54 protein-coding genes and 1 tRNA gene (2 of these 55 cut by a window edge) are annotated in these 57671 nt (G+C 51.4%); 33 read left to right on the top strand and 22 right to left on the bottom strand.

Going from position 1 to position 57671, the window contains the following annotated elements; all coding sequences use genetic code 11:
• From HQN87_RS07905 to HQN87_RS07940, 8 genes are all read right to left on the bottom strand, one after another.
• Positions 1-234: the 5' portion of a TetR-like C-terminal domain-containing protein gene (locus HQN87_RS07905; protein ID WP_173130367.1), read on the bottom strand. 336 nt of this gene lie to the left of the window's left edge; only the first 234 of its 570 coding nucleotides appear in the window; the start codon lies at positions 232-234; its stop codon lies beyond the left edge, outside the window.
• A gap of 16 nt (positions 235-250) precedes the next feature.
• Entirely contained in the window at positions 251-646 is a 396-nt protein-coding gene (locus HQN87_RS07910; protein WP_173130370.1) for a hypothetical protein, read from the bottom strand.
• Between the two features lie 24 nt (positions 647-670).
• Positions 671-1186: a hypothetical protein gene (locus HQN87_RS07915; protein WP_173130374.1), complete on the bottom strand. Its 516-nt coding sequence runs from the start codon at positions 1184-1186 to the stop codon at positions 671-673.
• Between the two features lie 140 nt (positions 1187-1326).
• Entirely contained in the window at positions 1327-2298 is a 972-nt protein-coding gene (locus HQN87_RS07920) for an RluA family pseudouridine synthase (protein WP_173130377.1), read from the bottom strand.
• An 82-nt stretch (positions 2299-2380) separates the two neighbouring features.
• Positions 2381-2566 (bottom strand): CLC_0170 family protein, encoded by a 186-nt coding sequence (locus HQN87_RS07925; protein ID WP_173130380.1) that lies wholly within the window; start codon positions 2564-2566, stop codon positions 2381-2383.
• 42 nt (positions 2567-2608) lie between these two features.
• Positions 2609-3835, bottom strand: a complete 1227-nt coding sequence (locus HQN87_RS07930) for a Ger(x)C family spore germination protein (RefSeq protein WP_173130383.1) — start codon at positions 3833-3835, stop codon at positions 2609-2611.
• Positions 3832-4929 carry a GerAB/ArcD/ProY family transporter gene (locus HQN87_RS07935; protein ID WP_173130388.1) on the bottom strand — a complete coding sequence of 366 codons (1098 nt, stop codon included), beginning with the start codon at positions 4927-4929 and terminating at the stop codon, positions 3832-3834. Before HQN87_RS07935 ends, HQN87_RS07930 begins: the two co-directional genes overlap by 4 nt.
• Entirely contained in the window at positions 4922-6526 is a 1605-nt protein-coding gene (locus HQN87_RS07940; RefSeq protein WP_173130391.1) for a spore germination protein, read from the bottom strand. Before HQN87_RS07940 ends, HQN87_RS07935 begins: the two co-directional genes overlap by 8 nt.
• Positions 6527-6713: 187 nt before the next feature.
• Here HQN87_RS07940 and recQ point away from each other — a divergent pair, with 187 nt between their 5' ends.
• The 5 genes from recQ (at position 6714) to HQN87_RS07965 (ending at position 12497) form a co-directional block, all read left to right on the top strand.
• Positions 6714-8540, top strand: a complete 1827-nt coding sequence (gene recQ, locus HQN87_RS07945) for a DNA helicase RecQ (RefSeq protein ID WP_173130394.1) — start codon at positions 6714-6716, stop codon at positions 8538-8540.
• Between the two features lie 15 nt (positions 8541-8555).
• Positions 8556-10568 carry a B12-binding domain-containing radical SAM protein gene (locus HQN87_RS07950; protein WP_173130397.1) on the top strand — a complete coding sequence of 671 codons (2013 nt, stop codon included), beginning with the start codon at positions 8556-8558 and terminating at the stop codon, positions 10566-10568.
• A gap of 57 nt (positions 10569-10625) precedes the next feature.
• Positions 10626-10778 carry a nucleotidyltransferase family protein gene (locus HQN87_RS33195; protein WP_173131360.1) on the top strand — a complete coding sequence of 51 codons (153 nt, stop codon included), beginning with the start codon at positions 10626-10628 and terminating at the stop codon, positions 10776-10778.
• Positions 10775-11347 (top strand): histidine phosphatase family protein, encoded by a 573-nt coding sequence (locus HQN87_RS07960; RefSeq protein WP_173130399.1) that lies wholly within the window; start codon positions 10775-10777, stop codon positions 11345-11347. Before HQN87_RS33195 ends, HQN87_RS07960 begins: the two co-directional genes overlap by 4 nt.
• A gap of 301 nt (positions 11348-11648) precedes the next feature.
• Positions 11649-12497, top strand: a complete 849-nt coding sequence (locus HQN87_RS07965) for a P-loop NTPase family protein (RefSeq protein ID WP_173130401.1) — start codon at positions 11649-11651, stop codon at positions 12495-12497.
• Between the two features lie 553 nt (positions 12498-13050).
• Here the strand turns inward: HQN87_RS07965 and HQN87_RS07970 are convergent.
• The 4 genes from HQN87_RS07970 to mnmL form a co-directional block, all read right to left on the bottom strand.
• Entirely contained in the window at positions 13051-14013 is a 963-nt protein-coding gene (locus HQN87_RS07970) for an alpha/beta fold hydrolase (protein WP_173130404.1), read from the bottom strand.
• Positions 14014-14121: 108 nt separating this feature from the next.
• Positions 14122-15090 carry a type I phosphomannose isomerase catalytic subunit gene (locus HQN87_RS07975; protein WP_173130407.1) on the bottom strand — a complete coding sequence of 323 codons (969 nt, stop codon included), beginning with the start codon at positions 15088-15090 and terminating at the stop codon, positions 14122-14124.
• A gap of 133 nt (positions 15091-15223) precedes the next feature.
• A complete protein-coding gene (gene mnmM, locus HQN87_RS07980; protein ID WP_173130410.1) occupies positions 15224-15829 on the bottom strand; it encodes a tRNA 5-(aminomethyl)-2-thiouridylate-methyltransferase MnmM in 606 nt (201 codons plus the stop codon).
• A complete protein-coding gene (gene mnmL, locus HQN87_RS07985; protein WP_173130413.1) occupies positions 15829-16785 on the bottom strand; it encodes a tRNA modification radical SAM protein MnmL/YtqA in 957 nt (318 codons plus the stop codon). The genes mnmM and mnmL overlap by 1 nt, the downstream gene beginning before the upstream one ends.
• A gap of 246 nt (positions 16786-17031) precedes the next feature.
• On the opposite strand from mnmL, the gene HQN87_RS07990 reads away from it, so the two are divergent.
• Together HQN87_RS07990 and trmB are read left to right on the top strand one after the other, a co-directional pair.
• Positions 17032-17214 (top strand): hypothetical protein, encoded by a 183-nt coding sequence (locus HQN87_RS07990; protein WP_173130416.1) that lies wholly within the window; start codon positions 17032-17034, stop codon positions 17212-17214.
• Between the two features lie 249 nt (positions 17215-17463).
• The gene (gene trmB, locus HQN87_RS07995; protein WP_173130419.1) at positions 17464-18180 is read left to right on the top strand and encodes a tRNA (guanosine(46)-N7)-methyltransferase TrmB; all 717 of its coding nucleotides are present in this window, start codon (positions 17464-17466) and stop codon (positions 18178-18180) included.
• A gap of 249 nt (positions 18181-18429) precedes the next feature.
• On the opposite strand, the gene HQN87_RS08000 is transcribed toward trmB, so the two are convergent.
• Complete coding sequence (locus tag HQN87_RS08000) at positions 18430-18957, bottom strand: phosphatase PAP2 family protein (RefSeq protein ID WP_173130422.1); 528 nt, start codon at positions 18955-18957, stop codon at positions 18430-18432.
• Between the two features lie 417 nt (positions 18958-19374).
• Here HQN87_RS08000 and HQN87_RS08005 point away from each other — a divergent pair, with 417 nt between their 5' ends.
• From HQN87_RS08005 to rplT, 4 genes are all read left to right on the top strand, one after another.
• The gene (locus HQN87_RS08005; RefSeq protein ID WP_173130425.1) at positions 19375-20616 is read left to right on the top strand and encodes a glycosyltransferase family 2 protein; all 1242 of its coding nucleotides are present in this window, start codon (positions 19375-19377) and stop codon (positions 20614-20616) included.
• Between the two features lie 285 nt (positions 20617-20901).
• A complete protein-coding gene (infC, locus tag HQN87_RS08010; RefSeq protein ID WP_173130428.1) occupies positions 20902-21399 on the top strand; it encodes a translation initiation factor IF-3 in 498 nt (165 codons plus the stop codon).
• 57 nt (positions 21400-21456) lie between these two features.
• Positions 21457-21657: a 50S ribosomal protein L35 gene (gene rpmI, locus HQN87_RS08015; RefSeq protein WP_036696104.1), complete on the top strand. Its 201-nt coding sequence runs from the start codon at positions 21457-21459 to the stop codon at positions 21655-21657.
• A gap of 31 nt (positions 21658-21688) precedes the next feature.
• Entirely contained in the window at positions 21689-22048 is a 360-nt protein-coding gene (rplT, locus tag HQN87_RS08020) for a 50S ribosomal protein L20 (protein WP_036649386.1), read from the top strand.
• Positions 22049-22170: 122 nt separating this feature from the next.
• Here rplT and HQN87_RS08025 read toward each other — a convergent pair whose 3' ends face one another.
• Complete coding sequence (locus tag HQN87_RS08025; protein ID WP_173130431.1) at positions 22171-22713, bottom strand: acyl-CoA thioesterase; 543 nt, start codon at positions 22711-22713, stop codon at positions 22171-22173.
• A gap of 307 nt (positions 22714-23020) precedes the next feature.
• Between HQN87_RS08025 and HQN87_RS08030 the strand changes: the two genes are divergently transcribed.
• The 5 genes from HQN87_RS08030 (at position 23021) to HQN87_RS08050 (ending at position 28367) form a co-directional block, all read left to right on the top strand.
• Positions 23021-24100: a BMP family lipoprotein gene (locus HQN87_RS08030; protein WP_173130433.1), complete on the top strand. Its 1080-nt coding sequence runs from the start codon at positions 23021-23023 to the stop codon at positions 24098-24100.
• A 178-nt stretch (positions 24101-24278) separates the two neighbouring features.
• On the top strand, positions 24279-25817 hold the full coding sequence (locus HQN87_RS08035) for an ABC transporter ATP-binding protein (RefSeq protein WP_173130435.1): 1539 nt from the start codon (positions 24279-24281) through the stop codon (positions 25815-25817).
• Complete coding sequence (locus HQN87_RS08040; protein ID WP_173130437.1) at positions 25810-26886, top strand: ABC transporter permease; 1077 nt, start codon at positions 25810-25812, stop codon at positions 26884-26886. The genes HQN87_RS08035 and HQN87_RS08040 overlap by 8 nt, the downstream gene beginning before the upstream one ends.
• Entirely contained in the window at positions 26887-27837 is a 951-nt protein-coding gene (locus HQN87_RS08045; protein ID WP_173130439.1) for an ABC transporter permease, read from the top strand. It abuts the gene before it with no gap.
• Between the two features lie 185 nt (positions 27838-28022).
• Positions 28023-28367, top strand: a complete 345-nt coding sequence (locus HQN87_RS08050; RefSeq protein ID WP_173130441.1) for a hypothetical protein — start codon at positions 28023-28025, stop codon at positions 28365-28367.
• Positions 28368-28388: 21 nt separating this feature from the next.
• Here the strand turns inward: HQN87_RS08050 and HQN87_RS08055 are convergent, their stop codons facing one another.
• A complete protein-coding gene (locus tag HQN87_RS08055) occupies positions 28389-28835 on the bottom strand; it encodes a GNAT family N-acetyltransferase (protein ID WP_173131364.1) in 447 nt (148 codons plus the stop codon).
• A gap of 591 nt (positions 28836-29426) precedes the next feature.
• Here HQN87_RS08055 and ilvB point away from each other — a divergent pair.
• The 5 genes from ilvB (at position 29427) to HQN87_RS08080 (ending at position 38957) form a co-directional block, all read left to right on the top strand.
• A complete protein-coding gene (gene ilvB / locus HQN87_RS08060; protein WP_173130443.1) occupies positions 29427-31178 on the top strand; it encodes a biosynthetic-type acetolactate synthase large subunit in 1752 nt (583 codons plus the stop codon).
• Positions 31179-31183: 5 nt separating this feature from the next.
• Positions 31184-31663 (top strand): acetolactate synthase small subunit, encoded by a 480-nt coding sequence (ilvN, locus tag HQN87_RS08065; protein WP_036727931.1) that lies wholly within the window; start codon positions 31184-31186, stop codon positions 31661-31663.
• 188 nt (positions 31664-31851) lie between these two features.
• Entirely contained in the window at positions 31852-32844 is a 993-nt protein-coding gene (gene ilvC, locus HQN87_RS08070) for a ketol-acid reductoisomerase (RefSeq protein WP_173130445.1), read from the top strand.
• A 108-nt stretch (positions 32845-32952) separates the two neighbouring features.
• A complete protein-coding gene (locus HQN87_RS08075) occupies positions 32953-34494 on the top strand; it encodes a 2-isopropylmalate synthase (protein WP_173130447.1) in 1542 nt (513 codons plus the stop codon).
• Positions 34495-34967: 473 nt separating this feature from the next.
• On the top strand, positions 34968-38957 hold the full coding sequence (locus HQN87_RS08080) for a collagen binding domain-containing protein (RefSeq protein ID WP_173130449.1): 3990 nt from the start codon (positions 34968-34970) through the stop codon (positions 38955-38957).
• Between the two features lie 96 nt (positions 38958-39053).
• On the opposite strand, the gene HQN87_RS08085 is transcribed toward HQN87_RS08080, so the two are convergent.
• Positions 39054-40202 carry a response regulator gene (locus tag HQN87_RS08085; RefSeq protein WP_173130451.1) on the bottom strand — a complete coding sequence of 383 codons (1149 nt, stop codon included), beginning with the start codon at positions 40200-40202 and terminating at the stop codon, positions 39054-39056.
• A gap of 303 nt (positions 40203-40505) precedes the next feature.
• On the opposite strand from HQN87_RS08085, the gene HQN87_RS08090 reads away from it, so the two are divergent.
• From HQN87_RS08090 to HQN87_RS08105, 4 genes are all read left to right on the top strand, one after another.
• The gene (locus HQN87_RS08090; RefSeq protein ID WP_173130453.1) at positions 40506-41048 is read left to right on the top strand and encodes an RNA polymerase sigma factor; all 543 of its coding nucleotides are present in this window, start codon (positions 40506-40508) and stop codon (positions 41046-41048) included.
• Positions 41045-41509, top strand: a complete 465-nt coding sequence (locus tag HQN87_RS08095) for a zf-HC2 domain-containing protein (protein ID WP_173130455.1) — start codon at positions 41045-41047, stop codon at positions 41507-41509. The genes HQN87_RS08090 and HQN87_RS08095 overlap by 4 nt, the downstream gene beginning before the upstream one ends.
• Before the next feature lie 102 nt (positions 41510-41611).
• Positions 41612-42109, top strand: coding sequence for a hypothetical protein (locus HQN87_RS08100; protein WP_173130457.1), 498 nt, complete (start codon positions 41612-41614; stop codon positions 42107-42109).
• A 16-nt stretch (positions 42110-42125) separates the two neighbouring features.
• Complete coding sequence (locus HQN87_RS08105; RefSeq protein ID WP_211722458.1) at positions 42126-43220, top strand: DUF4097 family beta strand repeat-containing protein; 1095 nt, start codon at positions 42126-42128, stop codon at positions 43218-43220.
• A gap of 188 nt (positions 43221-43408) precedes the next feature.
• Here the strand turns inward: HQN87_RS08105 and HQN87_RS08110 are convergent, their stop codons facing one another.
• Positions 43409-44389, bottom strand: a complete 981-nt coding sequence (locus HQN87_RS08110; protein WP_173131367.1) for an aldo/keto reductase — start codon at positions 44387-44389, stop codon at positions 43409-43411.
• Between the two features lie 229 nt (positions 44390-44618).
• Between HQN87_RS08110 and leuB the strand changes: the two genes are divergently transcribed.
• From leuB to HQN87_RS08135, 5 genes are all read left to right on the top strand, one after another.
• Positions 44619-45701 carry a 3-isopropylmalate dehydrogenase gene (gene leuB / locus HQN87_RS08115; protein ID WP_173130460.1) on the top strand — a complete coding sequence of 361 codons (1083 nt, stop codon included), beginning with the start codon at positions 44619-44621 and terminating at the stop codon, positions 45699-45701.
• A gap of 236 nt (positions 45702-45937) precedes the next feature.
• The gene (locus HQN87_RS08120; RefSeq protein WP_036727686.1) at positions 45938-46477 is read left to right on the top strand and encodes a peroxiredoxin; all 540 of its coding nucleotides are present in this window, start codon (positions 45938-45940) and stop codon (positions 46475-46477) included.
• A gap of 228 nt (positions 46478-46705) precedes the next feature.
• Positions 46706-47113, top strand: coding sequence for a hypothetical protein (locus tag HQN87_RS08125; RefSeq protein WP_173130464.1), 408 nt, complete (start codon positions 46706-46708; stop codon positions 47111-47113).
• A gap of 324 nt (positions 47114-47437) precedes the next feature.
• Positions 47438-48541, top strand: coding sequence for an ATP-binding protein (locus HQN87_RS08130; protein ID WP_173130467.1), 1104 nt, complete (start codon positions 47438-47440; stop codon positions 48539-48541).
• A gap of 145 nt (positions 48542-48686) precedes the next feature.
• On the top strand, positions 48687-50216 hold the full coding sequence (locus tag HQN87_RS08135) for a leucyl aminopeptidase (protein WP_254075411.1): 1530 nt from the start codon (positions 48687-48689) through the stop codon (positions 50214-50216).
• A gap of 92 nt (positions 50217-50308) precedes the next feature.
• On the opposite strand, the gene HQN87_RS32675 is transcribed toward HQN87_RS08135, so the two are convergent.
• From HQN87_RS32675 to HQN87_RS08150, 4 genes are all read right to left on the bottom strand, one after another.
• Complete coding sequence (locus tag HQN87_RS32675) at positions 50309-50440, bottom strand: hypothetical protein (protein ID WP_256707444.1); 132 nt, start codon at positions 50438-50440, stop codon at positions 50309-50311.
• A gap of 110 nt (positions 50441-50550) precedes the next feature.
• Positions 50551-50733, bottom strand: a complete 183-nt coding sequence (locus HQN87_RS08140; protein WP_173130471.1) for a FeoB-associated Cys-rich membrane protein — start codon at positions 50731-50733, stop codon at positions 50551-50553.
• A 43-nt stretch (positions 50734-50776) separates the two neighbouring features.
• On the bottom strand, positions 50777-52789 hold the full coding sequence (gene feoB / locus HQN87_RS08145) for a ferrous iron transport protein B (RefSeq protein WP_173130474.1): 2013 nt from the start codon (positions 52787-52789) through the stop codon (positions 50777-50779).
• Positions 52786-53028 (bottom strand): FeoA family protein, encoded by a 243-nt coding sequence (locus HQN87_RS08150; RefSeq protein ID WP_173130477.1) that lies wholly within the window; start codon positions 53026-53028, stop codon positions 52786-52788. The genes feoB and HQN87_RS08150 overlap by 4 nt, the downstream gene beginning before the upstream one ends.
• A gap of 218 nt (positions 53029-53246) precedes the next feature.
• On the opposite strand from HQN87_RS08150, the gene HQN87_RS08155 reads away from it, so the two are divergent.
• The 3 genes from HQN87_RS08155 to HQN87_RS08165 all read left to right on the top strand — a co-directional run bounded on the left by HQN87_RS08155 (position 53247) and on the right by HQN87_RS08165 (position 56667).
• Positions 53247-54206 (top strand): aldolase catalytic domain-containing protein, encoded by a 960-nt coding sequence (locus HQN87_RS08155; RefSeq protein WP_173130480.1) that lies wholly within the window; start codon positions 53247-53249, stop codon positions 54204-54206.
• Positions 54207-54391: 185 nt separating this feature from the next.
• Positions 54392-56515 (top strand): putative bifunctional diguanylate cyclase/phosphodiesterase, encoded by a 2124-nt coding sequence (locus tag HQN87_RS08160; protein ID WP_173130483.1) that lies wholly within the window; start codon positions 54392-54394, stop codon positions 56513-56515.
• A gap of 78 nt (positions 56516-56593) precedes the next feature.
• A tRNA-Gly gene (locus HQN87_RS08165) sits at positions 56594-56667 on the top strand.
• Positions 56668-56760: 93 nt separating this feature from the next.
• On the opposite strand, the gene HQN87_RS08170 is transcribed toward HQN87_RS08165, so the two are convergent.
• Positions 56761-57671, bottom strand: partial view of a tyrosine-type recombinase/integrase gene (locus tag HQN87_RS08170; protein ID WP_173130486.1) — the 3' portion only. The gene runs 316 nt beyond the window's last position; only the last 911 of its 1227 coding nucleotides appear in the window; the start codon falls outside the window, past its right edge — the gene reads right to left on this strand; its stop codon occupies positions 56761-56763.

Consider the following 57671-nt stretch of genomic DNA (forward strand, 5'->3'; position numbering starts at 1 on the left):
TCCGTCTGTCCACGTGCTGTAGCTGCGGTACTGGGCAATGCTCTCGACGGCCTCTGTTCTGTATATCCATCCCAATAGGTCAAAGATGTCCTGGAAATGATAATAGAAGGTCTGCCGGTTCACACCGCAATCATCGACCAGATGCTTGACGGTGATCTTGTTCAGGGGAAGATGCCCCATCAGGTCCTTCAGGGAGCGGGCGAGCGCATTTTTGGTCAGCAGGGAATTGGACATAAGGGTCATCAGCTCCTTAGCGTCTGTGCATATATTGTACCAGCATCCGGCCGCCCTCCACGATCAGACCCAGAACGAAGCCGCCTGCCGTACATATTAGAAAAGTAAGAAAACCCGCAAGATCCTCCCAGCCCGACATCTCACGGTAGGTGTAAATATACATGAGGCAGATCCCAAGCACGATCCCTGCTGTGGAGAAGGTCCATACGAGCCGGGCACCGAGCCAGCCGAAGCCGTTAATGATCCCGGAGAACACAAGGGCCAGAAGCGCCCAGCGCACACCAAGCGTAAGATTGAAATCATCCCCAAGCAGCACGAACCGGTGCACAATCAGCAGCAGCCATACCATCAGCGCGTAACCGGCACACCATGCCAGCCAGCGGCCCGTCCGGGCAGGAGGCAGGATCTTCATAAGCAGCTCACCCCGTGTACAGATTTATACCTCTTCCAGTTCCTCGGCACTCTGCAGCAGGAACTTCAGGAGGTTCGGAATATCTTCCATTTGGTCTTCCGTGATTTGCCGCTTGAATTGCAGCTCTACACAGTTATTGTACGTATCGTTCTCCTGCCCGTAGCGGAAGCTGAGCGATTGCACAGGCTGGAAATCGGGTCCCCATATGGTAGTCAGGATCTCTTCGATAGCCGGACACTGCACGTTCACATCCTCAATCTCCATATAAAAGCGTATTAAAAGACTACAGCCGGGATCACTGCCCGGTGTTTCGAGAATTTCATCGCCCAAATCTTTCACTGTGGACTGCAGCAGAATCTCGGAGGTTACATTATGGCCTTCGGTCCGCTTGAACGCGAGGCTGAATTCCCGTGACATCAGCGCAAGATTGAGCAGATCGGAACGGTCCGTGACCATAAGAATTCCATCCAGGTTATCGTAGTCGTAGATCTGGTTCTCCATTGCAATTTTAATATTGTCAAAGACAGTAGGATGGAACAAGAGCGGCACCTTCTTACGTTTCTCTGTATTGTACCATGACCAGAAAAATAGTGGTTGGGTATAGACACAAAAGGTACCGCGCACAGGGAAAGTACGGGTACCTAGATTGAAGCTTGCTCAACTGCACTTCCGGCCAGGAATCAGTTCGTGGGTGCAGGTGCAGTATATTTCAGGAAGGTCTTCGGAATTGCACTCTCAAAAGTCAGGACTTCACCCGTAGTCGGATGAACGAACGAGAGTACACGGGCATGCAGCCCGAGACGGCCGACGGCCTTGGTCTCTGCGCCGTACTTCTTGTCACCGGCAATTGGATGCCCGATGTCTGACATGTGGACCCGGATCTGATTCTTGCGTCCGGTCTCCAGATGTACCTCCAGCAGGGAGAAGTGGCGGTTCGCCTGAATTAGCTTATAACGGGTTACGGCATGCAGCCCGTCTCCTTCATGGGGACTGGAGTACATCTTCAGCGTTGAGGTCTCCTTCAGCCAGGAGCTGATAGTGCCTTCGGCTTTTTTGACAGCCCCTTCCACAAGAGCCACGTAGGAGCGCTCCTTGACGGTCTCCTTCCAGCTGTTCTGCAGGGACTGCTGAATCGCTTCGCTTTTGGCAAACATCATGACGCCGGAGGTATCACGGTCCAGCCGGTGTACCACAAAGACGCGGTTCTTCGGATTGCTCAGACGGACATGCTCCATCAATTGGCGGTAAGCCGTCAGCTCGTTGTCTTCTCCGGTAGCAATGGACAGCAGGCCGGCATCCTTCTGAATCACAATGATATCGTCATCCTCATGAACAATGGTCAGCCCCAGCATCTCTTTGGCTTCCGCCTGCTTCTCCAGATCAATGGTCACGGTCTGACCGGGATGCAGCTGATGGTTATGCTTCGTCACCGGCTTGCCGTTCACAGCAATCTGTCCGCGGGAGAGCATGGATTTGATGGAGTTGCGTCCCCGGCTGGTCATCGTCTTCAGCAGAAAAGCAAGCAGTTCCGCAGGCTCGGTTACCGTATAGGATTTGGGCGCGGCCGCCGGTTTGGCAGTGGCTCCGGATCTTGCTCCCTGTTTATGGTTAGAGGGCTTATTCCCCTGGCTTCTGGTTCTTCGTGTATTCATACCTGCATTCTCCGTCCTCTAATATTGTACTCCTCAATATACCATGGGCCGGGAAGAAATACTACGGAAGGCGCCGGGACGGCTAGACATAAATGAGCAGGCCGATTATAAGGAGCAGGGAGAGGAAGCCGTAGCTCCAGGCCAGGATGGTGGCGTATTTGTGCTCCCGGAGCCAGCCTCTGCTGCTGTAAATCCTGACATCTACAGCCAGCAGGAGTATAGCGGAGAATAACAGCATCCCGGCGATGCTTCCCAGTAATCGAACCATACGTTCCTTCCTCCTTGCACGGATATTGGACTGGGGCCGAACTTATTTATGCTTGAGTCCGACTCTCCGGATATGCAGGGTCAGCTTAATATCCACACCAACGCTGCTGTACATGCTCTCCCAGTCGTTCTTGTCGTGAACATGCTCCTTCCAGTAGGCCGGATGATGGCTTCTGATCATTTCGCCCATGCCGAAGATATCGGAATGATCCTTCTGCGTCTGTTTGACCAGCCGGGTCAGTACCGTCTGAATCTGCTGCTCGAAATCCCGCTCAATCTCACGCAGCTTCAGGGGAGAGTCGATGGGAATATCGCTGCTGTAATGCTCATCCAAATCCCCCTCCAGGAAAATATGATAGCTCAAATGCGGCTTGCCGTCCCTGATCTCACTGCGGGTCCGGGTGAAGCGTTCATTAATCTGGGTCATAACGATTCCCAGGTTCCCGGTATGGAGCATAGTGGAATACCCGCCGGGGTCCATCCCCATCATGGCCATGAACCCGCCGATCTCTATAGGGGCAGTCTTGCTGACCATCTTGCCGCCGCTGAAATAAGCCAGCCCTTCGATCAGAATATTGTCCCTGTTGCGCAGTGCGACATAAGGCAGATAGGCGCTTTGTCCCCACTTGGAATCCGCTGACCAGAAGGTGCCGATATAATCGCGGGGGAACTTGCCGGAGGAGACCGATTTCTCCATCATCGACAAAATATAGAGCGTAGGCACGCGCTGCAGCGGCGGATTCACATCCATAAATGCCGAAGCGCGGCCCTCGGAGACGAGCAGCCAGGTTCGGCGCCGGATTTCCGGATTGCGCCGGAGATAATCATTCAGCTCTGCAAGGCTGCCGCGGGCAATATCCTCGCTGATGATGACGATCCGCAGGTGAACCAGATAACGCGGGTCGGCAATCTGCTGCTGCAGGTTATTCATGGCATCGTCGAGGGATATGCCGTGGACCTTCACCACCCAGACGGGACTGGTCTTGCTGTCACCGGCACTCCCACCGCCGGTGCCGGGTCCAAGGGGAACTCTGCCCGGGACGGCAATCTGTGCGGTGACACTGATCATCTCAGCCGGCAGACTGCCGTCGTGGATGTGTGTGACTCTGTCTTCCATTTGCACCTCCTCCGCAGAGATCTTGTCAATGGACAACCCGAGGACAAGGGCGCGGTCTTCAATCTCCACCTGATCCCAGCATCCGCTGAGCAGCGGGGCGGTTATAACCAGCATGAGCAGCAGGGCGAGTGTACGCGGAAGCTGCCTGTTCATGAGGGCACCTTCTTCCCGTGTCGTCTGATCAGATAGACCGTCCATAAGAGCAGCGAATAGCCCAGCATCATTATCATACCGGCATTGCCCAGATGAAGAGACCACCTGTAGGTCTCGAACACATTGGAGGGCAGCATGGCCAGGATGAACATCACCGGCAGCAATACACTTGAGGCCATACGCTGGTCGCGGAGACGCAGCAGCTTGTGCAGCAGGTAAGCTGATATGTAGTAGGTCGTATAGATCGTCGTGAAGACAGAGATTACCCAGATGATGATGAAGATAGCATCCAGCCGCTCCAGGAACCCCTCACCGAAGGCCGCCGAACGGGCCATCTCCAGTGTGGGGTAGATTAGCAGCTTGGTCTCTTCGGCACCGAACATTCCTACAGAGGCAATCACAATCAGCACGTAGACCGCCCCGGACATGAAGATGGCCCAAGCTCCTGCACGAACGGCATGATTCGGCTTCTCCATCAAAGGAATCAGCAGCACTACAACGAAGGAGCTCTGGAACAGATAGGTGGCCTGCCGTGCGCCGTTCCAGAACTTAACGCCAGGTGCCATCAGCACAGGCTGCAGATTGAGCATGTCCACATTTTTGAGCGAGATGAGGATGGTGACCAGAATAGAGCCTACAATCAGCGGCAGATAGAAAGAATGGATATAAGAGAACTTCAGAACATTGCGCCTGGAGGACAGAAGACTGATGAGCAGCATCAGGAATATAGTTGCTTCTATCGGCGTTTTTTTATACAGCACGGTTGTGGCCACATCCCCGAACTGGCGTACGGTGAGGCCGGTCAGCACAATGAACAGCAGCATGATAGCCAGGGTGAATACAGCGGCAAGCGGACGCCCGATCAGCCGGCGGCTGAACACAAACAGGGTCTCCTGGGGGAAACGCTGGCACAGGGAGACCAGCAGCCAATAGATGATGAAGGAGATCAGCACACCGCTTAACGCCACGAACGGAGCGCTGGTGTTGCCCGCTTCTGTCATATAGCGCGGGAAGCTCAGGATTCCCACTCCGATAATCGTGCTGCTCATCACGGCTACCGCGCGCAGCGTTGTGATCTGGCGTGGCTTATTCATTCTTCTCATCTCCCTGCCTGAGAATCTGGTCTATCGCCCGGGACGGAACACTGCGGGGCAGCCTGTCACTATCCTGGGTATGCAGGAAGCTGGGACGGCGGCGCATCCACCATAGCGGCGCCCTTACCAGAGTATCCTTGAGATCGCGCCATTTGCCCGGAATGAACGGGGACATATACGGAACCCCGAAGGATTCCAGGAACAACAGATGGTTCAGAATCAGAATCGTGCCGATCATGCCGCCATATAGGCCGAACATACCGGACAGGATGATTAGCGGAAAGCGCAGCATTCGCAGGGCAATTGCCGCATTATAGGCGGGGGTGGCGAACGAACCGATCGTCGTCAGAGCTACTATAACAACAGTGATCGGGCTGGCCAGCCCGGCGCCTACCGCTGCCTGTCCGATGACAAGGACGCCTACAATAGATAATGCACCGCCGATCATCTGCGGCAGACGGATCGTCGCCTCACGCAGGACCTCCATGGACACCTCCATGATCAGCACCTCCACAACTGCCGGGAACGGTACGCCCGCTCTTCCGCCCGAGATGGCCACCGCAAAATCCGTAGGCAGCAGTTCGGGGTTGAACGAGATGACAGAAACATATAACGCCGGGAAAAAAAGCGAGCAGGCCAAAGCAATCAGCCGGATGATGCGGATCAGGCTGCCCATAATGAAGCGCTCCGTGTAATCATCCATCGTCTGAAAGAACTGATTGAACAGGGCGGGAACAATCAAGGCAAACGGCGAGCCATCGACGAGAATGGCCACCCGCCCTTCCAGGAGTGCGGCAACGGTCTTGTCCGGCCGCTCGGTGCTCTGCACCTGCGGGAAAGGGGACAGGGGCTGGTCTTCGATGAACTGCTCAATGTACCCGGCATCCAGGATGCCGTCGGTATGAATCATCGAGATTCTGCGCATGGCTTCCGCAACCAGAGCACTGTCAGCGAGGCTGTCTATGTAACACAGAGCCACTCTAGACTGGGTACGCGTACCGAGCGGACTGATCTCAATCCGGAAGTCCGTACTCTGCAGCCGGTAGCGCAGCAGGGAGAGGTTATTCTCCAGCTTTTCCACATAGCCTTCCCGGGGACCCCGGATCACCTGCTCCGTCTGCGGCTGCTCTACACCGCGCATCTCGATCTGCCGCATGTCCAGGTGGAGCGCTTCGGGAACCCCGTCAATCAACAGAATGAGGTCCCCCTTCACGGCGGCCGGAGGAAGCCTGGACAGGTCTGCCGTAGTTGTCCCTTGTGTGACCTGGACTACTGTGCTCCAGATATAATGGGTCATTCCGGCTGCTTGATCCGGCATTCCCGGATGTTCAGAGGGGCGTGCCATTAGCGGCTTCAGCACATGCTCACGGACCTGCTCCGTATTCACGAGGGAAGAGAAGAAGATCATCGCGGCCTGGTGGGTTCCGAAGAGCTGAAAGTCCCGTACGACCAGATCGCCGTTCTCCCCGAGCCGTGCCAGAAGCTCCTGGATATCGGTCTTCAGGTTGCCTGTAAGCTGGCTGCCGCTGGCCGGCTGCGGCGAAGAAGCCTGCTGCTTGTGTAAGTAGGAGGTGTATTTATCCTTCCAATCTTGCAAATAGGTTACCTCCTTAACAGGCAATTGGATTGAATCTATATAAAGTGTTGCTTGATCTTGCTGTTTTTATGTAATTTCTAGGCAACAAGCTCTGAAAGAGTGCTAGGATATCTGCTTCAGGCGGTTGCTTGGCAGCCTGTTGCCCGGTAAACTAAAAGATAGAAAGTCTTAAGGAGTATGAAGAGCTATGGAGATGCAAGGAACATTAATGGAGCAGGCCCAGGCCGAGCTGCAAAAATATTACGGTTATCCCGATTTCCGGGAGGGCCAGAAAAAAATTGTGAACAATCTGCTGGAAGGCCGCGATACGCTGGGTATTCTGCCTACCGGAGGCGGCAAATCCATCTGTTATCAGGTTCCGGCGCTGCTGCAGCCGGGGCTTACACTGGTAGTCTCACCCCTGATTTCACTGATGAAGGACCAGGTGGATGCGCTGACTACGGCAGGGATTCCGGCGGCCTATATCAACAGCACCTTAAGCGGTAAAGAAGTAAATGATCGCATCCGCGCTGCCCGCCGTGGTGAACTGAAGCTGCTCTACGTAGCCCCTGAGCGTCTGGAGCTGGACTGGTTCCGCCTGGAAATGGCGGGTCTGTCCATCTCCTGTGTGGCTGTCGATGAGGCGCACTGCGTCTCGCAGTGGGGTCATGACTTCCGCACCAGTTATCTGGCGGTCTCCCCGTTCGTGGAAGAGCTGCCGCAGCGTCCGATTCTGGCCGCCTTCACAGCTACGGCTACCCCGGAGGTCATGGAGGATATGGTCCGGCTGCTGCGCCTGCGTGAGCCGGGCGTCTTCATGACCGGACTTGGCCGCGATAATCTGGCGATGTCAGTGCTGCGCGGAGAGAACAAACGCGAGTTCGTGCTGGATTATGCGGCGCAGCATGCCCACCAGCCGGGCATCGTCTATGCCGCCACCCGCAAAGAGGTGGATGATCTCTATCAGCGCCTCCAGGCCGCAGGCGTTACAGCCGGGCGCTATCATGCCGGAATGAACGACCAGGAGCGGGCGGACAGCCAGGAAGGCTTCCTCTATGACGATATCCGTGTCATGGTCGCCACGAATGCCTTCGGGATGGGGATCGACAAGTCCAATGTACGTTATGTCATTCATTACAATATGCCGAAGAACATGGAGGCTTATGTCCAGGAGGCGGGCCGTGCCGGGCGTGACGGGGAGCCGAGTGATTGTATTCTGCTCTTCAGTGCGCAGGATATCATGACCCAGAAGTTCCTGATTGAGCAGAACCCGCAGGACACGGAACGCAAAGCCAATGAATACCGCAAGCTCCAGCAGATGATTGATTACTGCTACACCACCCGCTGTCTGCGCAGTGCGCAGCTCGACTATTTCGGGGAGAGCCATGACGATGACCATTGCGGGATCTGCAGTTCCTGTACCGACGAGCGTGAGCTGGTGAATATCACCGTAGACGCGCAGAAGATCTTCTCCTGCATCCACCGGATGCGGGAGCGCTACGGCGTGGCGCTGGTCTCATCCGTGCTGAAGGGCTCGCGTAACCAGAAGGTGCTGCAATACGGCTTCGAGAAGCTGCCGACCCACGGCGCCATGTCCAGCCGCAGCGAGAAGGAAATTACCGAGATCATCAATATGCTGATCTCGGAAGGATATCTGGCCTTGTCTGAAGGCCAGTATCCGGTGGTCCGGCTGCAGCCGCTGGCAGCCGAGGTGCTGCGCGGCCAGCGCCAGGTGCATCAGCGCGTGGCCCGGACGCTGGTCACCTCCGGCACGCGGGACCGCAGCCGTTCGCGCGACACTTCGCCGTCGGCTGTCAACGAGACGGTGTTCGAGCAGCTGCGCCTGATCCGCCGCGAGCTGGCAGGGCGCGAGCATGTGCCTTCGTACATCATTTTCAATGATGCAACGCTGCGCGAGATGAGCGTGGTTTGTCCGCAGACGGAAGCGGAGATGCTGAGGGTGAAGGGTGTCGGTGAAGTGAAGTACCGGAAGTACGGCAAGGCCTTCCTGGAGTTTTTTCAAAATGACATGTAAAGAAGGTTATAAGGCATGAGAATCGTCCTGGCCACATTAAATGCCAAATATATTCATACCTCGCTTGCGATCCGGCTGCTGAAGGCGTATAGCGAGCATGAATTCAAGGATATCCTTTTGGCGGAATATACCATCAAAGATCCCGCGATGAACATCGTGTCTGACCTTTTTCAGAAGCAGCCGGATGTGATTGGCTTCTCCTGTTATATCTGGAACATCGAAGAGACGATCAAGCTGGTCGGCATTCTCAAGCAGGTGATGCCGGAGGTGAAGATTGTGCTCGGCGGGCCGGAGGTATCCTATGAACCGCTGTACTGGATGAAGCGGGAAGCCGGAGTGGACTTCATCGTGAACGGTGACGGGGAGGAGACCTTCCATCATCTGCTCCAGGAGATCCGGGACGGCCACAAGTACCATTTCGTCTACGGTGCGGCGTACCGCAAAGGCGAGGAGCTGATCGTCAACCCTCCCCGTCCCAAAAGCGACCTCAATACCCTGCCGACCCCGCACCGGTTCGCCGAGGATCTGCCGGAGCTGAGCAAGCGGATTGTGTATTTTGAGACCAGCCGGGGATGTCCCTTCAACTGCCAGTTCTGCCTGTCCAGCATTGAGGTGGGCGTGCGTTATTATGATATTGAACGGGTGAAGTCCGATCTGCTGTATCTGATCGAAGGCGGGGCCAAGGTCATCAAGTTCCTGGACCGTACCTTCAACATCAACCGCAATTATGCGATGGAAATGTTCCAGTTCCTGATCGACAATCATCAGGGCTGCGTGTTCCAGTTCGAGATTACCGCCGATATTATGCGTCCCGAGGTGCTGGATTTCCTGGCACAGAATGCGCCTCCCGGAGTCTTCCGCTTCGAGATCGGCGTCCAGTCCACGAATGACGAGACGAATGAGCTGGTCAAGCGCCGCCAGAACTTCACCAAGCTGTCGCGCACCGTGATGAAGATCAAGGCCAGCGGCAATATCGACCAGCATCTCGATCTGATCGCCGGATTGCCGATGGAGGATTATGCCACCTTCCGCAAGACCTTCAATGATGTATTCGCCATGGAGCCGGAGGAGCTACAGTTAGGCTTCCTCAAAATGCTGCGCGGCACCGGGCTGCGCGCCCAGGCCGCCAAATACGACTATACGTATATGGAGCATGCGCCATACGAGATTCTCAGCAGCCATGTGATGCCGTTCTCGGATATTATCCGGCTCAAGCGGCTGGAGGATGTGCTGGAGAAGTACTGGAACAGCCAGCGGCTGGCTCATTCCGTCAAGTACCTGATCCGCTATGTCTTCCCGTCCCCGTTCGACTTCTTCCAGGAGTTCGGTGACTACTGGGAAGAACGGGGCTGGCAGAAGATCGGGCATCAGCTGGAGGATCTGTTCACCCGGCTGCATAACTTCCTGACGGACCGTGGCACGGCCTCCATGGAGATTGTCACCGGCCTGATGAAGCTGGACTACTTCCTGGCCCATAAGTACAAGCCGCGCAAGATCTGGTGGGAGGATGTACTCGATAAGTCAGAGTGGGCGAAATACCTGAAGCAGATTGCGGAGCAGCCGGAGCGGATCTCGGCCAAGCTGGCCAAGTCCCGTGTCAGCGAACGGGAGCTGCAAAAGTTCATCGTGCTGGATGTGCTGCCCTTCCGGCTGGAGCCGGTGCTGGCGTCGATCAGCGGGCTGCGGTTCGACGGCTTGGCTGGCGCGGAAGCAGAGCCGCAGACTGAAGCTGCGGCTGAGGGCGGCGCTGGAGCTGGATCGGCGGCTGTAGACGCCGATGGTTTGGCGGGCGGCCTGGTAGAGAATCTGAGGCTGCACATGGCGGTTAGCGGGAGCGGCAAGAATGAGGGCGGTATGGTTGCTGCCGGGCAAGCAGACGCAATGCATTCAGCAGTAGCGATAGCCGAAGGAATCGTACCGGCCCCGGCCGATGCGCATCCGGGTGCAAGGGACGGCCGAACGCTGCTGGTCGTCCTGTATCAGCAGGACGAGAGCCAGCGGGCGCAGTATTACGCTTTGTCTTTATAGGGAAGAGTGACCTGATCTCACCAGACACAGGCCACGTGTAGGTGAAAAACCGAACACATTCGGCGTTGCGGAGGCGCGTGGGCCAAATGTAAGCGAAAAACCCAGTACATTGACAGTTGGCCGACTACAGTGACATCGCTGGGGGCCAGGCTTGCCCTGAATGGAGAATGGCAGCTTTATGCTCCATTTGGTCTGGAGGATTCTAAATGACGCAATTTTATCTCATCCGCCATGGTGAACCCGATTGGGAGATTAATGAACTGTACCAATTGAAGGGGCATGGCCGGGACCTGGTCCCTCTTACGGATACGGGGGTTCGCCAAGTATACGAGGCCGCGAAGGATGAACGTTTACAAGCAGCGGAGATTATCGTTTCTTCTCCATATACAAGAGCACTTCAAACGGCAGCTATTTTATCCAAGGAACTGGGTTTGGACATAAGAATTGAATTCGATCTAAGGGAATGGCAGCCGGACTTAACCTTTCAATACGGTTCATTGGAGCGGCTAACTGAGCTGGGGAACGATTATGATGCTAACCATGGAGTTTACCCTCCCGGAGAGACCAAACCTTGGGAATCCAAGGAAATGCTGAGTAGCCGCGTGGAGAAGGTGATTGACCAATATCTCGGGTTTCAAAAGGTGATCATTACCGGACACGGGATGGCTATCCGTACCCTGATAGGGGAAGCTGCAGAAACACCGCATGCTTCAATTAGCGAGTATACTAAAACAGGGAGTCCTCTGAAATCTAAGCTATTCTCAACAGTACATCATTGAGATTTACCTCTATGCAGTGTTAAAATCACTAACGAGATGCCAATAAAGGAGCCTACACCTATCATGTGGACTACTCTGTAAGGATTAATTAACCGGAAGAATGCCAGATCAGCAATAGTGGAGATCACTATGCTATTAGGCATGACTTTCTTTAATCTTACAGGGTATGCAGGGTAGGTTTGCTTCATAGACCGACACTTCTGCGGATACCTTCGGGTATCCTTTTTTGTTGCCGGGATACCGCATCTCTATGGCTTCTTGCCTGCTTAACCTCCTAAATAGTGAACGGGGGAACGAATATATGCAACCTAAATTGGTCCTAATCGAGGGCTTACCCGGCTTCGGGAAATCCACAACAGCGCAACTGATTTCTGACATTCTTACGGAGATGAACATCCCGGTCCGGCTCTTTCTGGAGGGGGATTTAGATCATCCGGCGGATTATGAGGGCGTCGCTTGCCTTACCAAAGCCGAATACGATGAGCTATGGATGACCAGCGGGAATACAAGGAATATATTAGCTTCACGAACTACTTATCAGGCCAGCCATTACCTTGTGGAATACCGTAAAATCCTAAATGAATACGGGTCCCTTGTGCCAAAGGAATGGATGGATGTTTTTGCCCGGAATGATGTGTATGAATTGCCGCTCGCTCAGAACAGGGAACTGATTACGGCAAGATGGAGGCAGTTTGCGGAGCAGGCTTTGCAGAGGCCGGACACGTATGTGTTTGAGTGTTGTTTTATACAGAACCCTGTGACCATGGGGATGATTAAGCATGATGCAGCCAAGGAAGACACTATAAGCTACCCTCTGGAACTGGAGGCCATAATAGCGGAATTGAATCCGCTTCTGATTTATGTTGAACAGGATAATCTGGAGCATGCTTTCCATAAAGCGGTCCGCGAGAGACCCCTGGAGTGGTCGGAAGGATTCGTCGAATATTACACCAAACAAGGCTATGGCTTAAGACGGGGTCACCTGGGCTTAGAAGGAACTTTGAAGGTTCTTGAGGCAAGAAGGGAGCTGGAGGAAATTATATATAACCGCTTAAATATTTCCAAGACCAAAGTCAATAATTCATCGTATGATCTTCCGGCGTATAAACAAGTTCTAGCAGGGATGCTGAAGCCTGGAAATCCTGCATGAATTGCAACAATCGGTGCTGCTAAGCTATCGGTATGGTGGAATCCTGCACCAAGTGCAACAACTGGTGTTGCTAGAGCTCTGATTTGTTGGGAATTATGCAAAAACTGCAGCATTTGTTGCTGCTACGGTACCACTATGGCGAGAATCCTGCAAAAGGTGCAACAATGCCTATAATCGCTACTGCCGGGTCGGCGGCAGACTTTGCGGTACAGTGAAGCTAGGGGATTACCGTCGAGCTTAACTTAGTGCTGTGAGCAAAAGGTTACCGTCGAACTTAACTTAGCGCTGTGAGCAAAGGATTACCGTCGAGCATAGCTTAGCGCTGTGAGCAAAAGGCTTACCGTCGAGCTTAACTTAGTGCTGTGAGCAAAAGATAACCGTCGAGCTTAACTTGCTACGGCTAAGGATACCGCAGAGCTTAGCTTGTTTGCTAGCTACAGCTAAATAAACCAACAAAGAGGCACTCCACCGCGGAGTGCCTCTTATCACCATCTATGCGGATCAACATGAATCAGCGCCATGAATCAGCATTGTGCTCCACCTGCGCCATAGACTATTCCGCCGTAGGTTGAAGCCGCATGGATTCGGCAGGCAGGTGGCGGGCGAGCCAATCGAGTACATCGGCAGTGACCTCGTCCCGGTTGACCTCGTTCAGCATCTCATGCCTGCCTCCGGGATATAGTTTGTATTCTACGTCCTGTACCCCTTGTTCCCTGTACAGCTCGGCCAGACGCTTCACCCCTTGACCGTTCATCCCCACAGGGTCCTTCTCTCCGGCGAACAGGTAGACCGGCTTGTCACTGCATAGGGTCCGCAGAGTGGACTTGGTATGAAGCTCGCGCAGCATATGGAAGAAATCCCGGAAGAAACGGGTGGTACAGATCGCCCCGCAGTACGGATCAGCAATGAACTGGTCCACCTCCTTGGGATCGCTGCTGAGCCAGTCAAAAGCCGTCCGCACCGGAGAAAATGAACGGTTATAAGCGCCGAAGACAATCCCGTTCAGCAGTACGCTGCGATGGTGGTCTCCCTGCAGCCGCTGCTGCACGGCCGATAAGGATTCTGCCATCCGCAGCATACTCCGGGGCCCATTGGTACCACTGAGGATGAAGCCGCTGTAAATTTCATGGCCTTCTTCACACATCAGCTTTTGAGCGAGAAAGGAACCCATGCTGTGGGCGAACAGGTAGATAGGAGATTGCTCATGGCGGGAGCGGGCAATGCCCCCAAGCTGCAGGAGATTGCGCCGCATCCAGTAGAAGCCGTTCTCCCCGCTGTCGCCGAGCAGATTAACCTTGCCTGCGGTAAGGCCATGGCCCCGGTGGTCATTGGCATACACCGCATAACCGGCTCCTGTAAGCGCCGACGCCAAGCGGGCATACCGAGCGGCCGTCTCACACATGCCGTGCGCAATCTGCACAATCCCCCGGATATCCGCTCCTGCTTCCGGCAGCCACTCGTAGACATGGATTTTGACGTCTAGTGGATCGGTCATTGTGAAGGTATTCTCTATCATCGCCTGTCCTCCTGAAAAGTTAAAGTTCAGCAATCCTAGCGTAAGAGTACTTCGTTGAAAATTTGATCCGTCCCCATATTCAAGTTACGACGGGATACATCCGGCTGCTTAGGGCAGATAAGAACGCAGCACGGTAGACTTCCCTTCGATGCTGTAAGCGCCCAGGCTCGAAGGGAGCAGGTAGCATTCCCCTGCTGCATAAGGCTGGGAACCGCCATCCCAGATCAGGTGGCCGCTGCCTTCGCAGATCACCAGAATGGTGAAGCTGTCGGTTGTTGTGGCCAGCTGCCATTCACCTGCAACGACACCTTTTTCCACAATGAAATAAGGGGAGGAGGCAATTTGCAGCCATTCGCCGGCCACTGCGCTATCGGTCTTCATCGAAGTGGCTCCTGCGCCTTCATAGGCCGTAACATTCAGGGAATCCTCAATATGCAGCTCGCGCGGCTTGCCGTCCAGGCCCGGACGGTCGTAATCGTAAATCCGGTATGTAGTGTCGGAATTCTGCTGGATTTCCGCTACAACCACTCCGGCGCACAAGGCATGAACAGTACCGGCGGGGATATAGAAGGAGTCTCCGGCTGATACAGTCACTTCCTGCAGGCTGTCCATCACGGTTCCGTTCTCCAGCGCTTCCTGCAGCATCTCGCGGGTTACGCCTTCCTTCAGGCCGTAGATGATTTTGGCGCCCGGTTTGGCATCCAGCACATACCACATTTCTGTTTTGCCCAGTTCGCCCTTCGGTAATCCGGCATAATCATCAGTAGGGTGTACCTGTACAGAGAGATTGTCATTGCAATCGAGCAGCTTGATCAGCAGCGGGAATCTTCCGCCATCCTCCGTAATACCCTTGCTGCCGAACCACTCATGCCCGAACTGCTCACGGATGGCATCCAGACCTTGCCCGGCCAGCTCGCCGTTCACTACAGAAGAGGTGCCGTTCGGATGGTCAGCGATCATCCAGCCTTCGCCGATATGGCCTTCCGGCAGATTAAGGCCGAATTTCTCCAGCGCCCGTCCTCCCCAGACACGCTCTTTGAACTCCGGCTGAAATTTCAGAGGATATGGTTTCGTCATTACAACATCTTCCTTCCTGATAATAGAATAATCATTCGTTATATTGTGGCTGTACATCTCAACCTTATTCTGTCCGGGGAAGCGGAGAAAAGCAAGGCGCACTTCATCTTCCTGTGGACCTGCAATGCCGCGTTCAGTGAACGGCTCCCTTTTTCTTCTCCACAGCGATAACATAAGGGGCAGACTCGCGCTGAAGCTGCCGGTACACGATGGTCTGCGCCTCCGGCTGGGCCAGTCCGGCGGCCCAGGCTTCGACAGCGGCGGCTTCGCGGCCGCCGCCTTCGTGGCCGGGATACAGCACGGCCGTGATGATCCCGCCCGGGCGCAGCAGCAGGAGCGCCGCCTCCAGCGCGGCCAGCGTGCTCTGCGGCTCGGTGATGATACTCTTATCGGCATCGCCCGCAGGCAGATAGCCGAGGTTGAACATCACCGCCGAGACCGCCCCGCGCCAAGCGGGCGGAACGGCTTCAGCCATAGCTGCATGGCTCTGCTGCAGCAGCGTTACGGGAGCCAGCGCAGCAGGCGCTTCCTCCCGGGCCAGCCGCAGGCGCTCTCCGGCGAGAGCCAGCGCCGCGTGCTGGATGTCGAAGCCGTAGACCGCGCCGCGCGGCCCGGCCGCCCTGGCGAGGAACAGGGTGTCGGCACCTGCGCCCACAGTGGCGTCAATAGCCAGGCCGCCGGGAGACAGCCGCTCCCCGGTCAGTTTGTGGGCGAAGCTAAGGACGGACATGAAGCCCATTAGCCCTTCCTCCAATACTTACCCTGCCAGGTATCGCGGGCGGTCAGCTCATGATCAATGGCGTTGAGCACTTCCCATTTTTTGAGGCTCCACATCGGGCCGATCAGAGCCTCGCGCGGGGCGTCGCCGGTCAGCCGGTGGACAATCATGTCCGGCGGCAGGATTTCCAGTGAATCGGCAATCAGCTTCACATATTCATCCTGCTCCAGAAACCGCAGCAGGCCGGCTTCATACTGCTTCACCATCGGCGTTTTGCGCATGAGGTGGAGCAGGTGAATTTTGATCCCCTGCACGCCCATATGGGCTACAGCCGATACGGTCTCCAGCATCATTTCATGCGTTTCCTGCGGGAGTCCGTGAATGATGTGGGTGCACACCCGGATGCCGTGACGACGCAGCTTGGCAACAGCTTCCGTATAACAGGCCGAATCATGCGCCCGGTTGATCAGATCGGAAGTGGACTGGTGAATGGTCTGGAGCCCCATTTCAACCCATAGATAGGTGCGCTGGTTCAGCTCGGCCAGATACTCCACAACATCATCCGGGAGGCAGTCCGGGCGGGTGGCAATAGCCAGGCCGACGACCCCCGGCTGCTGCAGGATGACTTCATAATATTCCCTCAGCTCCTCTACCGGAGCATACGTATTGGTATAAGCCTGGAAATAGCCGATATACTTGGCGTTTGGCCACTTCAGATGCTGGCGGTCGCGGATATCATTGAATTGGGTGACCAGGTCATTCCGGCGGCTCCCGGCGAAATCGCCTGACCCTCTGGCGCTGCAGAAGGTACAGCCTCCTTTGGCAATGGAACCGTCACGGTTCGGACAGGTGAAGCCCGCATCGAGCATGACCTTGAACACCTTGGTATCCATCTGCTCGCGCATTTCATAGTTCCAGGTATGGAACCGTTTGTCCCCCCACAGCAGCGGAGAGGAGGTCTGTAGAAGATTAGACATGTGCAGCTCCTTTCATTAACCTTCCCATTGTATCAAAAATCCAGGATGAACGTAACAATCCCACCCGGAATTCCGCCGAAAATAAAGCTGAAAATAGGCTGCGGATCAACGGGAATTCGCTTGAAAATGCTTACATAATGTGTTATATTTAAAGAGTAAAAAAAGCCGCTGCAGCAACCACAATCACATGCTTGAATTCATAATTTCGTGTCGTCCGGTCCATAATAAACCTTAGAGGTGATAACGATGAATTCTCAAACGGTATATGCTGATAACAAAGGTTCGATTGATGTGCAGCTGACTCCCGACGAAGCTCTCGCCCTGACAGGCGTGGAATTTAACGGCAACCACAAGATCAAGACCGAAGCGCAGCGCAAGATCCGCAGTGCATTCGAGAAGACGTTTGAGTTCAATTCCCCGGCCAAATAGATAGGATACCGTGATAATAAGGCGGATCATATTTCAAAATACACCAATAAAGGGATTTCGTCCGGTCATTCAGACCGGCCGGGATCCCTTTTTTTCTTTTTGCGCGCGATGATCTGAACATGTCTGCCCACCTAATAAGGGCTTCCTGCTTAAACCTCTTTACTTTTGCCGGTAAGTTCGGCACAATATTGCAAGTGGCAGTTATCCTATTCACAGATAAGGCAATAAGAGATAAGCGGAGGAGTACCTATGCGTTTACGCGGAAGAAAAGGAATACGTGAAAGTCTTGAGGAGCAGACCGATCTGGTCATCCTGGAACCACGCAGCCTGAAGGGCCGGTGGTCCGAATTGTTCGGCAATGACCATCCGATTCATGTGGAATTCGGAATGGGCAAAGGGCAGTTTATCAGTCAAATGAGCTTCAAATATCCGGATATTAATTTTATCGGCGTTGATATGTACGATGAACTGGTGCGGCGTGCCGCCGAGAAGGCCAGAAATGTATGGGAGCCGGCAGGCGAAGAGACACCGCCGAACGTCAGAGTGGCGCTTGCCAATATTGATTATGCGGAGGAAGTGTTCGCTCCGGGCGAGCTGGAGCGGATCTATCTGAATTTCAGCGATCCTTGGCCGAAGAGCAAGCATGCCCGCCGCCGTCTGACCCATCCGCGTTTTCTCGACAAATACCGCGGTCTGCTTAGCCCGCTTGGCGAGATTCATTTGAAGACGGATTCCCGGAGCCTGTTCGAATTCTCGCTCAACGCGTTTGCCGACTATGGCCTGCAGATGAAGAACATCTCTCTGGACCTGCATGAGGGCGGCGTGATCAACGAAGAGCATGTGATGACGGAATACGAGACCAAATTCTATGGACGCGGCGTGAACATTCACCGCTGCGAAGCCATTGTTGGGGAAGAAGCGCTGAAGCAGTACCAGGCTACCCGTCTGGATAAATACCGTCTTTAAGCCAGCGGAAGGTTTCTGCCCCCAGACAACGGACAGATAAGGGATATCACAGTAAAAGGCAGTCCGGGGCTTGGCCCTGAACTGCCTTTTACGTCATTCCGGCTTCTTCTTTGTTCAGCCTGCCGGTCATACTCCGGGCACCTTGCAGCGTTGAATCCGTAGACGCTGTAGCGGCTTCGCAATATTTGGCGTAAGAGTATAAAATAGGCGGTGCAGGGCAAGTGTGGTAAGACGATTGAATGCCCGGCATCATACCCACAGTGCAAGCGTACCGGCTGCGACACCTGAGCCGATGACTGCGCCTGCCAAGACGTCCGAAGGATAATGCAGTCCGAGATAGATCCGGGAGAAGCCGACCGTGCAGGCCAGCGGAAGCAGGATTGCGGTCAGGACAGGGTAGGCTATCATATAAGGAACCGTTGAGGCGAAGATAGCGGTCGTATGGCCTGAAGGAAAAGAATGGTCCTTAAGCGGATTACGAAAAGTATGGGTGTCCGGCAAGGTCAGATAAGGACGCATACGCGGGTACAGCTTTTTGGCGACGGCTACGGGCACATGGCTTACAGCCAGTGCGGTGAGCGCTTGCAGTCCTGTTGTTCTCCAAGGCTGCGGGCACAGTGCCCAGATCAGAACATTGATGCCAATGGCGCTTGTCGCACCTCCGAGATGAGTGAGGTAATAGAGCCAGAAGTTCAGAAAAGAATTGTGCATCCGTCCGTTGATCCATTGAAAAAGGCGCTGCTCCAAGAGATGCAGTTTCTTAAATAAAGGTCTCATATCTTGTCCCTCCGAATAGTCCGGCTAAAGAGATCTGGCGCAGCTTAAGCAGCAGGCTCTATGTCCTGAAGCTGTCTTTATCATACGTTTTTAAGGTTGTCCGTTCAAGAAAAAGCTCGGGTCCGCTCGAAAAATGTCTCTTTTGACTTCGGAGGCCCTTACGACTTACAATGATTCAAGCAGGAAGATCCCGTTTATAAGGTAACAGAGAAATAAGGAGCCGATCAGTCAGGCGGAATCCATATTCATATCTTCTGGAACGGGACATAACCCACTGGGAATCCTGCCCGATAAAGGGAACATTCTAGTCTACTGTAAGGGATGCAACAAAAGGGTCAGATAGAACGTTAACAAGCAGAGAGAGAGACAAAGAACATCTAGACTTGTAGACTCGGAAAAAGGGGGCATCAAAAGATCATGACAGACGCACTGTTTGTTACGCTCCAAGTGATCTTGGCAGCAATTGCAGTTTATCAGTTTGGATTTTCACTGTTTGGACTGCGCAAGAAGAAGAACAAGGTTAATCATGCGCCGCAAAAGTCATTTGCCGTACTGGTTGCTGCGCACAACGAAGAAGAAGTGGTCGGCGCACTGATGGAGAATCTCAAGCAGCTTAATTATCCCCAGGAACTGTACGATGTATTTGTTATCTGTGACAATTGTACAGACAGTACAGCTGCAATCGTCCGGGAGCACGGCATGAATGCCTGTGTCCGTACCAATGCGAACCTGCGCGGTAAAGGCTATGCGATTGAGTGGATGCTGAAGGAGCTGTGGGCATTGCCGCGCCAATATGACGCTGTCGTAATGTTCGATGCCGATAATCTGGCGCACACGGAATTCCTGACAGAGATGAACAATGATCTGTGTTCAGGCGGACGCGTCATTCAAGGGTATATTGATACCAAGAATCCGGAGGATTCCTGGATCACTGCTGCTTACGGCGTATCCTACTGGTATATCAACCGGCTCTGGCAGCTGTCTCGCCATAATCTGAAGATGGCCAATTTCCTCGGCGGAACCGGAATGTGCTTCGAGACGAACCTGCTCAAGGAAATGGGCTGGGGCGCAACCAGTCTGGTTGAGGATTTGGAATTCACGATGCGCAGCGCCTCTAAGGGCGTGTATCCAAGATTTAATTATGACGCCAAAGTGTTTGATGAGAAGCCGCTTACGTTCAAGGCTTCCTCCAGACAGCGTCTGCGCTGGATGCAGGGGCACTTCACCGTGGCCCGCCGTTACTTCTTCCCTTTGCTGTGGCAGGGGATCAAGGAACGCAGCCTGACCAAGTTCGACCTGGCGCTCTATGGGGCGAACGTATATATTGTGCTGCTTACGTTCCTGATGACTGCCGTAATGTTTGTAGACAACGTATTATTCGATGGTCCGAATATCGCCAATATTTATGGCCATCTGCCGCTCTGGCTGGGTTACCTTGCCGTCGGCGCCAATATTTTGACCTTCCTGCTGGCGATGGTGCTGGAGCGGGTGAAGTTCAAGAAGGTCTATCTGTACCTGCTGGTCTTCCCGGTCTACCTGCTCTCGTGGTATCCCATTACGTTCTACGCGTTCTTCACGCAGAACAACAAGCAGTGGAGCCATACCAAGCATACACGCGTAGTGCGGCTTGAAGAGGTGCAGAGCAAGCAGGTCTCGTAGGTTCGTGCGTGAATATAATTGTTGCAGAAGGTGTTGACACCTTCTGCATGATGTTGTATAGTATTCAAGTATGCAAAACATAGGGATTGCAAGCAGAAGCACCGGCTTCTCACCTGAACGGCTAAATTGCCGTCTGGTTTTGATCTCAATGCTTTATGAATGGTTATAATTCATGAACGTTGATCAAACGGGGTGTCGGGGAATTACCGGCATCCCTTTTTTATGGAGAACCGCAATATATTTCCCAAAGAAATCCGGAGGTGGAGTATTATCAGTAAGGAACATATGATCAATGATGAAATTCGTGCCAAAGAGGTTCGGCTGGTCGGAGCAGAGGGTGAACAAATCGGGATCAAGCCGATCCGCGAGGCGTTACAGATGGCGATCGATCTTAATCTGGATTTAGTCAACGTAGCACCGCAGGCGAAGCCGCCGGTATGCCGCATCATGGATTACGGCAAGTTCCGTTATGAAACGCAGAAGAAAGAGAAGGAAGCCCGCAAGAACCAGAAGATCGTGGATCTCAAGGAAGTCTGGTTCCGTGCAAACATTGAGGAACATGATTATCAGACCAAGTTCCGCAATGTGATCAAGTTCCTGGGTGAAGGCGATAAAGTGAAGTGCTCCGTTCGTTTCCGCGGACGTGAGATTACCCACGCTAGTATCGGCCAGAAAATCCTGGAGCGCGTGAAGAACGAAGTGGAAGAAATTGCTGTTGTTGAGCGCCATCCCAAGCTGGAAGGCCGCAGCATGATTATGATTTTGGCTCCAAAAGCCCAATAATCCTGGAGTCATTTGCACAGCAATTTGGCGCCGCATAATATTCAAGGAGGAAACACCATGCCTAAAATGAAAACACATAGCAGCCTGAAAGGCCGCTTCAAGATCACTGGAACTGGTAAAGTATTGCGTTACAAAGCCCACAAGAACCACTTGCTGTCCCACAAATCGAAACGCGCAAAACGCGTATTGAACGGCAATCCGGTAATGGCCCCTGGGGATGTAAGACGTTTGAAACAAGGACTCGCTAACTTGAAATAGTTAATCACACATTTTTGGGAGGTTTATTAATATGGCAAGAGTTAAGGGCGGATTTGTAGTTCGTCGTAGACATAAAAAAGTATTGAAGCTGGCAAAGGGTTATTTCGGTTCCAAGCACCGCATTTTCAAAACAGCTAAAGAGCAAGTAATGAAGTCGATGGTTTACGCTTACCGTGACCGTCGTCAGACCAAACGTAACTTCCGCAGACTGTGGATCGTTCGTATCAATGCAGCAGCTCGTTTGAACGGTCTTTCTTATAGCAAGCTTGTATACGGCCTGAAACTCGCTGGTGTAGAAGTTAACCGTAAGATGCTGGCTGATCTGGCAGTAAACGATCTGAACGCATTCAACTCCCTGGCTGTTGTGGCCAAAGAGAAGATCAACGCGTAAGACGATAGAAATCGAAAAGCACCGCCTGCGGGAGTTTCCCGTGTGACGGTGCTTTTTTGCGCGGTGAGAATGGACGGGTATGTTGCACGTTGCCCTTCTGGAGCCAGTTGTGCTGGGGTTTGCTATTCCCAGTATTTTGTTGTTCCGAGCAGAGAAGCCAGCTTCTTGCTGCTGGCGCGCCGCAGCTTGCGCAGTGCTGAACGTTCGTCGGCAGACTGGCAGATCAGCTTCTCTTCATCCGTCTGGGCAACGACAGCCGGTACAGGACACGTAGAACCGTCTTCATTGACGGCGACGAAGGTCAGGAAGGATGTGGCGGCAACCGCGCGTTCGCCTGTGTACAGATTCTCTGAGATGATCTTAACGAATACCTCGATGCTGGTGCGTCCGGTCCAGGAGACGAAGGATTCGAAGCAGACGGAATCCGTTGGCCGGATCGGCAGAAGAAAGTCTACAGAGTCAGCGGAGGCGGTCACCACGTTGACACGGCAATGGCGCATAGCCGAGATGGAGGCCACTTCGTCAATCGTGCTCATCAATTTGCCGCCGAACAACGTTTTGTGATTGTTCACATCATTCGGGAAGACACGGCCGGTTTTGAATACGCGGGACTCATGACAGTATTTGAAGTCTGGTGCAGCTTGTGGTGTGTGTTCTTGTTCCATTTTTCAGTAACTCCCTTTGCGTACAATATGTAATCATACATGATAATAGAAAAGCCGTCCCTGTGCAATAATAATGTTAATGCCTTGGAGCCAGGAGATACATTTTGAGGTTTTCTAACATTGAATGGACATAGAGATTACGCGACATGTCAAGGTAAGCGATTTCTTGTTGAAAAATGCAAATTATTATTGACCTGAGGTCATTAATAGACTGGATTTTAGCTTTTTTTGCAGGTATAATTTGTACTAATGGTATGTCCAAGCAGAACACAGAAGACATCCAATTTTCTAAGGGGGATCACTTTCGATGAAGAAGTTTTACCAACTATCTTTGGTTATGGTTATGGCCTTCACTGTCATTTTGGCAGGATGCGGTAACAATAACAGCGCTAACTCCGGTAACGCCGGAACAGCGACTACTGCACCATCTGACGCAGCGGCAACAGAAGCACCAGCAACAACTGAGGCTCCTAAGGCTGTCAAGCTAGGCCTCGTAACTGACGTAGGCGGTGTTAATGACAAATCCTTTAACCAATCCGCATGGGAAGCACTGGAGTCTCTTAAGAAAGATGCTGGAGCTGATATTAAATACCTGCAAAGTAAATCCAATGCAGATTATGAGCCTAACCTTAACCAATTCGTTAAAGGCGGCTATGATCTGACTTGGGGGATCGGTTTCGACCTTGGTGATGCTGTACTGAAGGTTGCCAAAGAGAACCCTAATGCTAACCTGGCGATCATCGACAGCGTAGTAGATGCTCCGAACGTTGAATCTGTAACCTTTGCTGAGAATGAAGGTTCCTTCCTGGTAGGTGTTGTTGCAGGCCTGACAACCAAAACCAACAAAGTCGGTTTCATCGGCGGTATGGAAAGCCCGGTTATCAAACGTTTCGAAGTGGGCTTCAAAGCCGGCGTAGAAGCTGTTAACCCTAAGGCAGAAGTGAAGATCACTTATGCAGGTGCTTATGACAAGCCGGATACTGGTAAATCATTGGCTGCTACTCTGTACGATGCCGGTAACGACATCATCTTCCCGGCTGCTGGCGCAACAGGCAACGGCGTGTTCAATGAAGCTAAATCCCGCAACAAAGCCGGTGGTACTAAAGTATGGGTTATCGGCGTAGACAAAGACCAATCCCTGGAATTTGGCGATGACGTAACTCTGACTTCCATGATCAAGCGTGTAGACGAAGCAGTTAAGAAAGTCTCCCAGCAGGTGGTTGACGGAACCTTCAAGGGCGGTACTATCACTGTTCTTAGTCTGAAAGACAACGGTGTAGGCCTTCCTGAGACTTCCAAGGCTAACGTTAGTGCTGATATTCTGGCGAAGGTTGATGAGTACAGCAAGAAAATCGTTGATGGAACAATCGTTGTTCCTTCCAAATAATTCAATGTCTCACCTTTACTGGATCTAACATAACGCAGAAGCAGGGCCGGTCTATGTGCTGGCCTTGTTCCCTGTTACAACATCTGTTATAGACAATCACAACTGTACCGTCCTGTTTGGGGCGGTACAGCCGTGTCTTTAAGGCGAAAATTATATATTCTGTGATGAGGGTGATTCCATGAGTGCTGCGGCTCCTGTCGTAGAGTTGAAGCAAATCACAAAACGCTTTCCCGGTATCGTTGCGAACGACTCTATTAGTCTGACGCTGGAAAAGGGGGAGATCCATGCGCTGCTGGGTGAGAACGGGGCAGGCAAATCGACCTTGATGAATATCGTATTCGGACTGTACCAGCCCGATGAAGGCAGCATCGAAATCGACGGGAAACCGGTTATTATTGATAACCCCAATAAAGCTATTGAGCTTGGCATTGGTATGGTTCACCAACATTTCAAGCTTGTAGATCCCTTTACGGTTACCGAGAACATTGTTCTGGGGATGGAGCCGAAAAAAGGTCTTAAAATCGACTATAAATCCGCTGCGGAGCAGGTTCGTAAGCTATCGGAGCAATACGGTCTTCAAGTCAATCCGAATGCCAAAATTCATGACATTTCGGTGGGCATGCAGCAACGGGTAGAAATTATGAAAACCCTGTACCGCGGAGCGGATATACTTATATTCGACGAGCCTACCGCTGTACTAACGCCGCAGGAAATTACGGAATTGATGGCGATTATGAAGCGGCTCGTTGCAGAAGGCAAGTCCATTATTCTTATCACACATAAGCTGAAGGAAATTATGCAGATTTCCGATCGTGTAACCATTATCCGGCGCGGTAAAGTGATTGATACGGTGAAGACCTCCGAGACCAATCCTAATGAGCTGGCGGAGAAAATGGTTGGACGCGGAGTCACGTTCAAAGTGGACAAGCAGCCAGCTCATATTGGCGATAGTATTCTGAAGCTGTCAGGTGTCCACAGTAAAAGTAAGGATGGCGTCTCTGTACTGAACGACCTGAGCTTTGAAGTGAAGGCAGGTGAGATTCTGGGGATTGCCGGAGTGGACGGGAACGGCCAGAGTGAGCTGATTCAGGCGATTACCGGGCTGCGTAAGATTGATTCCGGCTCGATCAAGGTCTCGGGTAAGGAGATTGCCAATCTGTCGCCGCGCAAGGTATCTGAAATGAATGTCTCCCATATTCCGGAGGACCGTCACAAGCATGGTCTGGTGCTGGACTTCACGGTCAGCGAGAATATGGTTCTGGAAACGTATTATATGAGCCCGTATAATCAGAACGGATTCCTGAACAAGGATGTGATTAACCGGCATGCAGAGGATCTGGTGAAGCAGTTCGATGTGCGTACACCATCCATTGAGAACAAGGCGCGTTCATTATCCGGCGGTAATCAACAAAAAGCGATTATTGCGCGGGAAATAGACAAGAATCCGACTCTGCTGATTGCTGCACAGCCTACCCGTGGTCTTGATGTCGGGGCGATAGAGTTTGTACAGAAGCAGCTGATTGCCCAGCGTGATCAAGGCAAAGCTGTATTGCTGATTTCTTTTGAGCTGGATGAAATTATGAATGTGTCCGACCGGATTGCTGTTATTTATGAAGGGCAGATTGTCGGAGAAGTATTCCCGCAGGATACGAATGACCAGGAACTGGGTCTGATGATGGCGGGCAGTCTGAAGCGGGGAGGTCATGCGGATGTCTAGAATCCGGAAAATATTCGCAACAGACAGCTATATTGTTCCGCTTGTAGCCATTCTGCTGGGCTTTCTTGTCGGGGCTGTTGTTATGCTCATTGGCGGTTATGACCCTATAGCGGCTTACTCCGCGCTCTTCAAGCGTGTGTTCGGCAGCCCGTATGATTTCGGTGAGGCTGTACGTGAGATGACTCCGCTGATGCTGACAGGTCTGGCCGTAGCCTTCGCCTTCCGTTCAGGAATGTTTAACATTGGTGCGGATGGGCAGGTAATGATCGGCATGACGGCTGCATCTGTTGTCGGTATCAAGCTTGGCGGGGTATTGCCAACCTTCCTATTAGTGCCGCTAGCGGTGATTGCAGCTGGTGTATGCGGCGGACTGTGGGCCGGTATTGCCGGATATCTGAAGGCTAAGCGCGGCATTAATGAAGTTATTACAACGATCATGTTGAACTGGATTGCATTGTTCCTGTCGAACTATATTGTCCGGACGTTCTTGCTGTTAGAAGGGCAGAACCGGTCGGAGGATAATCCGGCTTCTCTCTCCATGACCTTCCTGTTCTCCACCTTTGATAATGCCCGGCTGCACTGGGGGACGGTGATTGCCCTTGCGGCTGCGACCTTCTTCTATGTCTATCTGTGGAAGACCAAGCAGGGCTACGAGATGCGGGCTGTGGGTCTGAACCCGCATGCTGCAGAATATGCAGGGATGAATGTCGGACGCAACGTGGTCAAAGCGATGTTCATCAGCGGCGTGTTCGCCGGACTCGCAGGCGCGGGCGAAGTACTGGGTGTATTCCATTATCAATCGGTATTTGCAGCTTCACCAGGCTATGGATTTGACGGTATCGCTGTTGCTCTGCTCGGACTGACCCACCCGCTGGGTGTTATTCTGGCAGCTATTCTATACGGTACACTGACGTATGGTTCTGCCGGAATGAGCTTTGGTGCGGATGTGCCTCCAGAGCTAATCCGTATCGTCATCGGTTCGATTATATTCTTCATTGCTGCGCAAGGCATTGTACGCTGGGTGCTCAAACCGTTTTACTTCAAGCGCAAGAAAGAGAAGGTGTTGTAGATGGAAATCTTAGGCCAATTGCTCAATACGACGCTCGTATTCTCCACGGCGCTAATATTTGCCGCCCTTGGCGGCATCTTCTCTGAACGATCCGGTGTCGTGAACATTGGACTTGAAGGCTTGATGATGTTTGGTGCCTTTGCGGCAGCAGTAGGCGGTTACTACGCCCAGGAAGCAGGAATGGGTGAATGGGCGCCATGGGTTGGCGTACTTAGTGCGATGGCTGTAGGGGTGATTGGTTCACTGATTCATGCGGTGGCTTCTATCACCTTCAAGGCGGATCAGACCATAAGTGGTACGGTTATTAACTTCCTTGCTGCAGGCAGTACACTCTACATGGTTAAGCTAATCTTCGAAGGATCCGGTGAGACCCCGCTGATTGACGGCTTCAGCAAGCTGCCTGTTCCCGGACTCTCCAAGATTCCGGTCATTGGAGAGGGGATATTCAACTCCTATCCGACGACGTACTTGGCGATTATATTGGTTATTGTCATTTATTTCGTCTTGTTTAAGACTCCGTTCGGATTGCGTCTGCGCGCAGTAGGCGAACATCCGAGTGCGGCTGACACCCTGGGGGTCAATGTCAACAAGATGAGATATATCGGCGTAATGCTGAGCGGCCTGCTTGCAGGGATCGGCGGAGCCACGATTACTCTGACCACTACAGGTACGTTTGCACATAATACCATTTCCGGACAAGGCTTCATTGCCATTGCGGCGATGATCTTCGGTAAATGGAATCCGCTGGGTGCGTTCGGCGCTGCCGTATTCTTCGGCTTGTCCCAGGCGATCCGTAACTATGTGCAATTGTTTGAATGGTCCAAGAACATTCCTCAGGAATTCATCTTCATGATTCCTTATGTACTGACCATTATCGTACTGGTGAGCGCAGTGGGCCGTTCCTCGGCACCGAAGGCGCTCGGTGAACCGTACGACCCGAGCAAACGTTAGGATTAAGGCGTACCATCCATAGGAATGAATATCACAAGAGCGCATTTCCGTATTCAGGGAATGCGCTTTTTGACGTTTAGGGTAGCAGGTGCGGATTACATTGAAGTCCGGAGCCGGGCAGATGTACAGGCAAATACCGGGGGAGGCGCATAGACTGATTAAGAAACTTAAGGAGGAGAGATATTATGGCACAGCCGGTTACGAAAAAACAAGTGATTAAGCTAATCGGAAAAAATATCGTTGCAGTAAAAAAGGATGGTTCCAGGGTGACGGGGAAATTGGTCCGCATATCAGGAAACCGACTTATCCTGCAGCGTATCAGCGGTAAAAAAGTGCAAACCAAGGCACTGATTCCGCTTGTGTTGTTTGATTTGCTGGCGGTTGGTACGGCTCCTTACGGTTATGGCGGAGGTTACGGATATGGAGGCGCCCCTTATGGAGGCGGTTATGGTTATGGTCCTGTTCCCCGTCCCGGTCCTTACGGGGGATATGGCCCCGGTTACGGTATTCCGCCTATCGGCTTCTTTTAAGCCCTGAAGCCTGAAGGCTTATTAGCGGAACTGTTTCTCAAGCTCATAACAGTAGTTTTGCGGTTGATAACGGGCTACGCTGTAGCCCAATTTTTCATAAAAGGCAAGAGCGGCGGTATTTCCCGTATCTACAGAGACTTTTGCTCTATGACATGCACGGGATAGTGCAAACCGCTCGGCTCTGTCCATAAGCATATTTCCGTAACGTTTACGCTTTGCAGCAGGTGTAATGGCCAGCATATCGATGTATAACAAATCACCATGCAGCATGAAGTGCACGAACCCTACCGGGTCGCTTTCGTAGTCTGGACAAGCAACCAGTGTGACTCCCTGTCCCAGGCGGCGGGGCAAATCCTTCCTGATCTGATTAATAATCGTCTGCGGAAGATGGGATAACGGGACAAGCTGTTTTTCAATCAAGTCATATATCACGGTGTCATCCTGCCTGGGTCTGCGGTAACGAATCATCATAAATGCCCCCTTTCCACGCATCGTCGTACATCATATGCCCGGGGGTGTGTGGGCGTTCCGGCAAAAATAGAACAACATTTTATGAAGAATTTAATGTATAACCTGCAGATGGGTATTGACTAACCGTGTGAGGAATCATATAATGTGTCTAAACATTTAACGAGCATACATGCATCGGCGATGATGAGGACGAAGTTTTAAGGGCTCTTTTGTTCAGAGAGTGAGAGGAACTGCTGCAACCTCCACCAGAATCCCTTATATACGAGCTCACCTCGGAGCTGTTTCCCTGAAAGGTCCATCAGCAAGAGCGGTGGAATTATTAGGGGGAATCGTTTGGTCCGCGTTACGGACTTCAGGTTACAAAGATTTGGGCCCTGCCTACATCGATGGATTTTTGTATCCTGATAAGGCGTTGCATCGTGAGATGTAATGCAAACTTGGGTGGTACCACGGAAGCTAAACCTTTCGTCCCTCACGCGCTTCTTCTGCGCGTGGGAGGCGAAAGGTTTTTTTGTTGAATAGGAAGGATTTACGGCCTGTTCGCTAATATTAATGGATGAATGTGAACGATCGAAGGGAGGAATACTGATGAGCGCGCAATTACCGGAAGAAGTGCGGTCGATAGAGCAGTTACGTGAGAAATGGAAAAATCCAGAGGTGGTTTCGGGTTCCGAAGTCCTCCTGCGCAGTCTTGTACTGGAAGGTGTAGATACTGTATTTGGATACCCCGGCGGTGCTGTGCTCTATATCTATGATGCTCTTTATGGATTCGACGATTTCAATCATATTCTGACACGCCATGAGCAGGGAGCGATCCATGCGGCTGACGGGTACGCCAGAGCGAGCGGTAAAGTTGGCGTATGTATTGCCACTTCAGGCCCGGGGGCAACCAATCTGGTGACAGGAATCGCTACAGCTTTTATGGATTCGGTTCCGCTGGTGGTCATTACCGGTAACGTATTCTCCAGCCTGATTGGCACAGATGCTTTTCAGGAAGCGGATATTACCGGGATAACGATGCCGATTACGAAGCACAGCTATCTGGTACGGGATGTTGAGGACCTGCCGCGCATTATTCATGAAGCCTTCCATATTGCGAATACGGGACGCAAGGGTCCGGTACTGATTGATATTCCGAAGGATGTATCGGCGGCGATGACATTGTTCACTCCGGCAGAACAGCAAGGGGTCAACCTTCGAGGTTACAATCCGCGCACGGTTCCGAATAAGCTGCAGTTGGATAAGCTGGTGAAGGCGATTGAGGCAGCGGAGCGTCCGATTATTATTGCAGGCGGCGGAGTTATCTACTCTGGAGCGCATGAGTCCATGTATGAATTCGTGAAGCGCACGGAGATTCCAATTACTACTACATTGCTGGGCCTGGGATGTTACCCGAGCGGCGAAGACTTATGGATGGGAATGCCGGGAATGCACGGCACATACACCGCCAATAATGCCATTCAGCAATGCGATCTGCTGATTAATATCGGTGCCCGGTTCGATGACCGCGTAACCGGCAAGCTGGACGGCTTCGCTCCCAAAGCGAAGATTGTGCATATCGATATTGATCCGGCCGAGATCGGCAAGAATGTAGCAACTAATATTCCCATTGTGGGCGATGTTAAGACGGTTCTGGAGATGCTGAACCCGGATGTGAAGCGCGCTTCGAAGGCTGATGCCTGGAGAACACAGATTGCCCAGTGGAAGCTGGACCAGCCGTACCGGTACAAGGATTCGGAGACAGAGCTGAAGCCGCAATGGGTGATCCAGATGATTAATGACACCACCAATGGCGAAGCGATTGTGACTACAGACGTAGGCCAGCATCAGATGTGGGCTGCTCAATATTACAAGTTCAACCATCCGCGTTCATGGATTACTTCGGGCGGCCTTGGAACCATGGGCTTCGGATTCCCGTCGGCGATCGGGGCCCAAATGGCCCATCCGCAGCGGCTCGTAGTCTCCATTAATGGTGACGGCGGGATGCAGATGTGTTCCCAGGAGCTTGCCATCTGCGCGATCAATAAGATTCCGGTCAAAATTGTTGTAATCAACAATGAGGTGCTCGGAATGGTCCGTCAGTGGCAGAACCTGATCTATGAGAAGCGTTACAGCTATACCGATCTGGCCGGCAGCCCGGACTTTGTGAAGCTGGCTGAGGCTTACGGTGTGAAGGGCCTGCGGGCAACGAACAAGGAAGAAGCCAGCGCCGCCTGGAAAGAAGCTATGGAAACACCTGGACCCGTCCTGGTAGAATTCGTTGTCCCGAAAGACGAGAATGTCTACCCGATGGTAACCCAAGGGTCTACCATTGATCAAATGCTGATGGGGGATGAATAACAGTGATGAGACATACGATTGCTGTGCTTGTAAATGACCAGCCTGGCGTGCTGCAGCGGGTATCCGGATTATTCGGCCGCCGGGGGTTCAATATTGAGAGTATTACGGTTGGGCAATCCGAAGAGGTCGGATTGTCCCGGATGGTCATAGTAACATTAGGTGATCAGCATACTCTGGAGCAGATCGAGAAGCAGCTCTACAAGCTGATTGATGTAATCAAGGTGGTTGATCTGGGTTCCAAGCCTATGGTTGCCCGTGAGCTGGCGCTTATTAAGGTCAAGGCAGAGCCGTCCGAGCGGCCTGAGATTATGGGCGTAGTCGAGACCTTCCGTGCCTCGGTAGTAGATATCGGTACGGCAAGCCTGCTGGTGCAGGTAGTCGGAGAGACTACCAAAATCGATGCAATGATTGAGCTGCTGAAGCCTTATGGCATTAAGGAGCTGTCCCGGACAGGAGTAACGGCGATGATCCGCGGGAATGCCTGATCGTCACAATTTACAGCTTTAACGAATTACTGCTTGTGTGCATTAATTTAATTAAGATTAGGACAGACTTTGCCCGCTAAAGAGCGGGGGCTTGAGGAGCACGCTATAATAGAATAAGCCTAACAGGAGAGTGTTCTTGAAGCACCCGCTCTTTACGATGGGTCCCAAATTAAAGGAGGATTTTGACAATGGCAGTTACAACGTACTATGAACAGGATGCAGAACTTAGCGTTTTAAAAGGAAAGACAATTGCAGTAATCGGGTACGGTAGCCAAGGACATGCTCAGGCACAGAACCTGCGTGACAGCGGTCTTCAGGTTGTCATCGGTCTGCGTGAAGGCAAATCTTTTGAAACTGCCAAGAATGACGGTTTTGAAGTATTGTCTGTAGCCGAAGCAGTATCCCGTGCTGATGTGGTGCAAATCCTCATGCCGGACGAAACACAGGCATCCGTATATAAGAATGATATCGAACCGAACCTCAAGAATGGCGCGGCTCTGATGTTCTCTCACGGCTTCAATGTACATTTCGGACAGATTGTTGCTCCTAAGGATGCGGATGTGCTGTTGGTAGCACCTAAGTCCCCGGGACACATGGTACGTCGTACTTATGTTGAAGGCTTCGGCGTTCCCGGCCTGATCGCTATTGAACAGGATGCAACCGGCAATGCTAAGGCTATTGGTCTGGCATATGCCAAAGGTATCGGCTGTACCCGTGCGGGAGTTATCGAAACTTCCTTCCGTGAAGAGACCGAAACGGATCTGTTCGGTGAACAGGCTGTACTTTGCGGCGGTGTGTCCGAACTGATCAAGGCTGGTTTCGAGACATTGACTGAAGCCGGATATGCGCCTGAGATGGCTTACTTCGAGTGCTTGCATGAGCTGAAGCTGATCGTTGATATGGTATATGAAGGCGGATTGTCCAGCATGCGCGATTCCATCAGTAACACTGCAGAATACGGTGACTATGTAACCGGACCACGCATCATTACAGCTGAAACTAAGAAAGCCATGAAAGAAGTGCTGGCTGATATTCAACAAGGTAAATTCGCCCGCGACTTTATCCTGGAGAACCAATCCGGCCGTGCCTTCCTGACCGCTACCCGCCGTAATGAAGCCGCTCATCCGGTAGAAGTGGTTGGCAGCCAGCTGCGCGAAATGATGCACTGGATCAAGAAATAAAATCATATACTTAAGAATACAAGTAACCATAGTGTGATTCTCAGATGCGGCCGTAATTTTGCGGGCCGCATTTGAGGGTTTATGGACAATCTTCAGGAGGTGCTCAGCATGCGGAAAATTTATGTGTTCGACACGACGCTGCGTGACGGGGAGCAGTCGCCGGGTGTGAACCTCAATACGCGTGAGAAGGTGGAAATTGCTTATCAGCTGGAGAAGCTGGGGATTGACCGGATGGAAGCAGGCTTCCCTGCGGCTTCGCCGGGAGATCTGGCTGCGGTTAACGCGGTAGCCAGAGCCGTCAAGAACGTTACGTTAATCGGTCTCTCCCGTTCCAGAGAGAGTGATATTGATGCGGTTAAGGAAGCGCTGCAGGGGGCACAGGACCCTTGTATTCATATTTTCCTGGCTACATCACCGATACACCGGCAGCACAAGCTGCGCATGGATAAGTCACAGGTGCTGGAAACGGCGCAGTCGGCTATCCGCTATGCCAAGAAGTATTTTCCCAAGCTGGAGTTCTCGCTGGAGGACGCCGGTCGTACCGAGCGTGATTTCATGGCAGAAATGGTAGCTATGGCGATCCGTGAGGGTGCGAATGTAGTGAATATTCCAGATACGGTAGGGTACCTGAATCCTTCGGAGTACGGCGCTATCTTCAAATTCCTGAAGGACACTGTTCCGGATATCGAACGGGTTCAGCTTAGCGCCCATTGTCATAATGACCTCGGTATGGCCACTGCCAATACGCTGGCTGCGATTCAGAATGGTGCAGATCAGATTGAAGGCACGATCAACGGGATCGGGGAACGTGCAGGCAACACAGCGATTGAAGAGGTAGCATTGGCGCTGGAGACCCGGAGTGAATACTTCGGAGCCAGAACCTCTCTGGTCCTCTCGGAGATTTCCCGTACCAGCCGCTTGGTCAGCAAGCTAACCGGGATGGTAGTACCCGGGAACAAGGCCATCGTCGGCGCCAATGCCTTCGCCCATGAATCCGGGATTCATCAGGATGGTATGCTGAAGGAGAAGACCACCTACGAGATTATGACACCGGAGACCATTGGCCTCAAAGAAAGCAAGCTGGTGCTCGGCAAGCATTCCGGCCGTCATGCCTTCCGTGACAAGCTGAGTGATCTTGGCTATGAGGTCGCCGAGGAAGATCTGAATACTGCTTTTGCCAAGTTCAAGGATCTGGCGGACAAGAAAAAGGAAGTCTCGGATGAAGATATTCTGGCTCTCCTGGAAGAGAAGCTGATTGATACGCCTGAGACCTTCAGTCTGCAGACCATATATGTTACGTATGGTAATGAGGCTACGCCAACAGCCAAAGTTATTATTAACGGGCAGGACCCGCAGCCGATTGTCGCTGTGGCTGAAGGCAACGGATCGGTAGACGCGATCTATAATGCCATTGACCAGGCCACAGGGGAAGAAGTCACACTTGGGGATTATTCGATCAAAGCCGTCAGCCGGGGTAAGGATGCCCAGGGCGAGGTCCATGTCGTGCTCTCTCAAGGCGAGGTTGCTGCACAGGGCCGCGGACTTAGTACCGATATTCTGGAGGCAAGTGCCAGAGCCTATCTGGATGCACTGAACAAGCTGATTGAGAAGCGTAAGACATACACCAAGCGGGAACATGCTAACCTGTAATTGCTCAACAAACCTAAATGAAGCTTCACCGGACCAGCACGACTTCTCCGGGGACAGCTTCTTTTTTTTGTTCAACAATCTGTTGAAAATCTTTTTTTGGCGAGAATGCAGGCGGAGAATCCAGAATATCCTCTATTGAAACAAGTTTGAGCGGAAAAAGTTTGAACAAGATTAGTCTGAAAAATGAATTTTAATTCACAAATTTTTATGGATTCCTCATATTATGCATTTGAAACACCTTTTTTATCGTAAAAGGTGTTTATTTTTGTTTTTATCTATGATGTATCTCATAATCTTGTTCAGAAAATGTTCAGTAGCAGCCTTTACAGTTACAGAAGTGCTTTATTAGCGAAATGGAAGGTCCACATACATATCTGGGATAGGGGGACGATCGGGGAGAGGGCAAGAGATAGCGGGGAAATAGCCGCAGAGAATAGTGAACGATTATAGCAAGAGAGAGAGGTAATAACTATATGAAGAAAAAGACAATTGGCGCTTGGATTATTGTAGTCATGCTATTTACACAGTTTGCCAACAGTTTTGGTCTCATCTCGCAGGTTAATGCGGGGGGGACAGAGATAACAGATCCACTTATTACAAGTGTGACTATGTCAGTCTATGACAATGGTGTTCCTGTAACGGATGTAGTCTACAAGCAGGGAGCTGAAGTTAAACTTACCTATAATTGGGAGCTTCCAGATAACCACAATTATAAAGGGGGGGATACATACTCCTTTGATTTGCCGGACAAATTTGTGCTCGCTTCAGATATTAAAAATGTACCACTTCAGGCTGACGGAATGGACCTAGGGTACTTCGATGTACTTAAAGGCAGCCCGAACAAGGTTGTAATGACCTTGGGCAATGAAGTTGATAAGTTCTTCGGAGTGCATGGTGCCTTTACAATCAAAACCTCCTTTGATATGACCAAATTTACTGAAACAACGGTACAGACGATTGTTTTCCCTATTGACGGAGGCAATCAGACAGTTACAATTACTTTCGAGCCTAAAGTAGACTCGACAATCTCCAAAAGCGGTGTTCCTAAAGGAACTAACTCAGGTAACGTAAATGCTAAACAAATTGTTTGGAGTGTGGATGTAAATAAAGTATTGGATAGTGTCTATGGAGCTAATGTCATGGATACGATTCCTGCAGGTCTGACTTTGACCAATCCGCTGGATGTGAAGGTATATGATCTGAATGTGAAGCTGAACGGATCAGTTACTCTAGGGTCTCAAATTTCAAGCTCTAAATATTCCGTTACAACTCCTTCGGGTAATCTGAATGTCGCATTCAATGACTCGCCAATAACTGGAGCTTACCGTGTTCAGTTCACGACCGATATCACGGATGCAACGAAAACAAGCTTTACGAATAATGCTTCATTTAGTGGAACAAACTTAGATCCTGTTCCTGCATCAGCAACAGTGAAAGTTACTAGAGGGGCTTATCTGGACAAGAAATCATCTGATTATAATTCTGCAACTCAGGTAACTTACTGGGAGATCAATTATAACTATAATGAGTCATCGGTCCTCAAAGATGATGCTGTGTTAAAGGATTATTTCAATGACTCACAGGAATTAGTACAGGGCTCCGTAAAGGTATTTCCCGTAAGTTTCCTGAACAGTGCGGCAGGAACAGTTGGAACCAATGAGGTCAGTAATTATACTGTCACTCCAGCAACCCAGCCAGGGAAGAACGGATTTGAACTGAAGTTCAATGAAAATATCAACAGTGCCTACCAAATCCAATACCAGACAAAGGCGATTAACCGAGTTGAAGGACCCGAGACTATTAAGAATTCGGTTACTTCTGGATCTACAACTATAGAAAAAGAAAAAACTATTAATCAGGTGATTATTAATAAGTCTGCAAAAGTAAACTACAACAGCAAAAAGGTTACTTGGACAGTGGCTATTAATGGTGACAGCCATACGATGGAAAATGTAGTGGTTAAGGATGTTTTCACCAATAAAGGACTGGAAATTATTCCTGGAACTATTGTTGTTAAGCAAGGTACATCTACGATCACCACGGGTTATGCTATTGAGAATCTAGTTAATACTACAGGTTTTGATGTTGTATTCAGTTCACCAATCACTGGACCATATACCATAAGCTATGATACTTATTTTGATAATAAGTGGTTGAACTACGATTGGCTTACAAACGATGCCAACTTTGAGAATCAAGCGAAGGTGGAATGGAATTATCCTGGTTCCTCGGTAGTTAAAACAAAAACTGTAACTGCAAACTTCAATCCTAACCCTGAAGAGAAAGCCAACGGTTATAAGAGTGGAAGCTACAATGCACAAGAAAAGGAAATTACTTGGACGGTTGGGGTGAACTATAACCGGCATTCACTTACAAATGCTAAAGTAATAGATAAATTGCAGGATAATCAAAAATTCGTGCCTTCTTCTGTGGAAATATACTCTATGAATGTTAACGGAAATGGAACTTATTCCCCAGGGTCAATTAAGCTTGTCCCTGATACAGATTATAATGTTACCTATAATGAAGTGAGCAAACAGCTGCAAATAGATTTCACAAAAACGATCACAATGGGTTATATTATTACTTTTAAAACAAGCCTTAAAGGCCAATTGATTAACACATCAACGATGAACAACACTGCCAACCTGTATAGTGGTACAAAAGAGGAGTCCAAAGATCTCACGGCCTCGCTCAATATTCCCAAAGCCGGCGAATATGTTACAAAGTCGGGTACACAGAACAATTTGAACATTAAATGGACTGTGAATATTAACCACAATCAGTCTTACATTGAGTCAGCCAAAATAGTAGATGATCCAAGTAACAATCAAATCCTTCTTCCGGAATCGTTCAAACTGTATGGTACTACAGTCGATTCGGTAGGTACTGTTAGTAAGGTGTCTACACCGCTAACTAAAGGAACAGATTATGATCTGGTCATCACTACAGACCCTGAGTTTGGTAAACAACAGTTTGTACTCAGTTTCAAGGCTCCTATAGAGAAACCATATATTTTGGAGTATGAGTCACTGATTGTAGCCAACAACAAGGACACAGTGTCCAATGTAGTGAATATAAGTGGCGAAAACTCAACTACGATTACCAAACAAACCAGCAAGGATGTTACAGTCGCACTGTCTGACGCAGATGGAGTGGGAACAGGCATTAGAAAAAACCTGAAGGTTGTTAAAGTGGATTCGGCCAATCCTTCCGACAAGTTAATTGGTGCAACATTTGCACTTTATCGCAAAGCTGGGGGAACAGAAGCTGTCTTTAACACACTTACCACCGATATCAACGGGGAAATAACCTTTAAGAATCTATGGCCGGGAACGTATACGCTGCAGGAAATTGCTGCGCCAACTGGTTATAATCTCGATTCTACCCGTCATCCGGTCACTTTTGATTCCACACTGGAAACGACTGTGACTGTGAAAAACCAGAAGACAGTAATAGCAACACCGGCGCCTACAGCAACACCGGTACCAACAGCAACACCAACAACAGCACCGACATCAACACCAACAACAGCACCGACAGCAACGCCAACAACAGCACCGACAGCAACGCCAACAACAGCACCGACAGCAACACCAACAACGGCACCGACAGCAACACCAACACCAGTACCAACATCAACACCAGTACCAACATCAACACCAGTACCAACAGCAACACCGGTACCAACAGCAACACCAGTACCAACAGCAACACCAGTACCAACAGCAACACCGGTACCAACATCAACACCGGTACCAACATCAACACCAGTACCAACATCAACACCAGTACCAACATCAACACCAGTACCAACATCAACACCAGTACCAACATCAACACCAGTACCAACATCACCGCCGGTGTATTCCACACCGACGCCTGTAACATCAAGTGTGCCTGGAGTTGTCGGTACACCAACACCGGCACCATCTGCAACACCAGCGCCAACAGCTACTCCGGATGCTTCAAGCACGCCTGGAGCAACTGCAACACCGTTGGTGACGCCATCAGCAACACCAGTTCAGCCTGGAACGGTCAGCACACCGACACCGCAAGCTACACAGGTGACTACGATTGAGGATATCCCTATCGAAGGTGAGATTCCACTGGGTGGCATTCCTAGCATCGGCGAGGAGCCTGAGCATGGTAAGGTAACGATCACACCGGATGGCAAATGGATCTATACTCCTGATCCTGGTTACACTGGCAAGGATAAATTCACGATCGTAGTTACGGATGAGGATGGCAACGAGGAAGAGATTACGATTGAAGTTGGAGTCGATGAAGTGCCTAAGGGCACGGTTACAGAACCATCGGACAACGGCGGCAACGATGGACTTCCCGGCAAGCTTCCACAGACCGGAGAAGAAAGTCCTCTCCCGCTGTATCTGACTGGCGGCGGATTGATTCTTCTGGGAGTTCTGCTTTCTAGAAGATTCAATGCCCGTAAGAAAATGTAAGATATCTCTTAGTACGAGACAGCGACAAAGGGAATAGGGCAACATACAAAGACACCCGCAGAAGGCTGCGGGTGTCTTTGCTCTTTTATAAGAAAATTACATACTTCGGAGGTTAAGATGTCTCCATTCATCATACCAGCGCTTAATGTTGGCAGGCGGTTCTACGCTGAGTTCCCGGCTCAGAAGATCCGTCAGAATATGATACTGCTCCTCTACTGCCGAACGCTCACCAATGCTGCTATAGACCTTCATCAATCCCAAGTGGCCCTGTTCAAAATATGGCTGAAGCTGAACCACCCGCTGGTACACGGTTACCGCTTCCGCGATCCGGCCGCTGCTGATATAGAATTCAGCGATTCCCATGGCATGATGCAGCCAGATGGTCCGCAGCCGCTGCCGTTCACCTTCGGCCCATAAATAATCGTAATCGTTCAGATAGTCACCGGAGTAAAAATCAAACAACCGCTGATGTTCTTCGAAGTTGTCCTTATTTATGGCATCCTGGGTAAGAATGCCCTTCTCCCATTCATAGCTGTCGATCAGCAGGCTGCCCGTTTCCAGAGTGTAACCTTCACCCCCGCTGACATTGCTGATCTGCAGATCAATCTCTGCCTGCTTGAGGCATTGCCGAACCTGATATATCGTTGTATAAAGATGGGTAGAGGCCTTCTTGGCATTGAAATCCGGCCATAGCAGATCGGTTAAGGTATCTTTGCTGACAAAACGGTTGCGGTTATGAAATAAATAAGCGAATAATTCCTGTGCCTTGGAAGTACGCCAGCGAACATTGGGCAGCGGCTGGCCGTTTCGTTCAAACCGTAAAGACTGGAAGCTGCGGATCATTACCGTCTCAATAGGCTTGCGGGAATCCTGTTGTGTATTGCTCATACGTTGCTCCAGCCGTTCGATGGTCTTCAGCAGACGGCCCCGCTGTACCGGCTTCAGAACATAGTCGAGCGCATACAGCTCAAACGCCTCGATGGCGTAGCTGTTATGCGCAGTAACAAAAACAATGCTTGCCTGTGGACATAATCTTTGCATCGCCTCGGCAGCCTGAACCCCGTTCATCTCGGGCATATCAATATCGAGGAAAATAACATCAGGGCTGAGCTGTGAAGCCGCACGGACCGCCTCGGAAGGATCCGTATAAGCAGCGATTACATTTATGGTAGTCAGTTCCTCCAGCATCATTTTCAGCTTCATGAGAGCAAGCCGTTCATCATCTACCAGCAGGGCTTGAATCATTTCTATCCCACCACTTCATTAAGGAATGTTGTCTTCTCATAGGTTGATAAGGTGTATTCTACCGCATTACGTCGCAGATTGGACAGAATTTGGAAAATTATTTTCTAATCGGATAGATTGAGCGGGTACAACCTATAATGTTAGCATAATTCGACAAGGATGCTGGTTTTCCTCCCTTGGAACTGCTGCAGACGTTGATTTTTAATCGGGATGTAGCTTTTATAAAAATAATTTAAAAACCCTGCAGGGGAACCCTGGGCTCCGGCGTCTAACGTTATGTAACTGAAGGAGGGAAGAACGACCTTGGAAGAGACGGAGTGGATTACTGCTGTGCTTAGCGGAGAGCATCAGGCTTTTGGGAATCTGGTGACGCGTTATCAAGGCATGGTGTATAGTGTATGCATCAAAATTACAGGAGAAACCGAGTCCGCCAAGGATATGGCTCAGGAAGTCTTCATCAAAGCCTATAAGGCCCTCCCCTCCTTCAGAGGACAGTCTTCCTTCTCCACCTGGTTGTACCGGATTGCTTACCGTACCTGTCTGGACTGGAAACGGGCCAACGACCGGGAATGGCGGCACCGGAGTGCAGCGGATTACACAGAGAATGACTGGGTGACTTCACAGACACCAGAGCAGGCAGCGCTTCGCAAAGAAGCCTCCCGGGAGCTGGGTGAGAACCTGAATAGTCTGGCGGAACCGTACCGGTCGGTTGTGCAGCTGTACTATTTTCAGCGTCACTCGTATCAGGAGATTGCCGAGCAAAAAGGAATTTCGGTCAAAACGGTTGAATCGCAGCTCTATCGGGCCAGACAGATGATGCGCAAAAGCGGGGAGGAATGGCGATGAATTGTGCAACAGTAAAGGAATGGATGCCGCATTATATTGATGGACAGCTGTCACCTGAGGCGCAGCATACGATCCGCCTGCATGTAGAGTCCTGTCCCGGCTGCGCAGAATGGCTTGAGGAAGCGCGGGGGCTTGCATTGATGTGGAGCGAGATGGAAGCCGGACTGGACAGCACCGGACAGGAACCTGTGATACCGTTTGAATTCCCTGATTTTACTGGGGAGGTTATGGCTCAGATTAACCAGCTGGAGAATGGACGCAGAGAACGGGTGATCAAATCTACGATGTCCAGACGGCGCACAGGAACCTCCTGGATGCATTACGGCGTAGCGGTCGGCCTGACGTTTCTCCTGCTGCAGCTTGGCGTATTTGAGAATTTTGCCTACGGCATCACCGAGATTAACGGCCATATGTCCACTTCGGTCAGCTCCTGGTTCGGCCCGCAAAGCAACAATCAGTAGATCAACAGCGGCTTTCCCGGCAATTCCATGCGGAAGAAGCACGTTTAGGATACAAGGCACACTGCTGCCTGATGTTCCATAATACTTTTGGGAGGGTAACATATGATTAAGAAAAGACGCTGGCTCACCTTTCTCCTGGCCATGGTTCCGGGACTGGGCCACATGTATCTGGGCTTTAAAAAAATGGGCCTGGAGTATATGATTGGAGCATCACTGTGTATTATATTTATTCCGTCCATGCCCACAGTGTTTCCATTCGCGCTGGCAGCCCTCTGGTTCTACCAGTTATTCGATGCGCTGCAAAAAGCGGCCTGGATGAAGGTGACCGCTGCCGAGCATGAACGGATGATGTTCCACCCGGACAGCTTTGGAGCCCCGTGGACCATGGGCATTACGCCCCCTCCGGTGTATCCGCATGATGATGTGAACCCGGTGTGGGTCGGCATCGGCTGCGTCATAGCAGGGATTCTGTTAATGCTCATTACGGCATTTCCAACCCTCTGGAGAATACTGAACGATATGAACATCGGGGCGGTCCTGTTATCGCTTGCATTGATCGGTTATGGACTTAGAATGCTGAAGAACAATTCAAAAGTATAGTGAAATGGGGACATGAATGATGGGGAGATGGAAAATCGGCAGCTTCACCGCCGCAATAGGCTGCATTGTAGTGGGGGTTATTGTAGTACTTGCCCAGTATGGTGTTATCACTTATGAGGTGCTGGGTTATATCTGGCCAGTACTGCTTATCCTGTTCGGCCTGGAGATGCTGCTTCGGCTCTTCATTAAATCGGATGTCAAAAATCGTGTGAGCGGCTGGGCCATTGTACTGATTCTCGTGCTTGTTGCTGCAAGCGGGGCGCAGACCGTCCTGGCCGGCGGTTCACTGAGCAGTATCTTTGGCAATACCAAGCTGGTGCCGGTGGACGGCAAGGTGGAAGTGCAGCAGGAAATCAAGACGGTAAGAATTGAATTGCCCCAGGGCAAGGTTAAGCTGGAGGGCGTGCAAGGTAACGCAGTGGAGTACGAAGGGAAGCTGGAGCTGCCGGGCAATACTGACAATGAAGCGGCAAGCGCGCTGGAGCGTAAGTGGAAAGTCACCACCGAAGGCGATACGCTTGTCATGGAGCTGGAGGGTGAATCAGGCTGGCTCTCCAATATCCAGATCGGATTCAATAACAATGCTCCTTATCTGAATGTCAGCGTTCCGCAGAATTTGGCTATTGAGGTGGAGACCAGTGACGGGTCCATCGAAGCCGGTGGACTGGCGGCAGGGGTCAATGTGGATACGAGCAACGGTACTATGGATATTCATGACGTTTCCGGAGGGGTGAAGGCCCATACCAGCAACGGCACATTGACCGTACAGAATATACAAGGGGATGTAGAGCTGGTTAGCTCCAACGGAGCGATTACGCTTGGTAACATTGACGGTGCCTTGTCTGCCAAGAGCAGCAACGGCAAGATTACGGTTAACTCTGCTGTCACAGGCAGATGGGAGCTGAAGTCGAGCAACGGCAAGATTATGGTTGGCCTTCCGGCTGCAACGGATGCCAAGATCACTGCGGATACCAGCAATGGGTCGCTTAAGGGAAATGTAACCTGGGACGGCGAGGACGAGGATCATGGCACGGCTGTACTTGGCAAAGGAACACATGAGGTATCCTTATCTACCAGCAATGGTTCGGTAACGGTGGATACGGCACAATAATGAATGGAACAAAGAGCTGTTGACCCCAAAGGAATTGCGGGGCAACAGCTCTTATTGTTAAAATATAAGGATTTATATGTTGCACACACGATAACTTATCCTTCTATTTCTCGCTGAAACGAATGCCGTCCTTAACAGGACAGCAAGGCCGTTTCCACTTGGGAAGAGGCAGAGGTAGAGGCTGCTTCTTACCAGGCGTAGGCCTTAGGTGCTGCACCGCCCGGTCCGGGGAAAATCTCGTCCAGACGTTTCAGCACGGACTCGTCCAGGACGACCTCCAGACTGCGCAGCGCGCTCTCGAACTGCTCCAGCGTACGCGGCCCGATAATAGGAGCCGTCACGGCCGGGTTCGCCAGCAGCCAGGCCAGGGCGATATTATCCTGCGGCTCGCCGAGCTCCAGGCTCAGTTCGGCAAAGGCCTCCAGCTGCTTCTTGTACTGCTCCACACGTTCGGCGTTGCCGCCGCTGCGGCTGCCTTCAATCTTCTTCAGCGCATTGCGGCCGAGCAGCCCTCCGTCCAGCGGGCTCCAGGGAATAATTCCAAGCCCCAGATGCTGCGCGGCAGGCAGGACCTCAAGCTCGGGCAGGCGGCAGGTGAGGCTGTATTTATGCTGCTCTGACACCAGACCCAGGAAGCCACGGGCCTTCGCTTCCTGCTGGGCGACGGCAATATCCCATCCGGCGAAGTTACTGGAGCCGACGTAACCGATCTTGCCCTGGCTGACGGCAAGCTCAAAGGCGCCCCACAGCTCGTCCCACGACACGTTGCGGTCGACATGGTGCATCTGGTAGAGTTCAACATGATCGGTCTGCAGACGCTGCAGAGAGGCTTCCAGGTGCCTGCGGATAATATAAGCGGAGAGGCCGCCCTCATCGTTCGGGCCATCCAGCTTATCGCTCATTGCACCATAGACTTTAGTGGCCAGCACAACCTTCTCCCGGCGTCCGCCGCCCTGTTTGAACCAGCGTCCGATGATCGTTTCGGTAAGGCCAGAATTCTCGCCCCATCCATACACGTTAGCGGTATCAAAAAAGTTGACTCCGGCGTCCAGCGCCGCATCCATGATGCGGAAGGCTTCCTTCTCATCGGTAACCGGGCCGAAATTCATCGTTCCCAGACAGAGGCGGCTAACCTTCATGCCGGACTTGCCAAGCTTTGCGTAATGCATCTTCATCTCACTCCCTCTTCAATCTGAATAGGTATCCGGGAAGTACAACTGCCCATTAATTGTAATTCATTGCAGGAATGAGGGCAAATCAGTCTATCCGGATCACTTATAGGCTCTATCTATGAACGTGATAGAATCTATATCTTTGTCCTTTCCCCTCCGTTATGATACAACAATATACAGAAGAACTATGTCTGCGAGCAGCAGGACTAACTAAGGAGTGACAGGAATGAGCGAGGTCAAAAAAATCGCCGTAATTGCCGGGGACGGTATCGGACCTGAAGTTGTGGCTGAAGCAGAGAAAGTATTGAAAAGAACGGAAGAGCTGTTTGGTTATACGTTTGAAACGGAGCATGCCTTGTTCGGCGGAATTGCGATTGATGAACGCGGAACTCCGCTGCCGGAGGATACGCTTGCGATCTGCCGCAGCGCGGATGCTGTACTGCTTGGAGCCGTAGGCGGACCGAAATGGGACAACAATCCGAAGGAACTGCGTCCGGAGACCGGACTGCTGGGCATCCGCAAAGCGCTGGGGTTATTCTCCAACCTGCGTCCGGCTGTAGTCTTCGATTGTCTGAAGGATGCTTCGACGCTGAAGCCTGAAGTGCTGGAAGGTACGGATCTGATGGTGGTGCGCGAACTGACAGGCGGGATCTACTTCGGGGAGAAGCTGCGCCGTCAGGGTGAGCATGGGGAAGAAGCCGTAGATACTTGTGTCTACAACGTAACAGAAGTGGAGCGGATTGTCCGCCAGGCGTTCGAGATTGCCGGCAAGCGCCGTAATAAGCTGGCGAGTGTCGACAAAGCCAATGTACTGGAGACCTCCCGTCTGTGGCGTGAAGTGGTGAACAGACTGGCACCGGAATATCCGCAGGTAGAGCTTGAGCATGTGCTGGTGGATAACTGTGCGATGCAGCTGCTTCGCCGTCCTTCGAGCTTCGATGTCATTGTGACGGAGAATATGTTCGGGGATATCCTTAGTGATGAAGCGGCAATGCTGACCGGTTCCATTGGAATGCTGGCCTCCGCTTCGCTGGGAGAAGGCAGCTACGGCCTGTATGAGCCGGTCCACGGCTCTGCGCCTGATATTGCCGGACAAGGACTGGCGAACCCGATCGCAACGATCCTGTCGCTCGCGCTGATGTTCCGCATGACCTTCGGCTACGAGAATGCAGCCGCTGCCATCGAAGCCGCTGTCGCTGAAGTGCTGGATGCCGGTCACCGGACCAGCGATATCGCAGTGGATAAGAGCAAAGCGATCAGTACTACAGAGATGGGAGACCTGATCGTAGCCGCTATCCGTAAGGCCTAAGTTCTACCACATATATCCCTTTTGACGCAGAACGAAGAAAAACTTCACAAAATGTTGCTTATTTATAATTATTATAAAAAAGTAATCAATGTAATATTGACTTTGATTTTGTACGATGATAACATTTGTTCTGTACCCTTTAGAAGGTAACCATCCATCAAAATCAAGAAAAGCATATTACATCCGGCTACGCCCGGCAGTTGTTTTTCTTACATATTCAAAGGAGGATTTAAGCAATGGCAGAACGTTTGGTAGGTAAACCCGCCCCTGACTTCTTCATGGAGACAGTAACAGGCGACGGTAAGGATTTCGGTAAGGTTAGCTTGTCCGACTATCGCGGCAAATGGCTTGTATTCTTCTTCTATCCGCTTGATTTCACTTTCGTATGTCCAACTGAAATCACAGCCTTGAGTGATGCTGCTGCTGATTTCGCAGAGCTTGATACAGAAATTCTCGGTGTGAGCATTGACTCTATCCATAGCCACAAGGCTTGGTTGTCTACACCTAAGGATATGAACGGTCTTGGCCAGATCAACTTCCCGCTCGCTTCTGACATCACGAAGAAGGTTGCCAGCGATTACGGCGTCCTGATCGAAGAAGAAGGTATTGCTCTGCGCGGATTGTTCATCATTGATCCTGAGGGCGAACTGAAATATCAAGTCGTTAACCACAATGATGTGGGCCGCAGTGTAGAAGAGACATTGCGTGTTCTGCAGGCTCTCCAATCCGGCGGGCTGTGCGCTATGAACTGGAAGCCAGGCGACAAGAACCTGTAAGCTTCGCACTTCATAAACTGTGACCTTTGAGATACTAAGAGGACCTCCTTTCCGGGAATATTTTCCTGGCGGGGAGGTTTTTTGCACCAAAGACCTGTACCGTCCGGGTAAGCGTTTGAAAATGGGCGTAAAGGTTAATATATAGCTTGTAAGGGGAGGAATCTCCCCCGCCACTTTGTAATATACTAATAGGAAATCGACGTTAACACTCAAGGAGGGTGAACAAAAATGAGCTTTTGCTGTGGAGCGAGTATGGTTGGAACAAAGGGAACCCTAAAACATTATCGCACGCAAGTCCATAATGTTCCCCTGCTTTTTTGTCCGGTATGCCACCGGGTAGAGGTCCATTACAAGGTCGAAAATGAATATGAGATTCTGGCAGAATATGCCCATGGCGACGGTGTTACCGATGTTGATTTCCAGGATTATGTGATGGAGGACGAGGAAGCGATCTTCGAGAACGTCATTAACGTGGAGACCGAGGACCCGCTCGCTATCGTACGCAGCCAGATCGACATGTCGCTTGACCTCCTGGCCGTAGCCAAGCAGATTGGTGACTCCAAGTGGGAACGTGAGCTGAAGAAGCGTCTGGCTGTAATGAGCCAGCGGCGTCACCGGCTGCAGCAGAAGGCTTGAGTCTCCCATGCTTCAATTAGGTCATAAATAAGCGAGCCTCCGCCATTTGCGGGGGCTCTTTTCAATGTATTTGCAGGAAACGTAACATTCTCACAATATTAAATGTGTCTTAAGAATCATTTTAAGGATATTTTCGTCATTCGACAGATTCTCTGATTGCGTTGTCTTCTTCTCTTGGATATGATTGGAATATAGTTGAAACGGTTGGATAATATAATACGATTTCCGAATGTTCTGGCGGCTTCGTCATATACTCATATACATAGTAATTTGATGTCGCTTAAGCGTCTTCGTCAATTGCAGTAAAAGGGGGAACTTCGTATCGTGATAAGCCAATATCAGGAAAGCTTGCTGTTGCCGGCAAGAACGTTTCAATCTGGTGCAATGGATACTACTTTTGAGGATGTGCTGGAGCACATCGACAGCGGAATTCTGCTTTTTGATGATGAGGGAGTTCTGACCTTCGTCAATAAGCAGATGTACGGTATTCTGGAGCTTACTCGTCATTCTCTTCTGGGCTGCACAATGCATCATCTGTTATCCCATATTCAGCTGAGCCGCTTCAAGAAGAAGCAGGTCTTGCGCAGTTATCGTGAAATGGTGCTCAAAGGTAAGCCAAGCTATGAATTTGTTGATGAATATGGACGATACTGGCGTGCTTCTCTCGTCAGCGGAGAGCAAATGAAGGGAAGCTACCTGTTCACGCTCAAAGAGATCTCCGATTACAAGCTCATCGAGCAGACGGCCTACCAGAATGACAGCCTGGCGATGCTGGGCCGGTTATCGGCCTCGATTGCCCATGAGATCCGCAATCCGCTGACCGCTATCCGGGGGTTCATACAACTGCTGCATCCTCATCTCCACTTGCTGGGCAAAGAGGAATATGCGAAGATTATATTAGCTGAGATTGACCGCGCCAATGACATTATTCATGAATTTCTGACCTCCTCTAAGCCTTCTGTACCGCAGGTTGGCTTGATTCCTGTCTCCGCCCTGCTGAAGGAAGTGGTCCTGCTCACAGAGAGCGAAGCCTTGATGAAGGGCTGCCAGATTAATCTGCAGGTGCTTCAAGAGGACCTGTTCATCTCGGGGGATGTTAAGCAGATGAAGCAGGTTGTACTTAACATGATCAGGAATGCTATGGAAGCCATCTCCGAACTGGAGGATGATTCCATGGGCAGAATAGAGGTCGGTGCCCGCAAAGAAGGGACAGAGGTGCGCATCTTCATCTCTGATAACGGCAAGGGGATGGATATCTGCACGCTCGACAGACTGTTCAATCCGTTCTTCACCACGAAGGAGAATGGAACGGGACTTGGACTCTCCGTCAGTGACCGGATCATCAAGAATCATGGGGGCTGCATTTCGGTCAGCAGCCAGTTGAATGAAGGAACCCGGTTCGTCATTTCCCTTCCGCTGATTCACTAATGATTACAATAAACCCGGCACTTTCTAAGCATCCGGGTTATCATCTATATTCAAGGGCTGATTCCTGCAATGCACGTTCAAGTGCGGGAGATCAGCCTTATCTGCGTTATTAGCGTGAGACAACCAGCATACGGGGGGATGAAGCTTGATCTTGGAATGGAGCAGTAATGCGGATATGGCCGAGCTGCAAGGGGAGGCTGTATGTCTCATATTCTCAGAGACACAGGTGCTGGGAGAGGGACTGCCGGCGGAATGGGCCGAGAGAGTCCGCTTATTATCCGGAGCAGGGCTCTTTAGCGGTAAGCAGGGGCAAATATATATCCTGCCCGCCATGGACCGCCCGGAGCAGCCGGTAGTCATTCTGGCCGGAAGCGGGAAGGGCCGGCCGGGGGTTCACGAGCTGCGGCAGCTGATGGCGCAGACTGCCAGGGCTGCATACAGACTGAAGGCCGCTTGCCTTGTTGTGCAGATACCGGATGATCTGAACCGGCTGCCTGAGTCGCTGAAGGCGGAGCAGGCCGGTCAGGCCATCGCGGAAGGGCTAATCCTGGGGGCGTACCGCAGAAGACAATATAAGCTGGAGCAGACGGCATACGCTGGTCTTGAGACTGTACGTCTGCATATGGAGCGCTCCTGTGAGGCTATGGAGGAGGAGGCCTGGAAGCAAGGAGTCAAGCGGGGGCAGGCCTTTGGGGAGGCGGCCAATCTTGCCCGTGATCTGACCAATCTGCCGGGGAATCTGCTGACTCCGTCAGGTCTTGCGGTGGCAGCTATTGAAATTGCTGAGCGGCACGGACTTCCGGCTGAAGTGCTGGATGAACGTGAGATGGAGCTTAAGGGAATGGGCGGATTGCTCGCCGTCGGTAACGGCAGCGTGAATCCGCCCCGAATGATTGTCATCCGCTATCAGGGGACTAATCAGTGGGAGAATGCCGTGGGGATTGTGGGCAAAGGCATCACCTTCGACACCGGAGGCATCTCGCTGAAGCGGGCAGCAGGCATGGAGAGCATGTTCAGTGATATGGGCGGTGCAGCAGCGGTCCTTGGGGTTATGGACGCGCTGGGGCATTTACGTCCCCAGGTCAATGTAGTCATGCTTATTCCGGCGGCAGAGAATATGCCGGCAGGGAATGCTTTTAAGCCGGGGGATCTGATCACTTCCTTCAGCGGAAGAACGATAGAAATCATTAATACCGATGCAGAAGGCCGGGTCATCCTGGCAGATGCCCTTACGTATGCAAGGGAGTGGGGAGCGGAGCGGATCATTGATGTAGCCACGCTGACAGGGGCTGTGTTGTCCATTCTGGGCGATGTGGCTACAGGTGCAGTAACCAATGACCAAGCCTTCCTGGAAGAGATTCTGGAGGCCTCCAGACGGTCTGGGGAGCCGATCTGGGAATTGCCAGCCTATCCTGAGTTCAGGGAGATGCTGAAGAGCGAGGTGGCTGATCTGCGCAATGCTGCCGGAAGATATGGAGGTGCCAGCACGGCGGGACTGTTCATTGGAGAATTTGCCGAGGGGCTGCCCTGGGTGCATCTTGATATTGCCGGGACGGCCTTTCTGTCGTCAGAACGGGGAGTGAATCCCAAGGGAGCCACGGGTGTGATGGTCCGCACGTTGCTGGAATATCTGCTGCACGCAGCTTCTGACCCGGGATTTCATCCCGGCCAGTGATAATACAAACAGCCGCAAGTCTTCAGTTTCCTGAGGACCTGCGGCTGTTTGCTGATTGGAGCCGTGTTCCGTTTCGCCTAATGGATGGCAGCCTATTTACGGGCCTTCATCTGGGCCGTTAAGGATTGGACACCGTTCATAATCTTGTCCCGCGTATTCTTATTCTTCAGCAAGTAGGCTGCTCCCAATGCTACCGTTGTAAACAATGTTTTTTTGGTGTTCATGGTAATTCCTCCTTGGTAAGAATCTGGTTGTAAAAGCTTATAACTAACATACCCGCATGCCAGGGTTTCTAAACGAAAAAATACCAATCCCTGTCCGCAAACGCTATGTGCTAGTGTTTGCCGGACAGGGTATTTCCGCTGCAGGACAGAGGGGAATCCATGGATGCTGCGGGGCAGGTTTTACCTTTGTCACAGCCGGCGCAGGCGCCTTCCTTGCCCTTTTGGGCATGGCGGTAGATCATCCAGCCGGAGTACCCGAAGACAAGCGTGATAATCAGAATATTTATGATCATAGCTGCTGTCGCTTCCTCTCACTATAACTTGGACTTGCTGCTGTTACGACCATCCTAACAAACGGCCGCCCTGATAAATCACCAGCGACACCGCATAGGCCAGGACCAGGGAATATCCCATGGAGAAAAAGGTCCATTTCCAGGACGCGGTCTCCTTCTTGATGACGCCGACAGTGGCCAGGCAAGGAATATAGAGCAGGATAAAGGCCATGAAGCTGATCGAGCTAAGCGGTGTAAAGACTGATGCAATCTGGCCTTCCAGCCCTGCTGCATCGGGAGCATGGTAGATGATGTTCATGGTGGAGACCACAACCTCTTTGGCGAGGAAGCCGGGAACCAGCGTAGAGCCGGCCTGCCAGGTTCCGAAGCCAAGCGGCTCCAGGAGCGGAGCAATGAATCCGCCGAATTTGGCCAGGAAGGAGTGATCCATGTCCACATTAACTCCGGCAGGACCGGCGTAAGACATCAGCCAGATCAGGACCGAACCGGCAAGGATGATGGTCCCCGCTTTGCGCAGGAAGCCTTTGCCCTTCTCCCAGGTACTCCGTCCCAGCGTCTTCAGCTGCGGCATCCGGTAAGGAGGCAGCTCGATAATGAAGAGGGAGGATTCATTCTTGAACAGATACCTGGAGAACAATTTGCACAGAATCAGGGCGAAGACTACGCCCATAACATACATCGCCAGCACGGCAGTTGCCTGCCGGGCCGGGAAGAAGACTGCCGCAAACAGCAGATATACCGGCAGCCGGGCTGAACAGGACATCAGCGGCAGCAGGAGCGTGGTCAGCATCCGTTCTTTGGGCTGCTCAATACTTCGGGCAGCCATAATAGCCGGCACGTTGCAGCCGAAGCCGATAATGAAGGGAATGAAGGCTTTGCCGTTCAATCCCATCCGTTCCATAGTGCTGTCCATCAGCAGGCAGACGCGGGCCATATACCCAGAATCCTCCAGGAAGGAGATCATCAGGAAGAGGATGAAGATCTGTGGAACGAATACGACCACGCCGCCGACACCGCCGATAATCCCGTCAACGATCAGGGCGTGCGTGAATTCCGAAGCCCCGATGGCCTGCAGCAGCGAGTTCGTCCAATCGCTGAGCGGACCGCCTATGAAGCCGTCCACCACATCCGATAAAGGCCCGCCTGCCCAATCAAAGGTGGTTTTGAACATCGCGTACATAAAGAGGATGAACAAGGGAAGTCCGAGAAAACGGTGAGTGAGGATGGAATCCAGACGTTCAGTCAGATTATGCGGTTTTTGCATAGTGGCATCAATAGCGGCTGCACATACCACGCGGATGTAGTCCATACGGACGGAGCGAATCCACTGCGGAAGGGTGAGTGCCAGCTTCTGCTTCTGCAGCCTGGTCTGACAATCGTCGCAGAGAAGCATCAGGCCGGAAATATCGATCCGTTTCTTGAGCAGCTCGAGGACTACCGGATTCTGCTCCATGAATTGCAGGGCAACCCAGCGAAGATTAGGCAATCCCGGGAGCTGCTGTAGTTGACTAATCATAGATGCAAGCGTTCCTTCAACAATCCCGCCGTAATCCAGATGGAAATTTGCAGCCGGGATATTCGCCGGCTCAGCCACCGCGCTGAGCACCTGGCTGCTGCCTTTGCCTGTTCTGGCAATCAGCGGCAGCACGGGAACACCCAGCTTGGCCTGCAGGGCTTCAGGGTTCACCTGAATGCCGCGTGCCTTGGCAACATCGGTCATATTCAGTCCAAGTATGGTCGGCTTGCCGTATTCCAGCAACTGCAGCGTAAGCAGCAGATTCCGTTCCAATTGCGAAGCATCGACAATATTGATCAGCGCTTCGGGTGTCTCTTCGATCAGATATTGGGCGGCAACTCCCTCATCGCGGGAGAGGGGATGGAGAGAATAGATTCCGGGTAAGTCGATCAGCTTCCCGGCCCCGTTTTTCAGACTGCCGATCTTTTTCTCCACCGTAACGCCTGCCCAGTTCCCTACGTATTCATACGAAGAAGTTAGGGTGTTGAACAGCGAGGTTTTGCCGGTGTTGGGATTGCCCACAAGTGCGATAGAACTCATGAGACCTTCACCTCTATCATAGATGCTTCTTTCCGGCGGATAGCAAATAGCTGACCGTTGCACTCAAGAGTAACCGGCCCCATAAAAGGCCCTTTGCCCTTCAGACGGATCATTACACCCTCAGAGACTCCCAGATCAGCCAGCCGGCGCCGCAAGATAGGGTCCATGCCTTCTATTCTTTGAATGGAGCCGGTAGAGCCCGGTTGTAAACGTAGTAAGGAGCAGGATGATAAAGCCATTGTTATCCCTCCAAAAGAGACTGATAATCAATCTCAATGATTTCTTGTAATGTAGCATTTTTTTGACATATTATCTGTGATTAATATCATTGTTTCTTTCTGCGGAAATGGATATGGGAATTGCTGAAATTTTCTTTACAATATATTCTTCATTAAAGTATGATTGAACGATAATGTAAGCATAGTATGAAAATGATACCCCGAAGGGAGAACAGATTGTGAAGACGAATCAGAGTAAAATTGTCGATTGTACCATCCGCGATGGGGGACTGGTGAATAACTGGGATTTCAGTATTGAATTTGTTCAGAAATTATATGCCGGTCTGAATGAAGCCGGTGTTGATTATATGGAAATCGGATATAAAAACTCGCCGAAGCTGCTGAAAGGGGCAGAGGGTGCAGGACCATGGCGTTTTTTGGATGATGACTTCCTGCGCAAGGTGATTCCGCAAAAGGGGCACACCAAGCTGTCGGCTCTGGTCGATATCGGCCGTGTGGACGAGAATGATATTCTGCCCCGCAGTGAGAGCATGCTCGATCTGATCCGCGTGGCCTGCTACAGCAAGGATGTGGACAAGGCCCTCCAGCTGGTGCAGACCTTCCACGACTTGGGGTATGAGACAACAATTAATATCATGGCCCTGTCCAATGTGATGGAGAACGAGCTGCTTGAAGCCTTTGAGCAGATCCGCGACAGCGTTGTAGATGTGGTGTATATCGTGGATTCTTACGGCAGCCTGGATCATAATGACTTCCATTACCTGGTGGAGAAGTTCAAGACGCATCTGCCGGAGAAACGCCTGGGTGTACATACTCATAACAACCTCCAGCTGGCCTTCTCCAATACGCTGATTGCAGCCGAGAAGGGGGTAGAGCTGCTGGATGCTTCCTGTTATGGAATGGGCCGTGCCGCAGGCAATTGCCCTACCGAGCTGCTGGTTACCCATTTGAAGAATACGAATTATACCCTCCGTCCCGTTCTGGATATTGTTGAGAATCTGATGATTCCTCTGCGTGAAAAGGAAGAGTGGGGATATATTATTCCGTATATGATTACAGGAACATTAGATGAGCATCCACGCTCAGCAATGGCGCTGCGATCTTCTGCCGATAAAGACAAAGCGGTTGACTTCTATGACAAGCTCACAACACCTGAGGTTAATTTCGGGGATAAATAACCGTCTGGAAGGAGAAAGCACTGGCCTCTATTGTAGGCAGGTGCTTTTTTTCTGCCAGAGCTGCTCCGTTTCAATATTGTAGGTGGCTAATGTAACTTTACGGAGCCATCCGGCCGATATTTATACATAGGACAACATATACATCTACCTGTTATTATAGATATCATTTTAGACGCGAGGGACTTATGAGACAAGAAGAGAGAAAGACGATTCATGCGGCTATTCTAGGAGCTGTGCTATTCCTCCTGATCCAGATTTTTCGTACACCGCTGGGCCATATTGAGGATAAAGATTTATTTATGGCGTTTTATCTCATTTTAGGCTGCTGTACGGTGGCGTTTGGTTTTGCGGTTTTTGCCCAGGGCTGGCTGCTGTTCGCCAATAGATTATCCAGAGCAAGGCTGTATACCTCTGCATTATTTCTGGGCGTGTGCATCTTTGATTTCCTGCATGTCCTCGGGTTTGTAGGCATTCCCGGAATCACCTCTTATATCAGCCCCGCGCAGTCCTTATGGCTCTTGACGTTCTCCCGGCTGGCCAGTGCGCTGGGCATTATGCTTATATTCAGCAGGGCAGATCAGCCGGTTGGAACAGGCGGCAAGGGCAAAGTGTTCCGGAATTCATTTGTGGTCATTCTGCTGTCCCTGGTTGTGTTCAGCGTTGGCAACCTGATTGTCTCCGGGCTGGCGGACGAGCCTTGGGTCGAAACCACCAGAAATCTGATGAATATGGCGGTACTGTTTGTTTATTTGCTTGGCGCAGCCTTTATTATCTATCCCGGCCAAAGGGAGAAGTCGGCCTCTCTGCTGATTATTATCCGTTCCCTGGTATTCTTCTCGCTGGGCCAGGTGTTCTTCATGAATCTGTTCAGTGTTGGAGATATAGACTATCTCTTCGGAATGCTAAGCAGTGCGGCGGCTTATTATCTGCTGCTTACCGGGGTCTACCGATTGACGATTGAGGAGCCGTTTCAGGAGAATCAGCAGGCGGAGGCGCGGATTAATTATCTGGCATATCACGATGAGCTGACCGGTCTTCCGAACAGACGCCGCCTGATGCAGCGTATGGAAGAGGTGGTTCGCCAGAGCGAGCAGGACAAGAGCCGCGGCTTCTCAGGGCTTGTCATTATGAATATCAACCATTTCAAGAATATCAACGACTCGCTCGGACATTATGCCGGAGATCTTCTGCTGCAGCTGGTCTCCCGGCGGATCGCGGATGAGGTCAGAGTCAATGAAGAGCTCTACAGTATGGGGGCGGACGAGTTTGCTTTTCTGATGACGGAACGGACGGGTCTGGAGAATTGTCTGGTCCGGGCGAATGAGCTGCTGCGGCTGTTCGAGACACCGGTGGGTCTGGAGTCGGGAGAATACCATATCTCGCTTAGTCTGGGAATGAGCATTTATCCAGGGGACGGAGACACGGCTGAGCAATTGATACAGAATGCGGATACGGCTGTCCACAACGCCAAGGAGCAGGGGGTGGAGATCCGCCGCTATATTCCGGCTATGCAGATGAAGGCGAAGGAACGGCTCAAGCTGGAGAACGACCTGCGCCGGGCGCTGGAGCGGGACGAGTTCTATCTGGTCTATCAGCCCCAGGTGTTGCTTGAGACGGAGGAGATTGTCGGGATGGAGGCGCTGCTGCGCTGGAACCACCCCAAACGCGGCTTGGTCTCCCCGGTAGATTTCATTCCTATCGCTGAAGAGAGCGGGCTGATTGTTCCCATTGGGGAGTGGGTGCTCAAGACGGCTTGCCAGCAGAATAAAACGTGGCAGAATGCAGGCTATCAGCCGATTTGTGTGTCCATTAACCTGTCTATGCGCCAGTTCCTGCAGCCGAATCTGGCCGGCAAAATTGATGCCATTCTGAAGGATATCGGCCTCGACCCCAGCTATGTGGATTTGGAGATTACGGAGAGCATGACGCTGGACAAGGAGACGGCCTTCGACCAGTTGAACCGTCTGAAAAGACTTGGCGTATGTATCAGTATTGATGATTTCGGGACAGGCTACAGCTCCCTGCATTATCTGAAGAATATGCCGATTGACCGCTTGAAGATCGACCGTTCCTTTGTGTCCGATGTGATGGAGGACAGCAACAATGCGGCCATTGTCTCTACGATTACCTCCATGGCCCACCACTTGAAGCTCAAGGTAACCGCCGAAGGCGTGGAGAACAAGGAACAGCTGCACTTTCTGCGCCAGCAGCATTGCCATGAGGCGCAGGGATATCTGTTCAGCAAGCCGGTGAAGGCGGCGGAATTTGAACTGTCTTTTTTGAAGCCCCTGCTGGAAATGCCATCATAACCTCTCAAAATCCGCTTCTAACAGGGTTGCAATTTATTCCAAGTGATGCTACAATGTTTCTTGTACTCAATTTGAGTTGCGGGTGTAGTTCAATGGTAGAACTTCAGCCTTCCAAGCTGATAGCGTGGGTTCGATTCCCATCACCCGCTCCATATGATTTTTCATCCAAATCCCTTGCGCCACAAGGGTTTTTTCTTTGCGCAATTTTCGACATACGACAGGTGACAATTGCTTCATGGGGCAGTTCATGGGGCAATTTTCTTTGCTTTTGGATTCATGGCTTCCAGTGGAGCGATTAGATTACGATTGACCGGCTCTTTTTCGTGGGTGTAGCGATCCGTCGTCTCCAATTTAGTGTGCCGTAAAAACTTCTGTATGCTTCTCTGGTCGGCACCATGTTCCCGAAGGAGGGTAGCGGCTGTATGACGTAAGCCGTGAAGCTTCACATGAGGGAATCCATTCTTCTTTAAAAATTTTGCCCAAGTGTTGGTCGCAGTAGAAGGGAAATACATAACGCCTTTACCGCTGTGAAAGAGGTACTGTTTGTCTCCACCAAGCCATTTCGGGCATCTGAGCTTTGCTTTGCGCCACTGCCGTTCATAGGCTTGTAATTCCTCCATGTACCATTTGGGCATCGGTACCCACGCCTCAGACTCTTCAGTTTTAACTTCGCTTTCCACCTTTTGGCCGTCCTGATCAATTGTGATTTGATTTTCAATGTAAATTCGATAATGCTGGTAGTCCAAAGACGGCAACTCCACAGCAAGAAATTCTCCCCGTCTGAATCCCCCAAGCATCACGCCTGTGAAATACAACCTCCATCTGGTAGGAAGCCTGTACATGGCCAGCAGTAGCTCTGCGACTTCTTCCTTTGTATAATCCTGCTTGATCGCATTCATTCTTTTCTTCTCTTTTTTATTTACTGTTGGGCGGTCAACTCCGTTCATTGGATTCTCAGTAATTACTCCCCAAGCATGAGCTTTGTCAAAAATGGACTTAATTGCTTTATAAATGTTAAGTTTCGAGTTAATCGCAAGAGGGTTACCGTTTTTCAAATTCTTCAACCCAGCGAACCACTCCGCAATCCATAATGTTGGTATTTCATCCATCCACGTATCCCCGAATTCAGGTATCAAACGCGCCTCAATAATGTTAT

The sequence above is a fragment of the Paenibacillus tritici genome (assembly GCF_013204885.1).
Classification (GTDB): Bacteria; Bacillota; Bacilli; order Paenibacillales; family Paenibacillaceae; genus Paenibacillus_AQ; species Paenibacillus_AQ tritici.

Bases quoted from the DNA above. Each gene is read 5' to 3' on its own strand.
- HQN87_RS08085 (WP_173130451.1), bottom strand. From the start codon at position 40,202: ATGATTCAAGCCCTGCTGGTAGATGATGAACGGCTTGCTCTCATGAAG.
- infC (WP_173130428.1), top strand. From the start codon at position 20,902: ATGATCAATGATGAAATTCGTGCCAAAGAGGTTCGGCTGGTCGGAGCA.
- HQN87_RS08040 (WP_173130437.1), top strand. From the start codon at position 25,810: ATGTCTAGAATCCGGAAAATATTCGCAACAGACAGCTATATTGTTCCG.
- HQN87_RS07965 (WP_173130401.1), top strand. From the start codon at position 11,649: ATGCAACCTAAATTGGTCCTAATCGAGGGCTTACCCGGCTTCGGGAAA.
- rplT (WP_036649386.1), top strand. From the start codon at position 21,689: ATGGCAAGAGTTAAGGGCGGATTTGTAGTTCGTCGTAGACATAAAAAA.
- HQN87_RS08055 (WP_173131364.1), bottom strand. From the start codon at position 28,835: ATGATTCGTTACCGCAGACCCAGGCAGGATGACACCGTGATATATGAC.
- HQN87_RS08075 (WP_173130447.1), top strand. From the start codon at position 32,953: ATGCGGAAAATTTATGTGTTCGACACGACGCTGCGTGACGGGGAGCAG.
- mnmL (WP_173130413.1), bottom strand. From the start codon at position 16,785: ATGTCTAATCTTCTACAGACCTCCTCTCCGCTGCTGTGGGGGGACAAA.
- HQN87_RS08005 (WP_173130425.1), top strand. From the start codon at position 19,375: ATGACAGACGCACTGTTTGTTACGCTCCAAGTGATCTTGGCAGCAATT.
- rpmI (WP_036696104.1), top strand. From the start codon at position 21,457: ATGCCTAAAATGAAAACACATAGCAGCCTGAAAGGCCGCTTCAAGATC.
- HQN87_RS07925 (WP_173130380.1), bottom strand. From the start codon at position 2,566: ATGGTTCGATTACTGGGAAGCATCGCCGGGATGCTGTTATTCTCCGCT.
- ilvN (WP_036727931.1), top strand. From the start codon at position 31,184: ATGAGACATACGATTGCTGTGCTTGTAAATGACCAGCCTGGCGTGCTG.
- mnmM (WP_173130410.1), bottom strand. From the start codon at position 15,829: ATGGGCTTCATGTCCGTCCTTAGCTTCGCCCACAAACTGACCGGGGAG.
- HQN87_RS08105 (WP_211722458.1), top strand. From the start codon at position 42,126: ATGATGGGGAGATGGAAAATCGGCAGCTTCACCGCCGCAATAGGCTGC.
- HQN87_RS07970 (WP_173130404.1), bottom strand. From the start codon at position 14,013: ATGATAGAGAATACCTTCACAATGACCGATCCACTAGACGTCAAAATC.
- HQN87_RS07960 (WP_173130399.1), top strand. From the start codon at position 10,775: ATGACGCAATTTTATCTCATCCGCCATGGTGAACCCGATTGGGAGATT.
- HQN87_RS08160 (WP_173130483.1), top strand. From the start codon at position 54,392: ATGAGACAAGAAGAGAGAAAGACGATTCATGCGGCTATTCTAGGAGCT.
- HQN87_RS07920 (WP_173130377.1), bottom strand. From the start codon at position 2,298: ATGAATACACGAAGAACCAGAAGCCAGGGGAATAAGCCCTCTAACCAT.
- HQN87_RS08050 (WP_173130441.1), top strand. From the start codon at position 28,023: ATGGCACAGCCGGTTACGAAAAAACAAGTGATTAAGCTAATCGGAAAA.
- HQN87_RS08025 (WP_173130431.1), bottom strand. From the start codon at position 22,713: ATGGAACAAGAACACACACCACAAGCTGCACCAGACTTCAAATACTGT.
- recQ (WP_173130394.1), top strand. From the start codon at position 6,714: ATGGAGATGCAAGGAACATTAATGGAGCAGGCCCAGGCCGAGCTGCAA.
- HQN87_RS07950 (WP_173130397.1), top strand. From the start codon at position 8,556: ATGAGAATCGTCCTGGCCACATTAAATGCCAAATATATTCATACCTCG.
- HQN87_RS08080 (WP_173130449.1), top strand. From the start codon at position 34,968: ATGAAGAAAAAGACAATTGGCGCTTGGATTATTGTAGTCATGCTATTT.
- ilvB (WP_173130443.1), top strand. From the start codon at position 29,427: ATGAGCGCGCAATTACCGGAAGAAGTGCGGTCGATAGAGCAGTTACGT.
- HQN87_RS08095 (WP_173130455.1), top strand. From the start codon at position 41,045: ATGAATTGTGCAACAGTAAAGGAATGGATGCCGCATTATATTGATGGA.
- ilvC (WP_173130445.1), top strand. From the start codon at position 31,852: ATGGCAGTTACAACGTACTATGAACAGGATGCAGAACTTAGCGTTTTA.
- HQN87_RS07935 (WP_173130388.1), bottom strand. From the start codon at position 4,929: ATGAATAAGCCACGCCAGATCACAACGCTGCGCGCGGTAGCCGTGATG.
- trmB (WP_173130419.1), top strand. From the start codon at position 17,464: ATGCGTTTACGCGGAAGAAAAGGAATACGTGAAAGTCTTGAGGAGCAG.
- HQN87_RS08035 (WP_173130435.1), top strand. From the start codon at position 24,279: ATGAGTGCTGCGGCTCCTGTCGTAGAGTTGAAGCAAATCACAAAACGC.
- HQN87_RS07910 (WP_173130370.1), bottom strand. From the start codon at position 646: ATGAAGATCCTGCCTCCTGCCCGGACGGGCCGCTGGCTGGCATGGTGT.
- HQN87_RS08110 (WP_173131367.1), bottom strand. From the start codon at position 44,389: ATGCATTACGCAAAGCTTGGCAAGTCCGGCATGAAGGTTAGCCGCCTC.
- HQN87_RS08000 (WP_173130422.1), bottom strand. From the start codon at position 18,957: ATGAGACCTTTATTTAAGAAACTGCATCTCTTGGAGCAGCGCCTTTTT.
- feoB (WP_173130474.1), bottom strand. From the start codon at position 52,789: ATGAGTTCTATCGCACTTGTGGGCAATCCCAACACCGGCAAAACCTCG.
- HQN87_RS08100 (WP_173130457.1), top strand. From the start codon at position 41,612: ATGATTAAGAAAAGACGCTGGCTCACCTTTCTCCTGGCCATGGTTCCG.
- HQN87_RS08140 (WP_173130471.1), bottom strand. From the start codon at position 50,733: ATGATCATAAATATTCTGATTATCACGCTTGTCTTCGGGTACTCCGGC.
- HQN87_RS08125 (WP_173130464.1), top strand. From the start codon at position 46,706: ATGAGCTTTTGCTGTGGAGCGAGTATGGTTGGAACAAAGGGAACCCTA.
- HQN87_RS07975 (WP_173130407.1), bottom strand. From the start codon at position 15,090: ATGACGAAACCATATCCTCTGAAATTTCAGCCGGAGTTCAAAGAGCGT.
- HQN87_RS07930 (WP_173130383.1), bottom strand. From the start codon at position 3,835: ATGAACAGGCAGCTTCCGCGTACACTCGCCCTGCTGCTCATGCTGGTT.
- HQN87_RS08045 (WP_173130439.1), top strand. From the start codon at position 26,887: ATGGAAATCTTAGGCCAATTGCTCAATACGACGCTCGTATTCTCCACG.
- leuB (WP_173130460.1), top strand. From the start codon at position 44,619: ATGAGCGAGGTCAAAAAAATCGCCGTAATTGCCGGGGACGGTATCGGA.
- HQN87_RS08150 (WP_173130477.1), bottom strand. From the start codon at position 53,028: ATGGCTTTATCATCCTGCTCCTTACTACGTTTACAACCGGGCTCTACC.
- HQN87_RS08120 (WP_036727686.1), top strand. From the start codon at position 45,938: ATGGCAGAACGTTTGGTAGGTAAACCCGCCCCTGACTTCTTCATGGAG.
- HQN87_RS32675 (WP_256707444.1), bottom strand. From the start codon at position 50,440: ATGAACACCAAAAAAACATTGTTTACAACGGTAGCATTGGGAGCAGCC.
- HQN87_RS07990 (WP_173130416.1), top strand. From the start codon at position 17,032: ATGAATTCTCAAACGGTATATGCTGATAACAAAGGTTCGATTGATGTG.
- HQN87_RS08030 (WP_173130433.1), top strand. From the start codon at position 23,021: ATGAAGAAGTTTTACCAACTATCTTTGGTTATGGTTATGGCCTTCACT.